The following is a 56,116-nucleotide window of genomic DNA, read 5'->3' as shown; positions in this document are numbered from 1 at the left end:
CGTCAGGATCCGTAGCGCCGGTGGCGTGCCGCGTAGTCGCGGAGCGCGCGGAGGAAGTCGACCTTGCGGAAGGCCGGCCAGAAGACCTCGCAGAAGTAGTACTCGGAGTGCGCGCTCTGCCAGAGCATGAAGCCCGACAGCCGCTGCTCGCCGCTCGTACGGATCACCAGGTCGGGGTCGGGTTGGCCGCGCGTGTAGAGGTGGGACGCGATCATGTCGGTGTCGACGATCTCCGCGAGCTCCTCGAAGGTCGTCCCCTTGGCGGCGTGCTCGTTCAGCAGGGAGCGCACCGCGTCCGCGATCTCCTGGCGGCCTCCGTAGCCGACCGCGACGTTGACGAGTATCCCGTCGATGCCGTCCGTCGACTGCTCCGCCTCCTTGAGCACCGACTGGGTCCTCGCGGGAAGCAGGTCCATCGTCCCCACGTGGTGCACCCGCCACCGGCCGTCGGCGGCCAGGTTGCGCACGGTGTTCTCGATGATGCCGAGAAGCGGGCGCAGCTCCTCCTCCGGACGGTCGAAGTTGTCCGTGGACAGCATCCAGAGCGTGACCACCTCGACGTCGGTCTCGGCGCACCAGCTCAGCAGCTCGGAGATCTTCTCCGCCCCGGCCTGGTGTCCCTCCGCGGCCGTGCCGCCCGACGCCTTCGCCCAGCGGCGGTTGCCGTCCAGGATGACGCCGATGTGCTTGGGCACCTGGGCGTGGTCGAGGCGGCCCTCCACCCGGCGTGCGTAGAGCCCGTACACCAGGTCGCGCAGGTTCACAGTCCTTAACCCCTCCGTGCTGTGGCTGACCCCCGACGCCCGTCACACTACTGCGGAGCGGCCACACCTACCCAACCCGGTCTGTCACAAGTCCGTGATAGGGAGGGAAGCGTGAACGATTCCCCCTATTACCGTGCAGCCGAGAGCCGCTACGACTCGATGGAGTACCGCCGCACCGGCCGCAGCGGGCTCAAGCTGCCCGCGATCTCCCTCGGTCTCTGGCACAACTTCGGCGACGACCGCACGCTCGCCTCGCAGCGGGCGATCCTGCGCCGCGCCTTCGATCTCGGGGTGACCCACTTCGACCTGGCGAACAACTACGGGCCGCCCCCCGGGTCCGCCGAGCTGAACTTCGGCAAGATCTTCGCCCAGGACTTCGCCCCGTACCGGGACGAGCTCGTCGTCTCCACCAAGGCCGGCTATCTGATGCACCCCGGCCCCTACGGCGAGTGGGGCTCCCGCAAGTACCTGATGTCGTCGCTGGACGCGTCCCTGAAGCGGATGGGTCTGAACTACGTCGACATCTTCTACTCGCACCGCTTCGACCCGCACACCCCGCTGGAGGAGACGATGGGCGCCCTGGCGTCCGCCGTCCGGCAGGGCAAGGCGCTCTACGTGGGCGTGTCCTCCTACAACGCCGAGCAGACCGCCGAGGCGGCCCGGCTGCTGAAGGAGATGGGCGTCCCGGCGCTCATCCACCAGCCGTCCTACTCGATGATCAACCGCTGGATCGAGGACGACGGGCTCCTCGACACCCTGGAGGCGGCCGGCATGGGCTGCATCTCCTTCGTGCCGCTCGCCCAGGGGCTCCTCACCGGCAAGTACCTCACCGGCATCCCGGAGGGCTCCCGGGCGACGCAGGGCAAGTCCCTCGACCCCGGCCTGCTCTCCGACGAGGTGCTGCGCCGGCTGCGGGGCCTGAACGAGATCGCCCAGCGGCGCGGCCAGTCGCTGGCCCAGCTGGCCCTCAGCTGGGTGCTGCGCGACGACCGGATGACGTCGGCGCTGATCGGCGCGAGCAGCGTCGGGCAGCTGGAGGAGAACGTGGCCGCGCTCCACGCGGCACCGCTCACCGACGAGGAGTTGAAGGAGATCGACGTCTTCGCCGTGGACACCGCGGGCACGAACATCTGGGCCGGTCGCAGCTGACCCTGTGCACTGGTCGCCCGCGGGCAACGAAAACGGGCCGGTCCGTGGGGGGGATACGGACCGGCCCGAGGGGGGGTTTCCACCATAACCCTTCGTGAGGGCGAACGCGTGCTGCGGCATGCCGTCACTACGCTCCGAAATCGGCGGAATGCGGTGCGGAGACGGAAAGTGCCAGGGCAGGGGTCCGGACCGGCGGCGGGGCCCGATCGGGGCCGTACTCCCCACGGGGGACCCGGCTCCCCGGGCGCCCGGTTGACGCCGCCCGGCGCGGGGCGACGACGGCGGACGGACGATCAGGGGCTCACCGGCGGGCCGACGGGCCCACGGGCCGACGGGCACGGGCTCACCGGCGGGCACGGACTCACCGGCGGGCCGACGGGCACGGACCGGCAGGTTTCCCCGGACCGGCCCGGTCTCCCCGCGGGACCCGGCCCGGTTTCCCGGATCAGGCGGGGCCGGTCCTCGGGTGCTCCCTGTTCCGCAGGATCTGGCTCATGAAGTCGTCCCCCCACTGGCCGAGCGGCAGCAGGGCGGTGTTCAGCGACTGCCCGAGCCCGGTGAGCGAGTACTCCACGCGCGGCGGGACCTCCCGGTAGACCTCGCGGTGGACGATCCCGTCGGCCTCCAGCTCCCGCAGCTGCTGGATCAGCATCTTCTCGCTCACCCCGGACACGTCCCGCCTGAGCTCGCCGAAGCGCCTGGTGCCCGCTTCGTGCAGGGCCCAGAGGATCAGGGGCTTCCATTTGCCGCCGACGACGTCCACCGCCGCGTCGAGACCGCAGCTGTAGGAGACCTTGCCCTTCGCCATCGCCAACTCCCCGGTCCGCAAAGCCGTTTCGGCACTTTCCGATGCGACAGTACTGCACCTCGAATGCGGACAGCCGGTGACCGCTACGGCCCCTAGGGTCGGTGCCATGACGACGCCCCGCCGTGTCACCTGGACCGAAGCCAACGCGCGCCGCATCGCACGGCAGCACCTCGCCGTACCCGCCCCCGCGAAGGAGTCATCCCCCGCCGCAGTCACCGGAGCCATGCTCGGCGCTCACGCCCAGGTGCTCTCCGCCGCCGAGCTCTCGGTCGCGCTGCGCCTGGAGGCCGCCACCCGGGCGACCGTGCGGGACGCGCTCCGGACGGACGGCACGCTCGTGAAGACGTACGGACCCCGCGGCACCGTCCATCTGCTGCCGTCGGCGGATCTGCCGCTGTGGACGGGGGCGCTCTCCGCGATCCCCGCCGGGGCCGACCCGATGCCGCCGGACGTCCGGATGACCGAGGAGCAGACGGAGGCGGTCCTGACCGCGATCGGCGAGGCCCTCGCGGACCGCGATCTGACCGTGGACGAGCTGACGGACGCGATCGTGGAGCGCACCGGCCCCTGGGCCGGGGACCGGGTCATGGACGCGTTCCAGGACAAGTGGCCGCGCTGGCGGCAGGTGACGCACCGGGCCGCGCACCGGGGCGTGCTCTGCTTCGGCCCCAACCGCGGCCGCAGGATCACCTACACGAATCCGCACCGGGTCCTGCCCGGGTTCACCCCGATCGACGGCGCCGCCGCGCACACCGAGCTCGTACGCCGGTATCTGCGCGCCTACGGTCCCGCCGCGCCCCGGCACTTCGCTCGGTGGCTGGCGGCACCGCGCGGCTGGGCGGGCGAGGTCTTCGCAGCGGCGGCGACGAGCGGGGAGATCGAGGAGGTCGTGTACGAGGGCGGGGCGGCCTGGGTGGTGACGGGCGACACGGACTTCCCCGCCGAACCTCCCGAGGGCGTGCGGCTGCTCCCCTACTTCGACGCGTTCGCCATCGCCTCCCAGCCGCGCGAGCTGCTGTTCCCCGGCCGCGCCTTCGAACGCGCCCTGGGCGGCGGTCAGGCGGGGAACCATCCCGTACTGCTCGTCGACGGCACCGTCGCCGGCGTCTGGCACCAGCGCCGTTCGGGCCGCCGGATCGCGGTCACGGTCGAGCCGATCGCCGGCGGCACCCTCTCGCCGCGCCGCCGAAGGGCACTGGAGGCACAGGTGGAACGGGTCGGCGAGGTACTCGAGGGGCGGGCGGAGCTGACGGTCGGGAAGGTGGCGGTGGGGCCGCACGCCTGAGCGTCAGCGGGTGCGCCTCAGCAGCGTGACGCCGTCGCTCGCGGCGACGAGTTCGTAGCCGTACGCCCGCTGCGCCGCGTCGAGTTCGGCCTGCTGCTGCTCCGGCGGGTACGGCCAGTGGCCCGTCTTGTACGGCCACGCCTCCGGCGCCTTGCCGTCGTGGATGATCCACTCAGCCGTGGGCCTGGGCAGCCGCTTCCTGTCGTACTCGTACAGATGCCCCTCGACCGGCCAGGTCGGGAACAGCACGACGTCGCACCGGGAGGTGAGCTGGGGGACGAGACGGTTGGAGGCCGCCACCGTCGCCCCGTCCGGGATCCGCTGGAGCAGCGCCCGGGCGGCCTCGATGTGCGGGGTCGTGCGCCAGGTGGCCCGCTGCGCCAGCTGGGCCAGCGGGAAGGACGGCAGCATCACCACCGTCACTGCCAGGACCGTGACCAGGGAGGCGCGGACATGGCGCGCCGCCAGCGGCTGGCCGGCCTGCCGGTAGCGGCCGAGGGCGTCGACGAGCCCGGCGAATACGACGGGCATCAGCACGGCGCTGTAGTGGAACGCGGTACCCCAGTGGAAGGCGTTCTCCGAGAGCATCCGCCAGGCGAGCGTCGGCACGGCGATCAGCGACAGCGGTGACCGCAGGGCAAGGAGCGCACTGGGGGCGAACACCAGCACGAGGGTCATGGCCTTGATGTCGGGGCGGAGCGCGTCGAGCGGCGCGAAGGCCATCGTGGCGAGGAGCGAGCCGTGCCCGTCGGTGAGGTTGCCCCCGTGCGCGTACCCGCCACCGGGGTTGAAGGCGGGCAGCAGCAGCTTGATCTCGATCGCACTGCCGATGAGCCCGGCCGCCGCCGTCGCGATCCCCAGCTTCCTGGGCCCCTTCCACGCGACGTACGCGCCGACGGCGGCGAGAGTCAGCCCCAGGTCCTCCTTGATCAGCAGCAGCGGCGCGGCCCAGGCGACGGCCCGGCCGTAGCGCCGCCGGCCGAGGGCTTCGAGGGCGAAGGCCAGGAGCGGTACGGCGAGGGCCACCTCGTGGAAGTCGAACGCGGCGGCGGAGGCGATGCCCCAACTCGCGCCGTAGCCGAAGGCGACGACGTGCGCGGCGCGGCGGCCGAGCGTGCGGACGGCCCAGCGGGCGAGCGGGACGACGGCGACGGCGAGGAGGGCGGACTGGGCCGTGAGCAGGCAGAGCGGGGACGGCCAGAGCCCGTAGAGCGGCGCGAGAGCGGCGATCAGCGGGTGGAAGTGGTCGCCGAGCAGATTGAAGCCGTCGCCGCGCAACGGGACGACGGGAGCCTCGAGTCGGGCGTAGGCGCGTACGGCCTGCTCGAAGATGCCGAGGTCGTAGCCCGTGGTGCGCAGGAGCTGGTGGCGGCGCACGGCGACGGTCGCGTAGAGCAGGAACAGGACCGCCGCCCAACCCCAGGGGAGGAGGGCGGCGGCGGGACCTTCCGCCGGCCGGGCGTCCGCGGAAACCGGAATCGGCTTCGTGCGCACACGCGAGACCGTTAGATTGTCAAAGAATGTCCGCATACATCCGCATGCTAGAGGGCGTGGCCCGTGGTGCTGTCCACATGACCTGGGATCTCCCCCTCGTGGCGGTCACCCGTGGACTTCGTGCCGGTCGGCTCGAACATCAGGATCGAGGCACCCGGCGACGACGGCTTGTGCTCGGTGCCCCTCGGCACCACGAACGTGTCCCCCTTGTGGAGCTCGACCGTCGTCTCGGCGCCTTCCGCGTCGCGCATCGCGATGTCGAAACGGCCTTCGAGGACGAGGAAGAACTCGTCGGTGTCCTCGTGGACGTGCCAGACGTGCTCTCCGGCGGTGTGCGCCACGCGCACGTCGTAGTCGTTCATCCGGGCCACGATGCGCGGGCTGTACACATCGTCGAAAGAGGCCAGCGCCTCGGTGAGGTTGACGGGTGTGATGTCCATGGCCCCAGTCTCCTCCCCGACGGCCCGATGTCTTCCGCGCGTTCGAGGCGTTAGAGGGCGAGCGCCCCCAGCAGCAGCCCGATCAGCGTGCCCGAGATCATGAACGGCCCGAACGGGATCGCCGTCCCGCGCCCCGCGCCGCGGAGGACGACGAGCCCGAGCCCGTACACCGCGCCCAGCAGGAACCCAGCGAAGGCGCCCACGAACAGCACCTCCCAGCCGTACCAGCCGAGCACGACACCGAGCGACAGCGCCAGCTTCACATCGCCGAAGCCCATTCCGTTCGGGTTGACGAGGAAGAGGACGAGGTACGCGCCACCGAGGACGGGCCCGCCGAGCAGTGCGGTCGGCCATGACCCGCCGGCCCCGGGGACCAGTGCCGCGGCGCCGAGCAGCACGGCCGCCGCGGCGGCCAGCGGCAGCGTCAACTGGTCCGGGAGCCGGTGGACATTCCGGTCGACGAGGGCGAGCAGGACGGCGAGGGGCGCGAGCAGCAGCCACACGGCCAGCTCCGGCCGGGGCCCGACGGCCGATGCGAGCGCGGCGCAGGCGAGGCCGGTGACCGCGGGGACGACGAAGGACGGGCGGTACGCGGCGGGCTCGCGGACGGCGTCGCCGCCGGTCTCGTCCGCACCGCCGTGCGCGTCCACGGTCTCCTGCGCGCCCGGCACTTCCCCGCCGGCGGGGACCTCCCGGGCGCCCGCCCCGGGCGCCCCGGCGGGCACGGGCTCGGGCGGCGCCGGGACGGGCGACACCGCGCAGTTCGCGCAGCGCGCGGTCCCCAGCCAGCCCCGCGCCGGCCCGGTGATCGGATGGCCGGCGGGACAGGAGCACCGCCACGCCTCCTCCGGCTCGACCGACATCCGGTAGGCGGGGCGCGGCACGAGCGCCCCGGCCGCGGCCCCCCACAGGGCGGCGGCGGCGATCAGCGTGACGTACGCGTACTCCACGGTCCGACCCTAGGACCGGGACGGCGCGGGGTCATGGGCCCACGGGCCCACTCTCCGGGATCCGGGGCCCATGAGCCCCCGACTCCGGCTACGGTCTTGGCCCATGGGCGGATGGCAGGACGGCAAGGGCACACTGACGGTCCCCGGCCGGGACGACCCGGTCGAGCTGCTGGTCGCCGCGTCGTACGGGGCGCGCTACCGCGGCCTGCTGGGACGCGACGGCCTGGACGGGGCGCTCATGCTGACGCCGTGCACGAGCGTGCACACCTTCCGGATGCGCTTCGCCATCGACGTGGCGTACCTCGACAGGGAACTGCGCGTCCTCGACGTCCGCACGATGCGCCCCGGGCGGCTCGGACTGCCGCGGCTGCGCAGCCGTCACGTTCTGGAGGCGGAGGCGGGGGCGATGGCGGAGTGGGGCGTACGGCCGGGGGTCCGGCTCGCGATCGGAGGGCCGCGGCGCGCGGCTCCCTGACTCAGGGCGGTCCCGAACCGAGCAGGGTGAACGCCCCGTACGCTCCCGAGGCGACGGCGAGCAGCGCCACCACCGCGACCGTCGTCCGGCGGGCCGGCCGGGTGAGCGCGACCGCGGCGGGCAGCAGCAGCGTGAAGGCGGGCATGATCAGCCGCGGGCGGGAGCCGAAGTAGGCGGCTCCGATCAGGGAGACGACGACGATCCCGGCTCCGTACACCAGCAGCGGCAGCGGCTGACGCTGCTTCACACACAGCCACACCACCCAGAAGAGCAGCCCGATCGCGGCGATCAGCCCGACGCCGGCAAGCGGTTGGGGCCCGGTCAGATGCCCGCCGATGAAACGGGCCAGGGCGACCCCGCCGTCGATGTTGTTGCCCCAGGCGGCCTGGACCTCGAAGTACGCGGTGGGGCTGCCCTGGCGCACGGCGACGAAGACGACGTACGCCAGCCATCCGAGCGGCGCGACGACCACGCCCACGACCGTGCGCCACGTCAGGTCCCTCGTGAACAGCCGCACGAGCCCGGTGACCCCGAGGGCGGCGACGAGCGCGGCGGCCGAGGGCCGGGTGAGCCCCGCCAGCGCGCACAGCGTCCCGGCGGTGATCCAGCGGTCGGTGAGCACGGCGTACAGCGACCAGGCGGCCAGCGCGGTGAACAGCGTCTCGGTGTACGCCATCGACTGCACGAACGCGGTCGGGTACACACCCCACAGCACCGCCAGCAGCACCCCGGCCCGCCGCCCCGCCACATGCGCACCGACGGCGTAGATGCCCCAGGCGGCGGCGAACGCCGCGATCCAGCCGATCACCAGTCCCGCGGTCGCGGCCCCGACCGGCAGCACCTCGGAGACCGCGCGCTCCAGCGCGGGCAGCAACGGGAAGAAGGCCAGATCGGAATGGACGCTGCCGTCGGGCAGCGTCACGTCGTACCCGTAGCCGTTCTCGGCGATCCGGACATACCAGACGGAGTCCCAGCGCCCGTTCAGCCGCCGCAGGGCGTCCTTCCCCTGTACCGCCGCGGCCACGGCGAGGATCGCCATACCCAGCACACGCACGGCCGCGTACCCCAGAAGCGCGGGGGCGGGAGCACCCGCGATCCCCGGCAGGACGGCCCCGCCGCGCGGACGGGAGCCCTGCGGTTCGGATTCGGACCGGTCAGACATGCGCCCGATTATCGCCGCGGGGCAGGAGTGACCGCGCTCACGCCGACCGGGCGGCCTCCCGGCCCCGGGTGTCGGGGCGTGCGCCCGGCTCCGTGCCGACGGCGCCGGGTGCGATGCGCGGGGCGTTCCGGTCGCAACCGGCTCACGCTCGCCGCCACCCGGTCCGGGGCCCCTCGGCGTGCGTACACGCGACAGGGCAGAGCACGGCTACGTCGCAAGGGCCACCAGCAGCCCGATCAGCGCCCCGAGACCGTGAACGGTCCGAACGGGATCGCCGACTTGCGCCCGGCCTTGCGCAGCAGGACGAGCCCGAGCCCGTACGCCGCCCCAGGAGGAACCCCGTCAAGGCCCCCACGAACAGGGCTCCCCGGCCGTACCAGCCCAGCGCGACCCCGAGCGGGAGCGCTAGCTTCACATCCCCGAAGCCGATGCCGTTGGGGTTGATCAGAAAGAGCACGATGTACGCGGCGCCGAGCGCCAGTCCGCCGAGCAGGGCCGACGGCCACGACCCGGCGGACTCGGGAAGCAGCGCCGCGCCCCCGAGCAGCACGGAGGCCGCACCGGCGAGCGGCACGGTCAGGTGGTCCGGAAGCCGGTGGACGTTCCAGTCGATGAGCGCGAGCACTACGGCGACGGGAGCGAGCAGCACCCGCACGGCGGCCTCGGGCCGCGCCCCGGTGGCGGCCGCGAGCGCGGCACAGACGAGCGCGGTGACGACCGGCACGAGGAGCGAGGGCCGGTACGGCACGGGCTTGCGCTCCCGAACGGTGCCCTGCGGGTCCCGGAAGTCGTGAGTGTCCTGTGCGTCCTGCGGCGCGCCGGCTCCCTGCGCGTCCTGCGCGGTCCCGGCGGCGGCCCGCACGGGCGCGGCCGTCCGAGCAGCGGCCGTCGCCGGGACCGGAGCGGCGGCGCAACTCCCGCATCGCAATGCCCAGCCAGCCCCGCGCGGGCCCCGTGATCGGGTGCCCCGTTACCTTCTTCGTGGCCCTGAAACGGGGCTCCTGGCCTCCGGGCCCGGCATGGCTGTTGCCCCCTGTCGAAGCGCTGACCTGGGGGGTGGCGTCACCGGGTCCGGGGCACCGTCTGACCGCTGATGAGAGGCCCGACCGTCACCCGGCCGAGCGCAACGCCCGGCCTTTGAAGGGTGGCAGGTCTGCGTAACGTCGATGCGCGCGCTCGGTGCCGGTGGGGTCCTGGCCGGCGATGCGCACGTCGAGACCGTTCTTGGCGAAGGTCTGGGCCGGGATGCCCGGGGCCAGGCCCTTCTGGCAGCCGTCGAAGATCTTGTGCCGGCCCTTGCTGCTGCTCGATCTCGTAGCGAGTGACGCGCGGCGGTTGGCGCCGTCCTTCTGCCCATTCCGCGATCCGCTCCGTCTGGGCGACCGTCGTGTGCTTCGTCGTGGCGTTGCCGGTGTTCTTCACCTCCACGACGTGGATCTTGCCGTCCTTGCCCTTGTAGGCCTTCCACGTCGGGAAGGGGCCGAAGGCCGATGCGGACCCCAGCGCTTCTCCAACTCCTCGGCGAGCGAGGCGAGGTACGCTTCGGACTCCTCCTGCGCGGCGCCCCACTCGGATCCGGGTACGCCGAAATAGGACCGGCTCTGCCACAGCGGAACAAGCCGGAAGCCCGCGCCGTGGCCACCTGCCCAACCGGTGTCGTCGTCCGCCCCCCGATGCGTCGGCCCGTCCACCGGCACCGGTCCGGCAAGCAGGTCTTCGATGACGCTGACCGCCCCCGGCAGGCTGAACGCCACGCCCGTCGGCCTCACCACTTGGACCTGTCCAAGGGCTCAGGGAGTGGCTCCAGTGCGCCGGCTGCACGCAGTTGCCGGTTGGCGTCGAGGATCGTCTCGATGTCGGGCTCCTCAGCTCCGCCCCGAGTGAAATCGATGATCAGCCCGCCGTGTGCCGTGCGGGCATACGTACCGGAAAGTCCTTCCGGAGCCAGGGCCGCGCGTTTCGCAGACAAGTACACCGATCGGCCGCAGCGGGGAGCTGAATTATCGAGACCGAACTCCTCTCGCACCGCATCGTACTGGGCACGGCCGTAGGCTTGTCCCGTGTCGATGTCCCAGGCGTCGGCGAAAATTCGCAGCACGTCCGAGGAGCGACTCACAGCCAGCACGGATTCATCCAGCTTGCGCGATCGGAACGACAGTGCAACGGAATTCGTCACCCATTCCGAAGTACCACCTGCATGAATCGAAAATGTCACACGAGGCATCCCGGGATTGTTTGTCAGCAGGGATGTCGTGTAGCCAATACGGTCCACGTCGGACTCCGGGTTCTCCCTCTTCAGGTAATCGGAGAGCGCAGCCACCGACAGCGGCATACGCGGCGCAGTGGAAATATCGTCGACTGCCTCGAGCCAGCCGGTGAAAGCCGCATCATTCAAATCGCCCAAGGCCGACAGGCTTTCCACCCAGCGCTCAGCGATCTGAACAACGCTTTCCTGCCGCCTCCCCCACCCCCCGTTGACCACGACGTACAGCACCTTCGCTCTCCCTCTTCCCTCAACTTGTGCCAACAACGTCATCCGCCGTGTGCTCAACCTTAACCTTGATACGCCTCTCCTCAAACATCGCCCGTGCGGCCTCAGCCACCTCCGGATCGGAGAAGTGCCATACAACCGGCTTCCCTCGGGCCGCGTCGACCTGCCGCTGCGCCTGCTTGGCCCAGCGGTTGGCGATGTCGAGCTTCAGCTCCCCCGCTTCGGCGTCGTAGTACTTCGGATTGCGGTACCCGTACTTCGCCTCGAGAAAGGTCCCCTTCGCGGAGTCCCACCCGTCGAAGTTGACGGGCTTGCCGTCGAGTTTGTCGAGGGGGACCTGGTACTCCTTCCCACGGTTCACTCCGGAGATCTGCTCCTGGTAGCGCGCGCCCATCTCGGATTCGTAGCTGAAAAGCGCGGGCTTGATGCGCTCCCATTTCCCGTCGCCGCCGTCCTTGGTCCCGGCGCGGGGGTTCGTGAGGTTCTCGTACCAGGAAGGCTTCGGCTGCTGCTGCGCCCTCTCCAGGCCGGCCTTGCGCTTCGCCGCCTCGGCGGCCTTGCGCGCCTCCTCGGCCTGCTTGGCCGCCTCCTCGGCGGCCTGCTTCTTCTCCGGGTCGACCTCGTCGCACTTGCCGGCGAACAGCGCGACCGGCGCGGCGCCCATCGGGCCCGCGACCACACCCGTGCCGCTGCCGGGGACGCCCGGCCCGCCGCCGTAAGGGATGCGCACGCGCGCGCCCATCCCGATGGTGCAGCCGGTGAGTCCCGCGTCCCTGGCGGCGTCGTCGGCGTGCTGCTGGGCCTCCTTGGCGGCCTGCTCGGCGCCCTCGACGTCGCCGGCCTTGGCCGCCTTGCGGGCCTTCGCCGCCGCCTCGGAGGCCTTCTGCGCGAGCTCGCCGACCTTGCCCAGTTTCCCGAGTTTGCCCAGTTTGCCCAGCTTGCCGACGAGCTTCGCCTCGCCGTAGCCCGGGATGAAGAGGGAGCCGACGTTCCAGAAGACCGTTCCGATGGCCTGTCCCTCGTCGCCCCGGTTCCACATGTCGCGGACCTCGTCCCCGACGAAGACGTCGTCGAGGACGGTCACCCCGGTGTTGACCGAGGCCGAGCCCCAGTCCCAGAGGGCGCCCAGGTAGTCGCCCTTGGACCACTTGTCGCTCGCCCCGGCGCTGTCCTCCAGCCACTGGTCGCCGAGCTGGGAGCCGTAGTCCTTGATGCCTTCCCACGCCTTGCCGGGGTTGAAGATCGTCTCGAACGTGCCGGTGATGTCACCCCAGAGGCCGTCCACGACGACTCCCTCGAAGAAGCCACCGACCTGCTCGGCACCGCAGGACAGGAAGGCGCCGATGCCGGAGGTGCAGCTCTCGCCCTCGTCCTCGCCGTCTCCGCCGTCGTCGTCGAGCCCGTCGTCCGGCACCCCCGGCTGGCCGGTCTCGTCGGTCTCGTCGTCCTCGTCGTAGACGGCCTCGTCCGCGGTGCCCGTGCCGCCGGTGGCGTCACCCGTACCGCCGGTGGCTTCGGCCGTACCTCCGGAGCCGTCCGTACCTCCGGTGGCGTCCGTGCCCGCGGTGCTGCCGCCCGTACCGCCGGTGTCTGCGGTCGCGCCCGGGCCGCCGTCCGTGCCGCCGCTGTCGCCGCCGGTGCTGCTGCCGGTGCTGCTGCCGGTGCCGCCGTCGGTGCCGCCGCCCGCCTCGACGTCCGTCGGTGCGCCGCCGCCGCACGCCGTGCCGGTGATCTCACAGACCGCGGACCGGAGCCCTCCGGCGATCTGTCCGCCGACCCCGGTCGCTACCAGCCCGACGACGATGGCCGCGACGAGGACGATGAGACCGACGTACTCGGTGGCCGTCTGGCCGCCGTCCCTGCGCCACTTGATGAGCCGGGCGAGCCTTGGGGGCCGGCGCTCGACCCGGCTCGCACCGGGCAGAAGGAACCATTCGCGCGCCGACGGACGGAACAGCAGCACGATCACGGCGACGGGTACGAGCAGTTGGGTCAGACCACGGCCGCTGCCGTCGACGAGCGCACTCAAGGCGCCGAAGAGCAGCCATGCCTGCACCGCCAGCAGCGCGCGCCACACCCACACGCCGCCGGTCCACGCCCGCAGCGCGAGCAGCAACCCGGCCACGCCCGGCGCGGCGGCGTACAGCAGCAGTCCGAGGAGTTCCCCGTCGATCCCGTTTACGGCCGCAGCCGTCACGAGAAGACCGAACGCCCCCAGCACCGTGAGCCCGAACAGCACGTACAGCAGTACGAGCACGGCCTGCACGGCCCGCGGCATGGGCTGCCGGCCGTTCCCCGGGACGGGCGGCAAGGTGCCGGCCCCCATCCCTCCGGAAGCGCCCGCAGGCGCAACTCCCGCTGATCCCCCACCGGTTGCAGCCATACACCGGAGGCTAGGGGCGTTCGCGGGGGGCGGTCATGGGCCCGTGGACCCAAAGTCCGCAAGCATGTCCGACTGGGCCCGGGGCCCACCACGCGGCGACGGACCCGGTGCGTAGGCTCGGCTGACGTGCACGTAGTCGCGATCCTCGCCCTCGACGGCGTCTCCGCGTTCGACCTCGCCATCCCGTGCCAGGTGTTCGCCGTCGTGGAGCAGCCAGACGGAACGCCCGCCTACGAGGTGCGGGTCTGCAGCGACCGGACCGTCACCACGACGGCCGGCCTCCAGGAACCGTTCCGGATCTCGTCCAGCTACGGGCTGGACGACGCACGCGGGGCGGACACGGTGATCGTGGCCGGGGTGGCGCCCGAACTGGCCCCGTCCCCGCACGCGGTGGAGATCCTGCGGGACGTGGCGGCGGACGGCGCACGTGTGGCCTCCATCTGCTCGGGCGCGTTCGTGCTCGCCGCGGCCGGGCTCCTCGACGGGGGCAGGGCGACGACGCACTGGATGTTCGCGGACCGGCTGGCAGCGGAGTTCCCCCAGGTGGAGGTCGACCCCGGAGTCCTCTACGTCGACAACGGCCGGGTCCTCACCTCGGCCGGAATCGCTGCGGGCCTCGACCTCTGTCTGCACATGGTCCGGCGCGACCACGGCGCGGCGGCGGCCGCGCGCACCGCGAGGATGATCGTCATGGCCCCGCAACGCGCGGGTGGTCAGGCCCAGTTCATCGAGTACCCCGACCCCGTGCAGGACTCCGCCGATCTGGGGCCGACTCTGCTGTGGATGCAGGAGAACCTCGAACGGCCGCTCACCGTCGCGGACATCGCCGCCCGGGCGGCGATGAGCTCCCGCACGCTCATACGGCGCTTCCGTGCCCAGACCGGCACGACACCGCTGCAGTGGCTGCTCGGCCGGCGGCTGCAACGGGCGAGGGAGCTGCTGGAGACGACCGATTTGCCGATGAGCCGGGTGGCCGGTCAGGCCGGGCTCGGCTCACCGGAGACCCTTCGCCACCACTTCTCCAGGAACGTCGGTACCACGCCGACCGCCTACCGGGCGGCGTTCCGCGGCTGATCCACGGCGGGTTGGTGGCATGGATGGGTGGTGGCCCAGAGCCCCCGGCTCGGTCCGGAACCCCGGCTCGGGTCCGGAATCCCGTCGGCTCGGGCCCGGGACTCCCGGCTCGGGTCCGCGTCTCCGGTACGGCCTCAGACTTCCTCGTGCGGCCAGTCCAGGAGGCGCGCGCCGATGACCGCCGTCTGCAGGGTGTAGCGGTGCACGGCATCGCCCGGGTCGGCGCCGGTGAGCCTGTGGATGCGGTCCAGCCGGTACGTCAGCGCCCGCACGCTGAGATTGAGCCGGCGGGCCGCCTCCGCCGCCACACAACCCGTGTCGAAGTAGACCGTGAGCGTGTCGAGCAGCGGCCGGGCTCCGCCGCGGGCCTGTCTGAGCGGGCCGAGGACGCTCCGCACCAGGTCGGCCATCGCCTGACGGTCTCGGGTCAGCACCGGATACACCAGCAGGTCGGAGGCGTGCAGCACCGGATCGTCCAGGCCCATGCGATCCGCCAGGTCCAAGGCGTTCAGCGCCTCCTCGTAGGAGTGGACGACCCCTCCCGCCCCGGGTGGGCACGCCCGACGGCCACCCGGCCGCCGTCCGTCGCCCCGTACCGCAGTCCGATCCCCGCCTCCGCGGTACGTTCTCCCTGGCCGCGCAGGGAGGCCAGTTCGTCGCGGGTGAGTCTGCGGCCGGTGGCACAGGCACCCGCCAGCGCCTCGGCGTACCCCTCCAGATACGACGCGGTCTCCTGCACGGTCATGACCAGTTCCCCCCGTTCCCCAGACCGCCGATGCCGCTTCCCGGTGCCGGAGATCGAAGCCGGCTCTCGTCCGGCAAACGGCGGTCCGGCATCAAGGGTACGTAAAGACTGCCGGTGGTCGGCAATGCGCACGGAGCCACGGCGTTGGCAGGATCGACTGCGCGGGGGGAGGGCGAGAAGGGCCGAGAGGATTCCTGCCGGAAGCGGGAAACGGGGGAACCGGTACCTGGCGCAGGAAGTCCCGTGGGCGTTGTCGCGTACGACGTCGCCCACGGGACTTCGAGACGCGGGAAACCCCGTCTCCTGGCGCGGGTTCAGCTCTGCGAGCCGCCGCCTTCGCCGCGCGGGAAGGAGACCTCCACCCGGCGGTTCTTCTTGCGGCCCTCCTCGCTGCTGTTGTCCGCGATCGGGTACTGCTCGCCGTAGCCACGGATCTCGTAGCTGATTCCCGAACCCGTGAGCTGCTGGGAGAGAACCTTGTGCACGGCGTCCGCCCGCTGCTTGGACAACACGTCACCGTGCGCGGACGAGCCCAGGTTGTCGGTGAAGCCGAAGACGCGGACCTTCTTGGCACCCTGCTTGCGGATCTCCGCCGCGATCTCGGCGATCCGGGCATTGGCGGCACCGGACAGCTTGGCGCTGTCCTTGCCGAAGAGCACCTCCGCCTGGAGCGCGAACTTCAGGTTGGAGCTGGTCTCCTCACGGCGCTCCTCGCCGCCCTCGGATTCGACGACGGAGACGATGTCGAGCACCCGGGCGGGCGCGAGAGTGGCACCGTCGCGGAGCTTCAGCCCCTGCGAGTTCCCGTCGACCTCGGGCGGCGGCGAAGTCGACTCGGTACCCGGCGGCGTACCCGGGGCGGGCGTCTCATCCGCCCAGGCGCCTCCGGCGGCGGTGAACTGCATGCTGACGACGAGCACGGCCGCGACGAGGGCTGACGCCGCGGCCCTGCGGGAGCGGGGCGTGGTGACGGTCATCAGGAGATCTCAATCGTGGCGGTGGGCATGAGGGGGATCTGGAGATCGACCTGGGTGGTCGAGTCCGGCGGAGCGGGGAACTGGGCGAACACGGCCACTTCCGCACCGGCGTCCACGCCGGTGATGCCAGTCGTGGTCAGGGGGAATCCGTCCGTGTCGCGGAGCACGTAGTAGCGCTTCTTTCCTGCCTTGTCCACCAAGGTCGTACCGCCCAGGGACGGCCCAGTGCGCTTGACGTTGCTCTCCTGGCCATTCCACTGGATGGGAGCGAACAACTTCTTACTCATCGTGTTCTTGAGCGTGCCGGTCACGGTGAGGAATCCCCCCTCGTCCCGGCTCGCGCCATGGATGACGAACTGGAACCCGTTGCTGCCGTTGATGGTCGCCAGCGTCTTGCTGGTGTCCGGCACGGTGTTGCCGCCGTCGTCCTGAGGCTTGCTGTTCCCCGTGGCGGCAGGCGCGGAGCTGCTCCCCTTGTCCTTCGTCGACCCTCCCTCGTCCCCGCCGCAGGCGGTGAGCGAAAGGGAGAGCGCTGTCGCGAGGAGAGCAGCGGTCGCCACCCTGCGTGTGGTCACTCCGTGCCGGATACTCATGCGTGTCATTCCTTCTGCGTTCGTTCGCGGTCAGTTCTCGGTCAGCCGGATGTCGAAGAGGTCCGGCCCGTCCGGCGGAGGGCCCTCGCCCACCAGCCAGGGGACCGTCCCCTTGCACGTCAACGTCCCCAGCGGCTTGGGGACCGGCTTGTAGAGACATCGGGATTCCAGTTCGGCCGTGGCTTCGGCCGTGGCCTTCTTCGTCTCGGTCCCCGGCAGGACGGTGTCCCCGACCGGTTTCCTCGTTTGCACCTCGACGGTGAAGGCCCAACGTCCGTTGAAGGCGGGGCTGCAGCCACCCGGCCCCTTCACGACGGTGTCGTTCTGCTGGGCCATGGGATAGGCCGCCTCGCAGCCCCTGAAGCTCCCGAACTGACCCAGATTGAAGATCGCCGTCAGAAACGCAGGGTTGAGGTTCGCCAGCAGCTCCAGCTCGAACTGGTCCCGAGATTGCTTGGCCGCCGCGAGCGCGGCGGCGTCGGCGCCCGTCTGCGCGCCATTGCGTGTGGCGCCGGCCTGGCCGACCGCGAAGAACGCAAGCGCGAGAAAGAGCAGGCTCGCTACCACCACCACGTAGGCGGGGGCGACCTGCCCTCTCTCGCGGGAGCTGCGCAGCATCAGCCGCCCAGGATTTCGCCGACCTTGGTGGTGAGCCCCGTGGCAATGGTGTCCGCCACGCCCGAGCCCACCAGCGCCGCGATGATCAGCGCGACCAGCACGATCACACCCACGTACTCGACGGCACCCTGGCCCTTGTCGCCGCGGCGCTGGATCGCCTCGACGGTCGTCTTCGCCCAGCTGCCGACGTAGACGCGGGCGTTGGTCGCGGCCTTGAGAGTGATGTTCGACATGGTGTTCCCCTCCTGGTCCGGCCGGCCGCTTGCCGGCCGACTCGTACGAGTCATCGCTGCCGCCCGCGCTTCCGGCTTCCTCCTGGCCGGTCTCGCTGGCGACATGAGAAACGTACGGGGGGAGAACACCCCTCGGCATGGGCCTCAGGGCCCAACCGAGGGCCCATTCCACGGATTGGGCCCTCGGGGCGGCGGCTCCGGTGGGCGCGCCGGTCCCGCTGATTCGGGTCGTGTCAGCCATGGCTCGCCGGCCCCCTTCGGGCCAGGCCGTGCCAGATGGCGATGGCCTCGCCACGGCTTCCGGCATCGAGCTTGGCGAAGATGCGGTTGATGTGGTTCTTGACGGTCTTCTGGCTGATGAAGCAGGTGGCCGCGATCTGCTGATTCGTCATGCCCGACGCGATCAGGTCCATCACTTCCACCTCCCGTTGGCTCAGCTCGGTCAGCAGCCCCCCGGAGCCTGCCCCCGGGGCGGTCCCGGAGGGAGCCGGACCTGCAGAAGAATGTGCCACATTCGCTTGCGAAAGCGAAGAGGGTGCAGCGAATTGTTGCGGAGCAGGGTGACGGGCAACTGAGCCCACCTGCTGATTTGTTGATGATGTGTAGACAGATGACCGGTCCGTGTCGTGTGCGGTTGCAGACACGGAGGGCTGGTGTCCCGGACCTCCGAATGCCGTGCCCAGACCGTCCGGCAGGGGTGCGGGCGGCTGTTCCGGCGAGCCGTTGGTGCCGCGCACCGTTGCGAGCAGCGCGCTGGAGGCCGAGGAGGTGAACGACGCGCGGCCTTCCTTGATGTCGCGGACGGCGGCGACGAGCTGGTCCGCCGTGAACTCGCCGTGGACCAGATAGCCGCCGGCGCCGCGGCGCAGAGCCTCGTGGACGATCTCGCTCTCGCGGCTGTACGTCATCATCAGCACGGGGGCGAGACGCACCAGGTGCGGAAGGGCGGAGATGCCGTCGACACCGGGCATGCGCACGTCGAGCAGGACGACGTCCGGCCGGTGCTTGACGGCCGCGTCGTAGGCCTGGCGGCCGTCGGCGGCCTCGGCGACGACGTGGATGTCCTGCCGGCCCTGGAGCAGCACGGTCAGGCCCGCCCGTACGACCGGGTTGTCGTCGGCGACGACCACCCGGAGCGTGGGCGCGGGGGCCACGGGGGACGGCAGAGCGGGGTAGTCACCGGATGCCGCGTCCGCCGGTCCTTGGGGAGCGGGGAAGGCGGACGGTCCGGAGGAATGGTCGGACGTGAGCGGTGTGGCATGCGAGGACGTGTGCTGTGACACATGGGGTTGCTTCGTCCACTGCTGTCCCGAGGCACGGGAGATGTCGTCCGGCATGATTGCGGCCTCCTCTCGGAGTGGGTCGGGTGCTCGGGTGTTCTGGTCGGGGACGGTCGGTCGATCGGGGGATGTTCGGGTCGGGGACGGGGTCGACCAGGGAGTACCGGGTCAGTTCAGGAGCGGGGTCGCCCGCTGCTGTCTCGGAAGCGCGCCGAGCGGCGCCGGGGCGATGGCCATCAGCGGCAGTTCGAGCCGTACCTCCGTTCCCCGTGCATGGCGCCCGCGTCCGATACGGATGCGGGCACCGACGGAGGCGGCGCGTTCGACCATGCCGACGAGGCCGAAGTGCCCCGCGCGGCGCAGTTCGTCGAGTGTGGTGCCCGGCGGCAGGCCCTTGCCGTCGTCGTAGACGCTGATGCGCAGTACGTCGCCGACGACACCCGCCGAGACGTCGAGGTGTGAGGGACGCCCGTGGCGCTGGGCGTTCTCCATGGCCTCGGACGCGATGGTCAGCGCCTGTCGGGCGACCACCTGGGGCACGGCCGGCACCGGGGCCTGGCCGAGCCGGCGGAAGCGGGCCTGCACCTCGTGCCGCCGTGCGAAGTCCTCGGTACGGGCCGACAGTTCGGACAGGACGTCGACGCCGCCGTCCAGGCCGGACTGTCTGCGGAGGTCGGACAGCAGCTCGCGGGACTCGGCGGCGGCCCGGCGGGCCGAGCGGGCGACGAGTTCCGCCTGGTGCTTGACGGTGAGCGGGTCCATGCGGTCCGCGGAACCGGCCAGTCCGTCCGCGGCCAGCGCCAGCCCGTGGAGCGTCTTGGCCACCGAGTCGTGCATCTCCCGGGCGAGGCGGGCGCGCTCCCCCTCCACCGCCTCGTTGACGGCGAGCCGGGCACGGGCCTCGGTGAGGGCCTGGGTGGCGGTGCCGAAGCCGAGCATGAGGTTGCGCAGGGTGCTGCCGACCGCGCCCGCGATGACGCACAGCCCGGGGAGCAGCAGATCGCCGAGTCCGGCGTTCACGTCCGGATTGACGGCGAACGCGCCGCCGATGATGAGCGACTGGAGCACGGCGAAGACGGCGGCACCGCGCCAGCCGTAGACGAGCCCGGCGAGCAGCGGGGTGCAGAGCGTGACGTACGCGAGGATCGACTCGGGGGACGCGGTCGCCAGGAGCAGCGCGCCGAAGAACGAGTCCACCGCGAGGAGTGCGGGATGCCTGAGCAGGAACGGCCCGAAGCGCTCCCAGTCCCGCAGGGGGATGTACGACACCATGAAGGTGACGATCACGGCGGAGCCGACCAGCCAGGTGCCGAGGCCCGGCCGGGTGTTGTCCAGGGCGAACGGCGCGGCCAGCGCGATCGTCGCCAGCCGGAAGCCGAACACCTGCCGGCAGAGCGCCTGGAGGGCGTTGACCTGGATGGGCAGCGACGGCACGTTCCGGGCCGCGGCGGCAGCGGCCTGCGCCGGCATTCCCCCGCCGATGCCGCCCCGGATGTCGCCGGCGGCCGTGCCGCGCGGGCCGTCGCCGGTTCCGCCGCGGGGTCCTCCGGTGCTGCCGCCGCCTCGTAAGGCGGGGATCCTCATGCCCATGTGGGTCACCTCCTGTTCCGGTCGCTCGCGCTGTCGTGGTCGTCGTGGTCTGCCCGTACGTTTCCCGCGCTGTCGTGGCCGTGCTGCCGACGGGTCCAGGGGTGCCCCGTCGCGCGGGGCGGTCAGCCGCCGCTCAGGATGTCGGCGAAGTCGACGCCGGATCCGTAGTAGAAGCTCATGACGATGAGGATCATGGTCGCGGGGAGCATGACCATCGTGACCACGAGCGTCGTCTTGGGGACGGCCTTGGATGCGGAGCGCCTGGCGTTCTGCGCGTCCGTGCGCCGCATGTCCGTCGCGATCTGGATGAGCGTGTCGACGATGGGAGCGCCGAGTTCCTCCCCCTGCTGGAGGGCCGTGACGAACATCGACACCTGCTCGGATGAGTTCCGCTTCCGCAGCTGCTCGAACGCCTCACGGCGGCTGACGCCCATGTCCATCTGGCGGAGGGTGATGCGGAGTTCGTCGGCCCAGGGACCCTTGTACTTCTCGGCGACCCGCTCCAGGGCCTGCCGGAAGCCGAGTCCCGCGGAGACGACGACGGCGAGGACGTCGAGGAAGTCGGGCAGGGTGCGTTCGATGTCGTTGCGGCGGCGGCGGATGGCGGCGCGCAGGACGACGTCCGTCCAGACGAGCCCGTACACCAGCGCGATCAGGCCGATGACCGCCTGCCCGCGCAGGATCAGCGAGAAGGCGGCGGCCGCGCCGAGCATCCCGTAGACGGCGCGGCGGGCCGCGTAGCGGTCGACGGTCATACCGCCGGGGTTGCCCGCCATGTCGAGCCTGCGGCGCAGGGCGTCGACGCGCTTCGCTCCCATCATGGAGAGCACGGTCGGCGCGAAGCGCATGCCCATGCGGTCGATGCCGGAGCCGACCGCGGTGGTGCGGGTCGAGCCGACCTCGAGTGCGACCGCGAGGTCGCCGGGCAGTTTGGCGTCGGCCCGGTACATCCGGACGCCGTGGAAGGCCCCGTACACCGCGAGGCCGACGGCGGCTGCCAGAAGAAGTCCCATGGCGTGTCCCCCTGTTCCCTTCGTCCGTTCCTCAGACCCGGATCCGGGACATGCGGCGGATGAGGAAGAAGCCGACGGCGTACATGCCGAAGGCGATGACGACGGCGAACTGGCCGACGACCGAGGCGGTCATCTTGTCCAGGGCGCCCGGACGTATGGCGTTGATCATCAGAAGGAAGCTGAGGCCGAGCAGCGGAACGGCGAGCGCGGTCACCTTCACCTGGGAGAGCAGGGTCGTGACCTCGCGCCTGGTCTCCTTGCGTTCCTCCAGCGTCTCGGTCAGGTTCCGCAGCGAGCTGACGACCTGGCCGCCGGCCCGGTTGGACAGGACGAGGGTGGTGACGAGGACGACCAGCTCGCGGGACGGCAGGCGCTCCGCGAGCTCGCCCAGCGCGTCGTCCAGGGTGTGGCCGACGGCGAGCTGGTCGGCGACGCGCATCAGCTCTTCGCCCGCCGGATCGTCCAGTTCCTCGGCGGCCATGGCGAGCGCGGTGCGCATCGCGAGCCCGGCCTGGGTGGCGTTGGCGAGCACACGGGTGAACTCGGGGAGCTGGTTGATGAACGCCTCGGTCCGCTTGGCCCGTTGCCAGTTGAGGAAGGCGTTGGCGCCCCAGAGGCCGATGACGGCGGCCAGGACGCCGAAGAACGGTGCGAAGACGGCCCCGATGGTGAAGTAGACGGCGAGCAGGGCCCCGATCACGTACACGACGTACTCGCCCGGGGTGAGGTCCAGGCCGGTCGTGGCGATCTTGCGTTCGATCCGCTTGCCGAGACCGGTGCCGCGCAGCCTCCGGTCCACCCCGCGGAAGCGGCGCCGCCGGCCCGTGGGGAGGGCGATCTGGCCGGTCTGGGACATACGGTCGACGAGCGCCTGCCGCTGGGCCTTGCCCGAGGAGTAGATGTGCACACCGACGACGCCGAGGACGCAGGCGAGCAGGGTGACGCCGATCGTCAGGAGCGGGAGATTGGCCACGGGCTGAACCTTCTGTCGCGGTCGGGGACGGTGCCTGTGTCTGCCGGGCTCAGGGTGCTCATGCCACCGCCCCGCGCAGTGTGAGCTGGTCCTCCGAGTCGGCGACGCCGAAGGCCGGCGGGATCGGCTCGTTCTTCATGTAGAGCCGCTCGGCGACCCGGCGCGGCAGGGGAAGGTATTCGAAGGAGCCGTGGATCAGACCGTCGGCGGACATCGGCCGGGCGTTGAACCGGCAGACCGTGACGATGCGGTACTCCTCCCTGCCGTGGGAGTCCACGATCGCGATCTCGGTGATCCTGCGGGAGCCGTCGGCGTGCCGGGTGAGCTGGACGATCACGTCGACGGCGCTGTTGATCTGGTCCTTGATCGCCACGAAGGGGATCTCGACCTCGGACATGGAGCCGAGGGTCTGCAGGCGCATCAGCGCGTCCTCGGCGCTGTTGGCGTGGACGGTGGCGAGGGAGCCGTCGTGGCCTGTCGACATTGCCTGGAGCATGTCAAGCGTTTCGCCGCCGCGGACCTCACCGACGATGATGCGGTCGGGGCGCATGCGCAGCGAGTTGCGGACCAGGTCGCGGATGGTGATCCGCCCCTTGCCCTCGACGTTGGCGGGCCGGCTCTCCAGTGTGATCACATGGTTCTGCTGGAGCTGGAGCTCCGCCGAGTCCTCGATGGTGACGATCCGCTCCCCGTCGGGGATGAGGCCCGACAGCGCGTTGAGCAGCGTGGTCTTGCCCGTGCCGGTGGCCCCGGAGACGATCACGTTGAACTTCGCCCGGACGAGGCCCGAGAGCAGCATCGTCATCTGCTCGTCCAGGGAGCCGAGTTCGATCATCTCGCGCAGCGTGAACGCGCGGGGGAAGCGCCGGATCGTGAGGATCGGGCCGCTGAGCGACAGCGGCGGGATGATCACGTTGACGCGCTCGCCGCTGGGAAGCCGGGCGTCCACCATCGGATTGGCCTCGTCCACGCGGCGGTTGACGGTCGAGACGATGCGTTCGATGGTCTGCATGAGCTGCTCGTTCGAGCTGAACCGCATGGGCAGCAGTTCCAGCCGGCCACGGCGCTCGACGAACACCTGCTCGGGCCCGTTCACCATGATCTCGCTGATGGATGCGTCCTCCAGCAGTGGCTCCAGAATGCCGAGGCCCAGGGCCTCGTCCACGACCCGGCGGATGAGCTGCGAGCGCTCGACCGAGGAGAGCACCGGTCCCTCGCGGCTGATGATGTGGCCCAGCACCCGCTCCAGCCGCGCCCGCCGCTCGGCGGCCTGCAGCGTGGACATCTCGGCGAGGTCGATCTCCTCCAGGAGCTTGGCGCGGTAGATCCCGACGAGCTGGCTGTCCGAGCCCTGGCCGGGGCTCGGCTCGGGATTGTTGATGCGCGCCCGGAGGCTCATGTGCTCGACTCCTTCGAAGGGGTTGACCGGACCGGCGGGGCCCGGGTGCCGGTGCCGGCCGGTCAGCGATCGGTGACGGGCATGGTCGCGGAGCGGGTGGCCCGGCCGAAGTCGAAGACCGGGATGAGGGCGGGGATGTCGACGCGCGCGGTGGCGGTCACCTCGTCACCGGCCGGTTCGACGTCGATCTCCGTCCCCTCGGCCAGCCAGTCGCTCATCGCCGCCTTCCCGCCCTGCACTCCGCTCCCGTTGTCGATCGACACGGTCCGTGCCGCCGCCCGTGCCGCCGTCCCCGCCTGCTGCACCGCGTACACGGCGATGCCGAGCTGGATCGCGGCGAGTGCGATCAGCAGCAGGATGGGGATCCAGCCGAGGTACTCGATCGCGGTCTGGCCCCGGTCGCCGCGCCCGCGTGCACCGTGCCGCCGCCGGGAGATGCGCTTCCGCATGGTTCAGCCCTCCCACACGGCGGAGGCCCGCCCGGGTGCGGTGAACGAGAAGTCGATGAAGCCCGGGTAGAGGACCGGGACGACGACATCCACCTCCACGTCGTACAGGTCCCCACCGCCCGGCGGGCAGCTGATCTCGGCCTCCCAGGAGTCCGGCAGGTTCTTCCGCGCCGCCTGCTCGCAGACCTGCACGGCCGCGCCCCAGCCCGCCGCGGCGCCCGCCCGGGCGCCCTCGTCCGCGGAGTTCCCCGCGAGCGAGAACGAGTAGCCGACGAGCGCCGCCTGCCAGAGCAGGATCAGCGTCGCCAGGATGATCGGCACCATTCCGGTGAACTCCACCGCGGTCTGACCGCGGTCCTCCCCGAAGAAGGTCCTCCGGCTGCCGGCGCCTCCCCCGGCGGTGTGCCTCCGGCCGGTCACCCGCGTCCCGGCGGCCCGCACGCCGTCGCCGCGCCCGTCGGCACCGCGCCCGTCGGTAACCCTCCAGTCCGTACCTGCCACGCTGTGCATCGCTTCAACTCGCCCCCTCGGCTTCTCCGGTCCTCAGGACCTTCTGCGGATGCCCAGAGCACCCCGGTCGCTCCTCAACTTGCCCTGCTTCTGGGGTGCTTCATTCGTCTTCACGATCCCCAGCTCTCCCGCCAGCCCCCACAGCGCCTGCTTGACGGTGGACTTGGCCTCGAGGTCCTGCATTCGGCCGGCGTCCACGAGGGCCTGCAGTTCCTTGAAGTTGGCGGGGATCACGACCCGGGAGACCCGGGTGGAGGTGATCCGCTCGACGAGCGGAGGCTGTATCTCCGTGTTGCGCATGTAGCGGTTGACGACGGTCACCGTCTCCTCCGCCTTGCGGATCTGGAGTCGGTCCCAGAGCCTGACCATGCGCTTGGCCGCGCGTACGGCGACCACGTCCGGTGTGGTGACGAGCAGCGTCGTGTCGGCCATCTCGATCGCCGCCGCGTTGGCGCCGTTCATGTAGCTGCCGCAGTCGACGACCACGACCTCGTAGCGGTTCCGCAGCGCGCTGACGATCTGGCGCACCGAGCGGTCGGTGACCTCCTCGCCGCGCTCGCCCTCGCCGGGGGCGAGCAGCAGCCCTATCCCCGTCTCGTGGGCGTAGACCGCGTCCTGGAGCACGCGCGGCGAGATGTCCTGGATGCCGGCCAGGTCGACGATCGAGCGCCGGAACTGGACGTCCAGGTACGAGGCGACGTCGCCCGACTGCAGGTCGAGGTCGGCGAGGGCGACGGTCATACCGCTGGCCCGTGCGGCGAGGGCGAGCTGGACGGCGGTGAGCGTGGTGCCGACGCCTCCCTTGGCACCGCTGACCGTGACCACCGTCCCGCCCGGCCCGGTGAACACATCGCCGCCGGAGCCCAGATGGCGCCGTACGCCGACGGACCACGCGGCCGCGGCCTGCACCCGCTGGGCCAGCTCCTCGTAGGAGAGGGGCAGCCCGACCAATCCGCGCGCGCCGGAGTCCATCGCCGCCGAGTACAGGCCGGGGCTCGCGTCGGCGGTGACCAGAACGACCCCGACCGCGGGGAAGCGCAGGGCGACCTCCCGGATCAGTTCGAGTGCCGGCACCGGACCGATCCGCTCGTGGACCAGGACGACCTCCGGGAGCTCGTCCACGGACTCCGCGGCGAGCCTCGCCAGGGTGTCGATCAGCGATGTCGAGTCACCGACCGGCCCCGCCGGCTCCGCTTCCGGGAGCTGGCTGAGCAGCGTGGTGATGGATCGGGCGGCGTCGGCGTCACCGACGGCCGGGAGGATTCTGGTCGTCATCCGTCTCTCACTTGTCCCCTTCGAGGGTGTAGGTACCCTCCCCCGGGCGCAGTTGGGTCGAACCGCCGTCGGCGAGCAGCGCGAGCCGCACGTTCACCGCGAACGACTCGGCGTACGCGACACGCTGGGCGTCCTTGGTGGTCAGCGCGAAGGTGATCGGGACGGCCTCGCGCAGGGAGCCCCGCCTGTCGTCCTCCTTGGGCTCGAGCGCGGTGAGCCGGCCCACGTCGATCACCCGGGCGTTGGGGACGATGACGCGGGACTGCGCCTTCGCTCCGCCCTGGTCGTCGCCGGCGAAGGTGGCGTAGATGTTGACGGAGTCTCCCGCTCTGATCTTGCCCGCCACTCCCGTGGCGGCGTCGATCATGATGGCTATCTCCTGCTCGTCGCGGTCGAGGGCCGGGCGCTTGACGAACATGTCGTCCTGGAGCAGCGAGCCCTTCTTGAGCTGGGTGACGGCCACCTTTCCGTCGACGACCGAGACGTCGGTCACCGCGTTCTCGGAGAGCCAGCGCTTGGGCATGGTGATCTTCTCGAACTGGTTCGGCTGCAGTGCCTGGTAGGGAGCGACGCCGGACTTGACGCGGTAGGCGGCGACCTCCGGCCCGACCTTGGAATTCACGTCGCCGATCACCGAGAGCACGCCGGCGAACGCGCCGAAGGCGCACAGGACCGAGAGGAGCAGCAGGATGATGCCGCGGCGTTGGCGTGAATTCATGAGCGGGGCAACCTCGATGGAAGACGTGGGCTGATGAGCGGACTGGTACGTGCGGTGGGGCGCGCATACGGCCGGGCCGCCATCGGTCCGCGCCCACCGCATCGGCGGCGCATTACGACCCGTGGTGCATCGGTGTTCCTTCGCCTAGGACACCTGCGGAGGGCGTTCGGTTCTCGGCCGGGGCGAGTGGTGCCGAACAGAAGCCGCAGCGGTCACCGATGAGTTCGATGCCGCACCAGGTGCACGCCTCCCGTCGTACCGACGAAACCAGCTGATAGATCACGGAGATGTCGGGGAGAAAGGCGGCGAATTCGATCATCCGTGGAGTGCCCCACCACCGCGGGGAATCGGCGGGCAGCGCGGTCTCCTGGATTCCCTGGACCTGCCATGCGGGCGCGAGGGTCGCATTCACCCATTCCGACTGCAGCTGCCCTTTCGCCACGAGGAGCTGGGTGGCGAACTCGGGGCCGGTCAGCTCGCCGTGGCCGATCCTGACCAGCTGGGGGCCGGGGTTCGCGACGACGCCGAACTGCGAGCCGGGGACCCAGGACTTGGCGTGGGACTTGAGGCTGACGGGGACGCGGTCGAGCTTGGTGACCGAGTTGAGCAGGGCGCCCGCGTGGATGTAGTGGGAGAGCAGCCGGGCGGCCGAGGCGACCACTCCGGCGCTGAAGTCGCAGACGGACAGCTGGCGCAGCTGCCGGACCAGCACGGACACCCCGAGCGGCGGGAGATCGAGCTTCAGCAGGGCGATCCGGTCGCTCTCCAGGACGGAGCGGACCGTGTGCAGTCTGCGCTCGTGGGCGGCGGGGATGGAGGCGGGGTAGAGGGCGATCACATAGCCGTTCTGCTCCACCAGGACCTGCATGTCGGCGAGCGCCGCGTCCAGCGGCTGGGTGTCCGGCGCGTGCAGCAGCGCCGCGGTGGGCGTATGGCTGTCCGTCGGCGGCAGCACCAGGTCGGCGCTGGTCACAGCAATCGCGGTCGGCACGCTGATTCCCCGTTCGGCTCCGGCCGACGCAGCGACGGCGACCGCAGTTCCCCTGCTCTTCGTGCTTCTCCTGCATCAGCACTTTATCCACGTCCGACAGGTTCAGAGAACAGCTTTCGGTACCCGGCAGTGCAACCCTCACGCAATGCTCACCGGTCAAAGCGGACGAAGCCGCCAGAGGTTAACTCCTGTATCAGAGAGGCGATTTCACGAATCGTTCCTCCGCTTTTCGCGCGGCCCGGACTTCGCGTCGCACGTCGCCCACCCGCGCAAGTCCCGTCCTCGGTACTCCGATGGGCGACGCGGGGGCCCAACCCGCCGTCTGGGCCCGGAATGGGGCCCCAGGGCCCACGCCCCGGGCGCCCGGCATCCGTACCGTCCGGTTCCGGTCGTGAGAGCGGCGGTCCGACTGCGCGAGCGCCGACGGGCCAGTGGGTCAGAGGGCCAGAGGGGGACGGACATGGGACGGGAAGGGCACATACCTCCGCCGCGCAGACGCGGCCGGCGCCCGCGCGACCGGGGGGCCGCAGCCTCGGAGTACGTGGGCGTGATCGTCGTGTCCGCCGCCGTCGTCGGCGCCCTCGTCGGCACCGGCATCGACGGGACCATCGCCGACAGGCTGCGCTGTCTGGTCACCTTCGGCGGCTCCTGCGCCGCACCGGGCGGGGACGAGGCGGCTCCCGGCACCGACGCCGACTACGAGCCCGCGCTGTGCCAGATCTCCTCGGTCAGCGACAAGGCCGGCGCCAAGGGCAAGCTGCTGTTCATCGAGTGGGGCGAGGAGTACGGCTTCCAGCAGCAGACGTTCCGCTCGAAGACCGACGTCAACAAGGACGGCACGGTCGACGAGAACGACCAGCAGGTGCTGATGACGTTCACGGACGCCGCCTCGATCGCCGCCAAGAAGGACTGGAAACCGGGCGCCAAGGTCGGGCGGTTCGGCTCGGACAAGGTCGAGCTGGGGGCCGGGATCAAGGTCACCAACGGGGACACCTGGGTGTTCGACAGCGAGGCGGACGCGAAGGCGTTCCGCGACGACCTCGAGAGCCTGAAGACGTACGAGCTGGCCAACCGGCACTCCAACGCCCGGGGCGGCGGTCTGGGCAACAGCATCCTCTATCTCTTCGGCAAGGGCCCCATGGCCGAGGAGGAGAGGCTGCGCGACCGCATCGAGGAGCAGCTGGGCGACCGGCACATCAGCCACGGCAAGGTCGGCATCGAGGCGAGCGCCGCGGGCGGCCTGAAGCTGTCGCCCGGCGACGAGCGGAAGCTGAGCGCCGCACTGGGCGGGAACTTCAGGTTCTCCCCCGAGGCGACCTGGACCGACAACGACTTCAAGGGCACCAAGTCCTACACCTACAGCGCGTCGGTCGAGTACGGCACGAAGGTCGGGTACGAGGCCGGGCCCCTCGGCGGTGAGGCCTCCGCGTCCACCACGCAGACGGGGACCATCACCGTCACCCACGACAAGGAGACGGGTGAACTGCTGCGGATCGACATGACGCGCACGGTCGAGAGGGGCGCCACGAAGGACGGGGTGAAGGTCGGCGGCGACAACGGCGGGGACGGCGACGACAAGCGCGGCGGAAGCGGTTCGGTCAAGGGCACCGACCAGGAGACGGGCATCGAGGTGGTCACCAACTCGATCGTCGTTCCGCCCGGCGCCGAGGGGGCGATGCAGCGCGCGATCGCCCGGCAGTGGCTGGACGGGAACGGTCAGTACGCGGCGCCGTTCGGTTACATGTTTGACGGCCACGCTCCGACGGAGCGGCCGGGCGCCGACGACCCGTTCGGCCGGCTGCTGTTCGACGAGGGCTTGTCGAGCCGCACGACGTACACGGGTCTGACCGATGCGGCGGAGTACGGCTTCGAGCTGAACCTGGGACTGAGCCTGGGCTTCTCGGTCTCGACCGAGGGGAAGGAGGAGATCCTCGATGACGCGGAGTTCCTGGGGGCACCGCAGGGAGGCAGTCGGAGCTATGTCCCGTACAGCTACTGTGCGAACTGATCCCGGCGACAGGAGCACCGAGGCCATGGGCACGCAGGGGGGCACGAGCGGGCGGGTCCAGGGCGCGCCGGGCGCGGCCGGGCGCGGCCGCCGCTTCGTCCGGCGGACCGGCGGTCGGCTGGCCGCGGCCGTCGCCCTGCTCGCCCTCGCCGGATGCGGGTCGGACCAGGGGGCGGCGGTCACGCCGGAGGGCTGGGGGACGCTGGAGACGCCGTCCGTCACGGTCGCGCACCCGCCCGTGTTCAAGGAGCAGGGCGAGGCCGAGCGCAGCAGGTTCAACGCGGCCGCGGCGACCCTGACCGAGGGCGGCCGGGCCGTCGGGACGATCACCGTGCAGCTCGGTTTCACCGAGGCGGACTCCGCGGAGGAGGCGGCCATCGGCGCCGAGGCCGGGATCGCGCTCGGCTCCACGCTCAAGGGGCAGAGGAAGATCACCGTCGCCGGCCCCGAGGGCCGGCAGGAGGCGCGGCGGATCGACTTCGAGTTCACGAGGGGGCCCGACCGGGTCCGGGGGGTGATCGTCACGGGTCTGGACACGGCCAGGAAGGCGTACGCCGTGCGTGTCGACGCGGTGAAGGGACGGCTCGCCGACGACGATCTCAAGAAGATCGTCGAGTCGGTCGCGGTCGGGTAGGGCCGGTGTCCGGCGCACTGCGCGGTGGGCTGCTGACGGGAGGCGGAGGACGATGACGAGGTACGGCTATCCAGGGGCGTCCACCCGGGGCGACGAGGGACGCGGAGCGGCGCTGTTCGCGCTGGCGCGGGCCTGGGCGGCCGGTGTCGTCGTCCTGCTCTTCACGGAGTACGTGCAGGCGACGGTGGTGTACGAGCACGTGGCGACCCCGTCGCGGATGGAGACGTTCGGCGGGCGGCTGTTGCTGATCCATCTGCCGAACGCGTTGTGCGTCGCGCTCGCCGTCTGGGCGGCGGCACGGATCCACCGCGTCCCGTACCGGGACTCGGTGCCGTGGCATCTGACGGCGGCTCTCGCGGTGCCGATCGCGGCCCAGCTGCTGAACATGGGGCTCCAGTGGGAGCGGCTGTCCGCCGAGGGGCTGCTGATGTCGAACGCCGTGCTGGTGCTGGGGTGTGTCGCCGGATACGCGGCGGACCGGTTGCAGGAGGACGCCTGAGGAGCGCGTGGCGGCAGGAGGGCGAGAGCCCGGTCCCGTGGGGACCGGGCCCTTTTGTATACGGGCTTCCGCCAGAGGTCTTGACAACCCGATTGGTCTGGACCAGCTTTGGGCCAGCGGTGGCCACCGTTCCGTACCTCCTCCCCAACTCCCCCACGGAGGCAGCAAAGTGGACCGCACGACACTCAGACGCAGATGGCTCGGCGGAGTGCTGGCGCTCGCCGTCGGCGCCGGGCTCGGGCTGACGGGGGGCGCCGGCACCGCGGTGGCCGCCGACGTCAACAACGCGAGGAACGCCGGGTTCGAGTCGGGTCTCTCCAACTGGACGTGCTCCGCCGGGAGCGGAGCGGTCGTGTCGTCGCCGGTCCACGCCGGGGCCTCGGCGCTCAGAGGCACTCCCTCCGGGCAGGACAACGCGAAGTGCTCGCAGACCGTGTCCGTGAAGCCCAACTCGACGTACCGGCTCAGCGCCTGGGTGCAGGGCTCGTACGTGTACCTCGGCGCGAGCGGGACGGGGACGACCGACGTGTCGGTCTGGACGCCCGGCGGCTCCGGCTGGTCCCAGCTGAGCACCACGTTCACGACGGGCTCGGGCACCACGTCGGTGACGGTCCACACGCACGGCTGGTACGGGCAGCCGGCCTACTTCGCCGACGACGTCTCGGTGTTCGGGCCCGACGGGGGTGGCGGCGACCCCGACCCGGTGGTGCCCCCCACTCCGGGCGGACTGACCGCCGGTGCGGTGACCTCGTCGTCCGTGGCGCTGAGCTGGTCCGGCTCTTCCGGCGCCACCGGGTACAACGTGTACCGGAACGGCACCAGGATCCAGTCGGTCACCGGGACCTCGACGACCGTGACCGGGCTGGCCGCGTCGACGTCCTACCAGTTCCAGGTGTCCGCCACGAACGCCGCCGGAGAGTCCGCGAAGTCGGCGGCTGTGACGGCGACCACGTCGAACGGCGGCAATCCGGGCAACCCCTCGGTGCCGAAGCACGCGCTGACCGGCTACTGGCAGAACTTCGACAACGGCGCGACCGTGCAGAAGCTGCGGGACGTCTCGTCGCAGTACGACATCATCGCGGTCTCGTTCGCCGACTCGACGGCGACCGCCGGCGAGATCGTGTTCAATCTGGACCCGGCCGTCGGCTACGGGTCCGTGGACGAGTTCAGGAGCGACATCGCCGCCAAGAAGAGCGCCGGGAAGTCCGTCATCCTCTCCGTCGGCGGTGAGCGCGGCAACGTCACGATCAACAGCGACGCGTCCGCGACGGCCTTCGCCGACAGCGCGTACTCCCTGATGCAGAGTTACGGCTTCAGCGGGATCGACATCGACCTCGAACACGGCATCAACTCGACGTACCTGACGAAGGCGCTGCGCCAGCTGTCGCAGAAGGCGGGCTCCTCGCTGGTCCTGACGATGGCGCCGCAGACCATCGACATGCAGAACACGGGGACGGAGTACTTCAGGACCGCGCTCGCCGTGAAGGACATCCTCACCGTCATCAACATGCAGTACTACAACAGCGGTTCGATGCTCGGCTGCGACCAGAAGGTCTACTCGCAGGGCTCGGTCGACTTCCTCACGGCGCTCGCCTGCATCCAGCTCGAAGGCGGTCTCGACCCGTCGCAGGTGGGGATCGGCGTCCCGGCGTCCACCCGAGGTGCCGGGAGCGGCTACGTCGACCCGCAGATCGTGAAGAACGCGCTGGACTGCCTCACCCGAGGCACCAACTGCGGCTCGTTCAAGCCCTCGCGGACGTATCCCACCCTGCGCGGTGCGATGACCTGGTCGACGAACTGGGACGCGACGGCCGGCAACGCCTGGTCCAACGCGGTCGGACCGCACGTCCACAACCTGCCCTGACCACGGACGAGCGGCCGCGTCCCACACGCGCGGTCCACCCGTCCTCCCCGTCCTCCCCTGACAGGCAGCGCCACCGCCCCACCGGTGGCGCTGCCGCCGTTCGGGCTGTCAGTGCACCGGGGCCGCCCGGCCGGTCAGTACACCGGTGGCCGTGCGGAGAGGTAGAAGTGCACGACCGGTGCCACTTCCTCCAGCCACTCCTGGAGCAGCGCCTTGCGGCGGGCGGTGATCCGGCACTCGTAGAGATGACCGCCGACATGGGCCACGGCCACCATGAGCACGGTGCCGTAGGGGGCAGGGGCGTAGTGGACGGTCCTGATCTGCGCCCAGGGGAACTCCACGGTGTGGCCCTGGATCTCCAGGGCCACACCCGAGGCGTCGACGACGACCGAGTTGGTGCGGTCGTGCGCGATGAACTCCGGGTCCTCGGCGTTCGCCGGGCCGCCGTAGGGCTGCGGCGGCGCCGGCTGCCCGTACGGGTACGGCTGCGGCGGGGGCGGTCCGTACCCGCCCGGCTGGGGCGGCCCGTAGGGCGCCTGCGGGGGCACCGGTACGGGCGGGCCGAAGCCGGGCGGCGGTCCGGCGGCCGGAGGGTTCTGGTCGGGAAATCCGCCGTGCGTCATGCCCTTCAGTATGGCGCCACCCTCACCAGGGGAGTTCACGCACCTGCTGGACGCACAGCACGACGAACAGCAGGCCCGCCACGCCGAGCATCCCGTTGCTCAGCAGCCCGTTGCGCCACTCCCGCGGGGTGCGCGAGGAGTTGAGCAGCCAGACCAGTGTCAGCGCCAGGAACGGCATGAAGAACGCCCCGATGACCCCGTACACGATGACGAGGCCGAACGGCTGGTCGAGGAAGAGCAGCGCGATCGGCGGGAAGGTCAGCCACAGCAGGTAGGCGCGGAACGCCGGCGACTTGTCGCGCGGCGTCCCGGCCGGCGCGAGTGACGGCCGGTAGTGGGCGACGAAGTCCGCGAACAGCAGGCTGACGCCGTGCCAGACACCGATCAGCGAGGTGAACGACGTGGCGAAGAAGCCGATGAGGAAGAGCTTGGCCGTGGCGGCGCCGTAGCGGTCCTCCAGGATGGTGCCGAGGTCCAGCAGGCCCTTGTCGCCCTTGGTGATCGCGATGCCCGAGGAGTGCAGCAGCTCGGCGCCGACAAAGAGCATCGCGACCACGAAGATCCCCGTGGTGAGGTAGGCGACGCGGTTGTCGAGCCGCATGACCTTCATCCAGCCGGCGTCCTTCCAGCCCTTGGCGTTGACCCAGTAGCCGTACGCGGCGAGCGTGATGGTGCCGCCGACACCGCCGATCAGACCGAGCGTGTAGACGAGGGAGCCGTCCGGGAGGACCGGCGCGAGACCGGCGAACGCGTCGCCGAGGTTCGGTGCCACGCGTACCGCCAGATAGACCGTGACCACGAACATGACGCCCACCAGGACCGTCATGACCTTCTCGAAGACGGCGTACCGGTTGAACCAGACGAAGACGAGTCCGACGAGCCCGCAGAGGATTCCCCACCACTTGAGGTCCATCGCATCGGGGAAGAGCGCGCCGAGCGGCAGCGCGCTGGACGACATCGCGGCCGCCCCGTAGACGAAGCCCCAGACGATGACGTAGCCGATGAAGTAGACCGTGGTCCAGCGCCCGAGGCTGCGCCAGCCGTCGAAGAGGGTGCGGCCGGTGGCGAGGTGCCAGCGCCCCGCCGCCTCCGCCAGGGAGATCTTCACCAGACAGCCGACGACCGCCGCCCACAGGAGCGTGTAGCCGAACTTGCTGCCCGCGATCAGGGTCGCGACGAGGTCGCCCGCGCCGACACCGGTCGCGGCGACGACGATGCCCGGGCCGATGTGCCGCCAACTGGCCTTGCGCATCACCGGGGCCGCCGTGAGTCCTGGTCGCTCTTCCGTCGTGTCCGCCATGCGTGTGGTCCTGCCTTCCCGTTCGTGCCGCACGTCCCGTACTTCGGCCAACCGCTGACCGGTGTGTGCTATTGACCGGGGCATGCCATACCCCGACCATGTGCCCGACACACCAGAACCACCGTCGGCACATCCGCACGTCGCATTCAGCCACCCCCACACTCCCCACCCAGGAGACAGCATGCGACTTCGCACAGGCGGCCTCGGCACACCGAGCCGCACCGGCAAACGCCACGGCCGGAGATCCGCCACCCGGTCCGCCACCCTCGCCGGCCTGCTGGCGCTCGCCGTGGCGGTGCCGTTCACGGCGACGGCCTCTTCGGCGCCGGAACCGGCGGCCTCCGCGACCGCGGCGGCCGAGGAACAGACCCGCCAGTACGAGATCCACGGCCCGTCGACCGTCGCCGAGCGCACGGCCATCGCGGCCACCGGCGTCTCGATCGACGAGGTCCACGACCACACCGTCGTCGTCAGCGCCGACACCGCCCAGGCCAAGCGGCTCCGCGCCCTCGGCCACGACCTCGAAGCACTGCCCGCGCCGCCGTCCCGCAAGACGGCGGGCGCCGCGGTCCAGCCGTTCGACTTCCCGTCCGCGGACTCCCGGTACCACAACTACGCCGAGATGACCGCGGAGATCGACCAGCGCATCGCGGCCCACCCGGACATCATGAGCAAGCGGGTGATCGGCAAGTCCTACCAGGGCCGGGACATCATCGCCGTCAAGATCAGCGACAACGTCGGCACCGACGAGAACGAGCCCGAGGTCCTTTTCACCCACCACCAGCACGCCCGCGAGCACCTCACGGTGGAGATGGCCCTCTATCTGCTGCGCGAGCTCGGCGACGACTACGGCACCGACTCCCGGGTCACCAACGCCGTCAACGGGCGGGAGATCTGGATCGTGCCCGACCTCAACCCGGACGGCGGCGAGTACGACATCGCCACCGGCTCCTACCGCAGCTGGCGCAAGAACCGGCAGCCCAACTCCGGTTCCTCGGCCGTCGGTACGGACATGAACCGCAACTGGAACTTCAAGTTCGGCTGCTGCGGCGGCTCCTCCGGTTCCCCCGGTTCCGAGACCTACCGCGGCCGGGCCGCCGAGTCCGCCCCCGAGGTGAAGGTCGTCGCCGACTTCGTGCGCTCCCGCGTCGTCGGCGGCAAGCAGCAGATCAGGGCGGGCATCGACTTCCACACCTACAGCGAGCTGGTGCTGTGGCCGTACGGCTACACCACGGCCGACACCGCTCCCGGCATGACCCGGGACGACCGCGACGCCTTCGCCGCCGTGGGCCGGAAGATGGCCGCGAGCAACGGCTACACCCCCGAGCAGTCCAGCGATCTGTACATCACGGACGGGTCGATCGACGACTGGCTGTGGGGCAACCAGAAGATCTTCGGCTACACCTTCGAGATGTACCCGAGGGGCTTCGGCGGCGGCGGCTTCTACCCGCCCGACGAGGTGATCGAGCGGGAGACCAGCCGCAACCGCGACGCGGTGCTGCAACTGCTCGAGAACGCGGACTGCATGTACCGGTCGATCGGCAAGGAACAGCAGTACTGCTCCTGAACCGTGCGGTACCGCCCGTGCGGGCGGTACCGGCGCAGGCCCGGCGGGTTTCCGCCGGGCCTGCGCCCGTTCCCTCCCCGATCGGCTCCGTGCGGGCCGGCGGCCGTGAGCGGTTGCGGGTGCCCCGGCGGTGGGACAACCAAGTGGGTGGGACACGACGGGGGAGGGCCGCATGTCGGTCGTCATGGGCACGGGAACGGCGGTGGCGGCGCTGCTGATCGGCACCTCGCTGGCCGCACTGATCGGATTCCGGCGCAGAGCAGGACGGGAGCACGCCGAACGGCCGGCCGTCCCGCCGCCCGGCGATCCGCTCGCCGTGGCACTCCTCGCCGGCGGGACGCAACGGCTCACCCACACCGTGCTCTTCCGGCTGCACGCCGGGGGCCGGATCGTCTCCACGAAGCGCGGGCACACGGTGCAGCCCCCTCGGGACGCCGGCCCCGCGGAATGGGCGGACGCCGAACGGGTCCTGCTGCGCCGGGGGCTCGGCACCACCCTCACCACCGCGAAGGCCCATGAGGCGCTCACGGCGTCCGCGGCGGCGGAGCGGCTCACGTCCCGCCTGGTCGCGGACGCGTTCCTGTGGGACGCGGAGACCACCCGGCGTTGGAGGAGGCTGGCCCTGGGGCACGGTGCCCTCTGCGTCGCCGCCCTGTTCCTCGCGATCGTGACGGGGCCCGAGCCGTACGCCCCGCTCGCCGTCGTGGCCGTGACGGGGTTCGCCGCGCGGTACGCCTTCGCCCGTCTCGGACGGCTCACCCCGGCCGGCCGGTCGGCACTGAAATCGCTGCGCACCGAGTACGAGAGCCGCAACGACTCCCACTGGGCGGCCCTCGACCGGCCCGGGCTGCACCTCGGCACGGAGGCGAACGGACTCGGCGTCGCCCTGCTCGGTACCAAGGCGATCGCCGACGCCAAGATCCGGCGCCGCATCAACCCGGACGGCGGGAGCAACTCCGGTGGCTGCGGGGGCGGCGGCTGCGGAGGTGGCTGCGGCGGCTGAGAGCGGGGCCGCGCACGCGACGTACGCCGCCTACAGCGCCAGGCTGAGCAGCGCCGCCACCACGAAGCCCGCCACCGAGAGCACGGACTCCAGCACGGTCCACGACTTCAGCGTGTCCCGCTCCGAGATGCCGAAGTACTTGGCGACGATCCAGAACCCGCCGTCGTTGACGTGCGAGGCGAAGATGGAGCCGGCCGAGATCGCCATGATGACCAGGGCGAGGAAGGCCTGCGAGTGACCGCCGCCCTCCAGGAGCGGAAGGACGATACCGGCGGTCGTCACGATCGCGACGGTCGCGGAGCCCTGGGCGACGCGCAGGACGAGCGAGATCAGATAGGCCAGCACGATGACCGGCAGCCCGACGTCGTTGAAGGTGTCGGAGAGCGCCTGGGCGACCCCGCTGGCCTTCAGGACGGCGCCGAAGACCCCACCGGCGCCGACGACGAGCAGGATGTTGCCGACCGGCTTGAGGGACTGGGTGGAGACCGACTCCAGTGACCTGCGGGACCAGCCGCGCCGGATGCCCAGCAGGTAGTACGCCGTGACCAGGGCGATCGTCAGGGCCACGAACGGGTTGCCGAAGAACTCGACGACCGAGCGCAGGGTTGACTCCTCCAGGGCGATGGAGGAGAACGTGGCGGCGAGGATCAGCACCAGCGGTGTGCCGATGATGGTCAGCACAGTCCCGAGCGCGACCGGGGCCTCCCGCGGCGCGCGGCCCGTGGCGGCCTGCTCGGCGGCGACGGCGGCCTTGGCGTCCTCGGCGGCCTCGAGCATGTCCTCCGGTACGGGGACGAAGATCCGCTTGCCGATCCACGAGGCGAAGACCCAGGCCGCGACGACGGCCGGGATGCCGACGACGACGCCCATGAGGATGACCCAGCCGAGCGAGACGTGGAGGAGTCCGGCCGCGGCGACCGGTCCGGGGTGCGGCGGCAGGAAGGCGTGGGTCATGGACAGACCCGCGAGCAGCGGCATCGCGTACAGCAGGATCGACTTGCCGGAGCGCTTGGCGGCCGCGTAGACGATCGGCGCGAGGACGAAGATGCCGACGTCGAAGAAGACCGGGATACCGAAGATCAGGCCGGTGAGGCCCATGGCGAGCGGGGCGCGCTTCTCGCCGAAGAGGTTCAGCAGACGGCTGCTCAGCACCTCGGCACCGCCGGACACTTCGAGGATCGCGCCGAGCATGGTACCGAGGCCGATGATGATCGCCACATGCCCGAGGATGCCGCCCATGCCGGTCTCGATGACGGAGACGGCGGCCGACTTCTGGATCGTGCCGAAGAGTTCGGTGACGGAGAGGCCGGCGGCGAGGCCGACGGCTATGGAGACGGCGAGCAGCGCGACGAACGGCTGCAGCCGGGCCTTGATGATCAGGAGGAGGAGCAGGGCGATACCGAGGGCGGCGACGGTGAGCAGTCCTGCGGTCCCTGGTACGAGAAGGAGCAGTCCGCCCGTGTGGGGCGTGGGTGGTGGCGGAGCGTCGGCGGCGAGCAGCACGGGGATTCCTCCGGGGGCGGGGGCTTCGGGGCAGGGCGGATCGCGGCACGGCGCTCCGGGGGTGGGCGCCGTGCCGTGCCGTGGGGGGTGCGTCGGGGAGACCGTCCTGGTGCGGGTGTTCCGGCCGGTGGCCTGTCCGGCGTACCGGGCGGCGGGCCTAGCCGAGGACCGCCAGGGCGTCGATCTCGACGAGGAGTCCCTTGGGGAGGCCGACGTAGACCGTCGTACGGGCCGCCGGGGCCTCCTTGAGGCCCTGCTCCTCGAAGTAGGCGTTGTAGATCTCGTTCATCTCGGCGAAGTGGTCCGTGTCCGTGAGGTAGACGCGGATCATCATCACGTCGTCCCAGCTCGCGCCGCCCTCCTGCAGGACGGAGGCGACGTTCGCGAGGGTCTGCAGGGTCTGCTCGCGCAGGGTCGGCCCGGCGACGGTGGGCGCCTGGCCCTCGACGGCGGGGAGGAAGCCGACCTGGCCGGCGACCTGGAGGATGTCGCCCTTGCGGACGCCGTGGGAGAACTTGGCGGGCGGGACGGTGTGGGTGGCGGGGGTGATGGCGGTCTTCTCGGTCATGCGCTGTCCTCGGATGGGGTGTGGTGACGGCCCGGCGAGCTGCCGGAGTACTCCCGGGTGATGGCGTCGGCGGTTCTGCGCACCAGCGGGAGCAGGCTGAGGAGTTCCTCCGCGGTGACGACGACGTTCGGCGCGGAGACCGACATGGCGGCGACGACACGGCCGTCGGCGCCGCGGATCGGCGCCCCGACGCAGTTGATGGATTCCTCGTGGCCACCGAGGTCGGTGGCCCAGCCCTGTTCGCGCACGGTCGCCAGCTCCTTGAGGAACGCGGCGGCGTTGGGGGTCGAACGGGGCGTGTACATGGGGAAGTCGAGGCGCTCGGCGAGGGCGCGGCGGTCGGCCTCGGGCAGATCGGCGAGGAGCAGCTTCGCCACGGCCGCGACGGTGATCGCGACGGGCTTGCCGATCCGCGAGTACATGCGGACCGGGTAGCGGCTCTCGACCTTGTCGATGTAGAGGACCTCGTTCTCCTCGTACACGGCGAGGTGGACCGTGTGGCCGCACCGCTCGTTGAGAGCGACGAGGTGGGGGTGGGCGATCTCGCGGACGTCGAGGTTCTCCACGGCCTCCTGGGCGAGGGCGAAGAGCCGGGCCCCGAGGCGGTAGCGCTGGTCCTGCTGGCGGTAGACGAGCCCGTGCTCGTGCAGGGTGCGGAGGAGGCGCAGGGCGGTGGACTTGTGGACCCCGAGCCGCTCGGCCACCTGTCCGAGGTCGGCGGGTCCCTGCGCGAGCAGCGGCAGGATGCTGAGCGCGCGGTCGACGGTCTGGCTCATGGCGTACGTACCTCCTCCGTGGCCTGCGCGGCTGCCGTCCAGCCGGGGCCGAGGTGAAGTGTCCCCCAGCCGTCGTCGTCGAGGGCGACGAGGCGGTCCGCGTGGTCGAGGGTGAGCGGTGCCACGTCATGGCCGGCGAGGTCGCGGGCCGCCGGGTCGTGGGCCGCAGGGGCGGTGGGGTCGTGGTGGCCGGGCAGTCCGGCCGGGGGCGGGCTGCCCAGATCACCGGGGACGGTGAGCGCGGCCGCGGCCATCAGATGGCCGTGCCGCAGCCGGGCGCCGAGGGGAAGGCCGCGCAGCGTCGCCGACAGGAAGCCGGCGGCGAACGCGTCGCCCGCGCCGACGGGAGCGACGACGTCCACGCGCGGGGCGGGAACGTGGGTCGCGGTCTCACGGGACCCGCCCGGCCCGGGCCGCGCGTCCGGCCCGGTCGCCGGCGAGCCTGCGGACCGCCCGGGGCCGGTGGTCCGCGCCTCACGGGCGTAGGCCACGGCCCCACGCGCGCCCTGCTTCACGACGAGGACGGCGGGCTCCGGCAGCGCCTCGCGGATCGCCGCGGGCCCGTGCAGGCCCCAGGCGTGCTCCGCCTCGTCCTCGCCCACGAACACGAGGTCGGCGCCGCGGGCGAGTTCGAGCAGCACGGCGGGGTCGTCCCGGCCGAGGCCCGGACGGTGGTTGACGTCGAACGACAGCAGCGGACGGCCGGGGCGCCGGGCGGTCAGAACGCGCATCAGCGCCAGGCAGTCCGGGGACAGTGCCGCGGTGATGCCGGAGAGGTGGAGGACCCTCGCCCGGTCGAGGTCGCCGGTGGGGACGTTGGCCGGGGACATCGCCGAGGCCGCCGAGCCCGCCCGGTAGTAGACGACCTCGTGGGCGTCCGTGGCCCGGTCGGTGGCGGTGCGGAAGTAGATGCCGGTGGGCCGGCCGGGGTCGCGGCCGACCGCGCCGGTGTCGACGCCGTACGCCGCGACGGCCGCGATCAGGTGGTCGCCGAAGCCGTCCGCGCCGACCCGGCTGACCCATTTCACCGAGTGTCCGGCGACCGCCAGCGCACAGGCCACGTTGGACTCGGCGCCGCCGATCGCGCGGGCGAAGGAGGGGACGTCGGCGAGGCGGCCGGGCCGCGAGGGCAGGAACGTGACCATGGACTCGCCGAGACAGACGACGTCCACGACGCCGGCGTCCACTGCTGCGGTTCCGGTCACCCTGTCGCTCCTCTGGTGGTCGTGGCTTGGTCTGATGGGTCCATTGACCCGGCATCGGCTGGGATGTTAGACAGCGCTGAGCGTTATACGCAATGACCGTTGCACATGATGCAACTGCACGTGGAGGAGGCACACCATGCCCGCCGACAACACCGTCGAAGGCCTCGACCGGCTCGACCGCGAGACCGTCGACCACCGCTTCAAGGCGCTCCCCCCGGACGCCGAGGGCCTCACCGTCGGCGAACTGGCAGCCCAGCGGCGCAACCTCTTCACCGGCGGCTTCACCACACCGGTGCTCGCCCTCTCCGCGGAGTCCCTGGAGCACAACCTCGCCCTGCTGGAGACGTACGCCGAGCGCCACGGCCTCGCGTTCGCCCCGCACGGCAAGACCTCCATGTCGCCGCAGCTCTTCGCCCGCCAACTGGAGCGCGGGGCCTGGGGCATCACCGCCGCCGTCCCGCACCAGCTCCGCGTCTACCGCGCCCACGGGATCCGGCGCGTCTTCCTCGCCAACGAGCTCGTCGACGCGGTGGCGCTCCGCTGGCTCGCCGGTGAGCTGGAGCGGGACCCGGACTTCCGGTTCATCTGCTATGTCGACTCCGTGCGCGGGGTGCAGTTGATGGACGAGGCGCTGCGCGGCGCGGCCCGGCCCGTGGAAGTCGTGGTCGAACTCGGCGCGGGCGAGGGCGCCCGTACCGGTGCCCGCAGCGAGGCAGACTGCACGGCCGTCGCCGACGCGGTCGCCGACGCCGCGACCCTGCGGCTGGTCGGCGTCGCGGGATACGAGGGCGAGGTCCCGGACGCGACGTCCGAGCGGGTGCGCGCATGGCTGCACCGGCTCGTCTCGCTCGCCGTCTCCTTCGACAAGGACGGCCGCTTCGCCGACACCGACGAGATCGTGGTCAGCGCGGGCGGCAGCGCCTGGTTCGACACGGTCGCCGAGGTGTTCGCGGAGCTGCCCGAGCTGTCCCGCCCGGTGCTGAAGCTGCTGCGCTCCGGTGCTTACGTCTCCCACGACGACGGCCACTACAGGCATCTCACGCCGTTCAACCGGGTCCCCGAAGAGGGCGCGCTGGAGCCCGCGTTCCGCCTGTGGGCGCAGGTCGTGTCCCGGCCGACCGGACAGCAGGCGTTCGCCAACGCGGGCAAGCGCGACGCCGCGTACGACCTCGACCTCCCCGTGGCGCAGGTCGTCCGGGACGCCCGTGACGGGTCGGTGCGCCCAGCGGCCGGCATCACCGTCACCGGGCTGTCGGACCAGCACGCCTGGCTGCGGACGGACGAGGAGGCGGACCTGGAGGTCGGGGACTGGGTCGGCATGGGCCTGTCCCACCCGTGCACGTCCTTCGACAAGTGGCAGCTGATCCCGGTGGCGGAGGCGGACGGCACCGTCACGGACTACGTCCGCACCTTCTTCTGATCCCCCTTCCGCACTCGGGGCCGGCCCTCACGGCGGGCCCCGGCAACCCGGCGCTCCCGGCCGCCCCGGACCCGTGCCGAGCCGCCCGGCCCGTACAGAGAGGCACCCCATGGACCTCGTCATCCGTGACGTACGCGTCGTCGACGGCAGCGGCGGTGACTCCTACCGCGCCGACGTCGGCGTCCGGGACGGCCGGATCGGCACCATCGCCCGGGAGGGCGGGGGCGAACGCCCCACGGCACGGCGCGTCCTGGACGCGCACGGCCTCGCCCTCTCCCCCGGCTTCATCGACATGCACGCCCACAGCGACCTGGCGCTGCTGCGCGACCCGGACCACAGCGCGAAGGCCGCCCAGGGGGTGACCCTCGAAGTCCTCGGCCAGGACGGGCTGTCGTACGCGCCTGTGGACGACCGCACGCTCGCCGAGGTCCGCACGGCCATCACGGGCTGGAACGGCGACGGTTCCGACGTCGACTTCGACTGGCGCACCGTCGGCGAGTACCTCGACCGCATCGACCGGCAGGGCACGGCCGTCAACGCCGCCTACCTCGTCCCGCAGGGCACCGTCCGGATGTACGCGGTCGGCTGGGACGACCGCCCGGCCACGGACGCCGAACTCGCGCACATGAAGCGGCTCGTCGCCGAGGGCCTGGAGCAGGGCGCCGTCGGCATGTCGTCCGGCCTGACGTACACGCCCGGGATGTACGCGAGCGGCTCCGAGCTCGCCGAGCTGTGCCGGGTCGTGGCCTCCTACGACGGCTACTACTGCCCCCATCACCGCAGTTACGGTGCGGGTGCCCTGGAGGCGTACGAGGAGATGGTCCGGCTCACCCGGGACGCCGGCTGCGCCCTGCACCTCGCCCACGCCACCATGAACTTCGGCGTCAACAAGGGCCGGGCGCCGGAACTGCTCGCGCTGCTGGACGAGGCGCTGGACGCGGGCGCCGACATCTCGCTCGACACGTACCCGTACACCCCCGGCTGCACCACTCTCGTCGCGACCCTGCCGAGCTGGGCGAGCGAGGGCGGCCCGGAGGCGACGCTGGCGCGGCTCGCGGACGACGCCGCCGCCGGACGGATCCGCCGCCACATGGAGGTCCTCGGCTCCGACGGCTGCCACGGCGTGCCCGTCGAGTGGGACACGATCGAGATCTCGGGCGTCACCGAGCCCTCGCTGGCGCCGTTCGTCGGCCGGACCGTAGCGGAGAGCGGGGCACTCCGCGGCGAGGAGCCCTGGGTCACGGCCCGCGGGCTGCTGCTCGCCGACCGGCTCGGCTCCACGATCCTCCAGCACGTCGGCCATGAGGAGAACGTCCGCGCGATCATGCGCCACCGCGTCCACACCGGCGGCAGCGACGGCATCCTCCAGGGCGACAAGCCGCACCCGCGCGCCTACGGCACCTTCCCGCACTACCTCGGCCGCTACGCCCGCGAACTGGGCGTCCTCTCCCTGGAGGAGACGGTCGCCCACCTCACCTCCCGCCCGGCCGCCCGCCTCCGGCTGCCGGACCGCGGCCTGGTCCGCGAGGGCTACCGGGCGGACCTCGTCCTCTTCGACCCGGACACGGTCGCGGCGGGCTCCACCTTCGACTCCCCGCGCACACTGCCGACGGGCATCCCCCACGTCCTGATCGACGGCACCTTCGTCATCGAGGACGGGAAACGCACGGACGCCCTGGCGGGACGGTCGATCCGCCGGGGGCGGTGAGGGCGGGGCCGTCGGTGGCACGGCGCACCGGCCACCACCGTTGGAGTGAAACGGTGACTGGACGGATCAAGTGGTCGGCGAGTGGGCACCGTGAGCGGGCCGAAGAGGTCGCGGGTGGGCACGACGCCTTCGTACGCGGGGCCGAGCAGCTACTGGCGGAAGCCCGTGCGTGGCGGCTCACCGAGATGCGGGAGGAGCGCGGACACACCCAGGCACAGGTCGCCGAACGCATGGGCGTGAGCAAGGAACGCGTGTCGCAGATCGAGAGCGGGCAGGTGTCCGGCACCGAGATCATGGCGCACTACATCCAGGCGCTCGGCAGGAGCCTGATGCTTGTGGCGGTCTTCGACGACGGCGACCTGCGCAAGGTCAACTGAGAGCAGTCGTGTTCACCACCGGAGCCCCGCTGCCAGCCAACATCGCCCTGCATGTCCTCGGACCGGGGACCTGTGGAGCGCGTGGTCCTGCTCACGACCCGCGCTGGGCCACCACCGGGTCGCTACCCGGGGACCGGGGCGCCGCGCGGTGGTGACGGGCGCCGAGCGGGCTGAGTTCGAAGACCAACCGTCCCAGCGCAACAAGGGTGCCCTGACCGAAGACGAGAATCAGCCACCACCCGACATCCCAGTACCAGTTCCCGGTCCAGGGCTGTGTCATTGCCAGCGTCCCGATGAGGTGCGAGACGGCGATGACGATGCCCGCCCGCCGCCGCCGGGGACAGAGGAAAGGCAACATCGCCCAGAGCACGGAGGCCAGCACCAGCCAGGGAGCGAAGAACGGCAGACCGGACATGATGGGCCTCGGTATCGGTAGAGAGCACAGTCCGGCTACCGTCGCACCGGCGGACCCGCGCTACCAGCTCGGCTGGATATCGCATGGATCACGAAGCACCCCTGGCAGCCCGCCGGGTGGCCTTTCACGTGCGCGGCCACAGCGGCGCATCTGGCCGTCGCGTGAGCACCGCGAGCCGACCCAAGTCGTGTCTGAGGTGAGTTGCGCGCAACGTCGCCTCCGGCCTACCGCAGGATCTCGCGTTCCTTCCCCCGCTCGCGGACCTTCCTGCGCAGGGCGGCGTTCTCCGGCCCGCCGCAGCGGTCGGCAGGGCGCCGTCCCGTGCCCACGTCCTCGCCGACCGTGTCCTCCCTCACGAGAGGCGCGGGCACGCCCTCAAGGACGGCCGCTGGGAAGCCGCCGGATACGTCCTCGCTCCCGGGAACACCCGCCGCCGCGTCCGCGTCTACGGCACCACCCGCAAGGAAGCTCTGGCCAAGCTCACCGAGAAAGTCGCCGCCAGCAACCGCGGCCTTCCCGTGCCCTCCGCGCAGGGCGGCGTGGCCGCGTACCTGACGTACTGGCTGGAGAACAGCGCCGTCCACCAGCTCCGCGAGAACACCCACACCCGCTACACCGCCTGCGTCAACCGTTACCTCGTCCCCGGCCTTGGCAGGAAGAAGCCGGCCAAGCTCACCGCCAAGGACGTCCGCACCTGGCTCAATCAGCTCCGCACCACCTGCCAGCGCTGCACGCACGGCATCGACGCCCGACGCGACCAGCCCCGCCGCTGCGCCGCCGGCCAGTGCTGCCGCAAGCTGCTCTCCCCGCTGGCGCTCACCTACATCCACTCCGTGCTCAAGTCCGCCCTGGAGCACGCCGTCCGCGAGGAGGAGATCCCGCGCAACGTCGCCCGCAACGTCCGCACTGGCACACCCCACCCCCGGCGCTTCGAACCCCTCACTACCGACGAATCCCGCCAGCTCCTCACAGCCACGCGCGGACACCGGCTACACGCGCACTTCGAACTCGCCCTCCACACCGGACTCCGCAAGGGCGAACTCCTCGGCCTGCGCTAGGAAGACCTCGATCACGACGCCGGCACCGCCGCCATCCGCCGCACCCTCCAACGCACCAGCACCGGCGGGCTCACCACGCTGCCCACCAAGACACGGGCCTCCGAACGCCGCATCGCCCTCCACACCCGCTGCGTCCACTCGCTGAAGCTGCACCACGAGCAGCAGCAGCGCGAACGCGAGGCCGCAGGCACCACGGGGCAGCACAGCGGGCACGTGCTCACCACCGCGCAGGGCAGAGCGATCGACCCGACCAACCTCACCCGCGCCTTCGCCACGCTCCTCCGCAAGGCCGGGCCGCCGCATCCGCTTTCACGACCTCCGGCACTCAACCGCGACTCTCCTCCTGGAACAGGGCGTCGAACTCGTCGTGATCAAGCAACTCCTCGGCCACGCCCACATTGGCGTCACAGCCACCGTCTACTCCCACGTCCGACTCCGCCTCCAGCGCAACGCCATCGACACCCTCGGCACCGCGCTGGACGGCCCCACGACCATCGAATCGGCCATCGGCGACGGCGACGAACCGCCGCCCCTTTTCTCCGCCCTCGTCCGCTGACGTTGCCGTCAACTACTGCCGTCAAACGCCACGCGGCCCTCCCGAAAGCTCGGGAGGGCCGCGTGGCAATGGTTACGCGAATTCCGCCAACCATTCCCAGTCGCCGGGCCGGGACCGCAACCGGCTGAATCCCTGTTCGAGACAGTCACTCAGGCTGGAAGATTCAGCGCGAATGAATCCCTGCTCGCCCAGTCCTGGCCCCGACATCACCAGAGTCCAGGGCTCGCCACCTTCCGCCATCCTCTCGTCGTCCACCTTGAGGATCATGGTGACGCCTGAGCGGCCCAGCCTTTCCATGAGCTGCTCAATATCCATCCCTTGTACTCCCATCAGTAACCCCTCAAGGCTGCCGAGATGTCGCTGACGTCGTGCAGCTGACCTTTGCCAACTCTGTCGATGACGCTTCGAAGGTCGGCAGAGGTTGGGCCACTCGTGACCCGGTTCCGACGCATCAGCTCTTCCACGACAGCTTGGGCAGTGCGCTTGTTTCCATTGTTGAACATGTGGCTACCGGCAATATCGCGAATTACGACGGCCGACTTGTCCCAGAAGCTGTTGTAGCGGCTGGCGTTAGCCAAGGTGTTAGCCGGTGAACCACTGAGCAGCGTTTCACCACCGAAACCACGGTTGATATCGGTGATCTCGTCAGGGGTCACACCTGCCTTGAAGCCGCCAGTCAGCGGGCGGTTGGAATTGTGAACCAGTACCGGAGTCTCGCCCGCCAGCACATAGTACGTGTGGAGGTTGTTGACGGTGAGGTTGTAGGCGGGGGCGAGTCCGGTCCAGTGCCGGACGGCGTTGATCTGTGCTGTGCCGCCAGCAGGGGTGCGGAGGGTGTCCTCGGGTGTGAGGTCGGCGGCGTTCTTCCACTTCTTGTCATTCTCGGCCCAGAAGGGGTGGTGGCCGGTCGCGGTGAGGGAGCCGCCGCCGTCGGCCTCGTCGACAGTGATGCTGGTGAAGTCGCGGTCGTCGGGGGTGTAGATGGTTGCGTCGACGCGATGCGAGCCGGTTTCCCCTGTTTCGGGGTTGGTGGCCAAGACGTGGTCGCCGACCCTGATCTGTTCGATCGGGCGGCTGGTGCCGTCGCCCATCAGCACTCGAGTGCCCGCCGGGAAACTGTCCCGGACAGCTTCCTTAGCGCACTCAATTGCTTCCTTGCCTCGTCGGGTTCCCTTGGCGGTGTCCTCGACGGCGTCTGCCCCCTTCTTGATGATTTTGAGTTTGCCGAGGGGGGTGATGGTGACGACTGCCATGGCGCAGTCGCCCCAGGAGGGGTTCTTGACGCATTTCTCGATGTCGGCGCCACCCACAAGTTCCCATACGAGGTCGTCGAGGCCGAAGGCGTCGCTTTCTTCGCACGGGTTGGGGTGGGCGTAGCCGGCGACCATGGTGTATCCGCAGGCACCCGGTTCTTTGCGGGCTTCTTCGGCCTTCCGGACTTCTTCGGCCCGGCGCTTGGCTTCGGCGATTTCCGCCTCGCGCTTGCGCTTGACTTCGGCCCATGCCTGGCTCGCGGCCGCGTCGGCTTCTGCCTGGCTCTTGCCGGCGGCGATCGCGGAGTAGCGGGCTTCCTCTGCGGTTTCGCCGGCTTCTCTGGCGGACTGGCGGGCGTATTCGGCGGAGAACTGGGCCTGTGCGGCGGAGGCTTCGGCGGCGTGGCGTCGCGGTTGGCGGCGTCTGCGGCGCCTCGTGCGGTGGCGGCGGACTCGCGTGCCTGGTCGGCGCTGGCGGCGGCTGCGTCGGCGGACTTCTTGGCCGCGGCTGCGTAGCCCCGAGCCGCGGTAACGGACTTCTTCGCTTCGCCGGCCGCGTTGGCCGCTTCGGTGGCGCATTGTTGGCCTTGGCCGCGGCTTCGGCGGCGCGCCAGCGGTTGGCCTGTGCGTTGGCGGCGATGATCTCGCCTTCGTCGAGGAGCCGTCCGATCTGGGCGCGGTGGGTGGCGGTGAGGTCGTCCTTGACCGCGGCGGTGTACTGGCCGACGGCGATGAACTCGTGGAGCTTGCTCGGGGGGCCTGCCAGGGCCGCCTTGGCCGCTGCCTTGACCTCGTCGCCACCGTTGTTGACGAGCTTGGAGGCGATGACCTCTTCGTCGGTCACGCGAGCGGAGTACTGGCCGACCTCCATGAAGGCCGCCAGGGCCTTGCCGCTGCCGTCCTTCAGGGCGATCTTGGAGGCGTCCTTGACGCTGATCCCGCCGAAGTTGTTGACCTTGGACACGGCGACTTCGAGGTCGGTGTGGCCGACGGTGTACTGGCCGTCGGCGTAGTACGCGGCGATCTGCTCCAGGGTGCCCCTGAGCGCTACCGCGGCTCCCTCCCGGACCGACGGATAGGGGCTGTCCGTGCTGAGCTGGAGGACCTTGTCACGCGTCTCCTCAAGCGCCGCGTTCTTCCAGCCGCTGCGCAGGTACTCCAGTACATCGGCGTCCGTACCGCTCAGCGCGTCGGCAGCGGCCTATCCGCATGTCGGTCTGCTAAGGGCGCCGGCTCCGTACGGGATCTGTTGATAGGCGGTCCTGCGCTGCGACTTCGGTCCGTTCGCCTCGTTCGGGCGGGACGGACCGAAGTCCTGTTGAGGTGCACCCTGACAGGACGATCGCTCCGTCGGGAGCCGCGAGGGCCGGACTCGTTGCGCACCGGCGCAGCGCGACCAGCGCCGACGCGCAGGCGATCACCCCCAGCACGAAGCCGTACGGCGGGGTGTGCCCCGAGGGGGCCGTCTCGTAGACCAGTCCGACGGAGAGCGCCATCAGCACCCGGACGACCGGGGAGTCCCAGGCGGCGGCCGTCGCGGCGACGGCCGCCGTGCCCCAGAGCAGGTACCACGGCTGCACCATGGGCGAGAGCGCCACCAGCACGAGCAGCGACAACCCCAGGCCGTACACGGGGTCGAGAGGCTTACGGCCGCGCCACGGGAGCAGCGTCCGGACGGCGAGGAAGGCGATCGCCGTAAGCGCGATCGCGAGGCCGAGCGTCTGCACCGCGCCCTTCACCGTGGCGAGTTCGGCGCCGGTGAGGGCCCGGGCGGCGAGGCCGGCGACCTGGCCGAGGTCGCTGGTGAGCGACAGGGGCGTGTGGATGGCCCCGGCGACGCTCTGCGTGCGCAGCCAGCCGAAGCCGGTGCCGCCGAGCAGCGACGCCGCGACCACGACCGCGGCGGCCACCGGACCGGGGCCGAGCAGGCCCCTCACCAGGCGCCGCGCCAGAGGCCCTTCGCCCCGTCGGACCACGATCAGTCCGATGAAGAGGAGCGCGAGCGCCGCCGGGGACTTGATCATCACGGCGAGGGCGACGACCGCGCTGCCCGCGATCGGTCTCCCGCGCAGCGCCAGCAGGACCCCGGTCAGCATGAGAGCGATCATCAGGCCGTCGTTGTGGACACCGCCGACGACGTGCAGCAGCAGGAGCGGGTTGAGCACGGCCAGCCACAGCGCGCGGCGCTCGTCCGCCCCGCACTCGACGGCCAGACCGCGCACCGCCCACACGGTGAGGACGAGCGCGGCGACGGCGATCAGCCGCATCCCGAGCACGGCGGGCACGACGGTGCCGCCCGTGACCCACACCACGGCCTTCGCCAGCAGCAGGAACACGGGTCCGTAAGGCGCCGGGGTGTCCGTCCAGTTGCCGCCGACGCTCGCCGCCGCGTCGGCACCGAGCGAGTCCGGGCCGAGCACCGACGGCCCGTGCGCGTACACGTCGTGGCCCTCGAGGACCATCGCTCCTTGGGCGATGTAGCTGTAGACGTCGGCGCTGTGGAGCGGCGGCGCGAGGACGAGCGGCGCGGCCCACCAGCCGAGGGTGACGACGGTGTGCCGGGCACCGGGCCCCTTGCCGTCGTCGCCGGCGAGCAGCCTGCCGTACGCCCACCAGGCCAGCACCAGCAGCGTCAGCCCGGCGTAGGCGAGGACCGCACCGGCCGTGGTCACCGTGGTGCCGTGGGTGTCCCACAGCCCCCAGGGCTCGCGGACGGGCAGCGCCCCGGCGGCGGTGCCGCCCGCCGCGACGGCCAGCGCTCCGGCCGTCCCGAGCCGGCGCGCGCCGGCCGCACTCCGCATCCACATGAGCAGCAGGTCCGTCCCCACCAGGTCTGCCGGCCGGCGCCGGGTCGCAAGGAATGCCGAGCCTACAGCGCCGTCCGCGACCGCTCAGCGGGCGTGGAGCATGTACGTGTTCTCCAGCTCGTCCTGGACGACGGTGGCCTTCTTGTCCACCGTCGTCACGTGCATGTCCTCGTCCGGGGTGTGGGTGCGGAACCGCCAGCCGTCCGGCAGCCGCAGCCGCTCGCCGAGGGAGGCCAGGGAGTCCATCGTCTGGCCCGGGTCCACGGTGTGGGAGTAAGCCTGCAGCACGAAGGTCCGGCCGTCGGCGTCGGTCAGCGCGTACACGGGCCTGCCGGCTTTGAGGACGTACTCGGTGTCCCGGTCCACGGTGGTGGTCACGTAGTGCTTCTTGCCCGAACCGGCGGCGACGTCGACGTCCGGCGGGATGCGGACATCGGCGGCCCAGCGGGCCTCCAGGCCGTCGAACTTCTCGACGTCGCCCCAGTTGTACGTGGTGACCTCGTCGATCGTCCAGAACCGGGGGCCGTTCAGAAAGACGGCGGGGACACCGTACTGCGCCGCCAGGGCGCCGGCGTCCAGCGCGTTCCATTTGTCGAGGGGGCAGTCGTTGAGGCCGTAGGTGTTGTAGACGGCGCCCTTGAGGCCGCCGGTCTCGTCCGGCGAGATCAGCACGACCTCGCCGTAGCGCTCGTCACGCATGCCGCTCTGGTGCCGGGAACGCTTCGCCGGGTCGGACATGGCTCCTCCTTGTCACGGCCCGTCGTCCGCGGTCGCCGGAACCGCGGCGGGCCAGGGCCCGCCTTCAGGCGGGCCCGGGTCGTGACGCGTGTCGTCCACTCCCTCCAGATCAGCACACCCGGGGCGGGCCCGCACGCCGTCGCCGACCTCGAACCACGGGCGCTGATCGGTGAGAGCCATCCGCCGCTGGACGACGAGACCGTGGAGGAGCGGGTGGGGGCCAGGCTGCGGCGGCAGGAGGCGCTGTCGCGCAGGTCGAGCACGCTGTTCGGCTTCGTGCTGCACGAGGCGTCGTTGCGCACCATGGTGAGCGGACGAGAAGCCGTGATTCGCCGGCTGCAACGGCCACTCGAAGCGTCTGAGTTGCGGAACGTGTCCATCCAGGTCCTGCCCATGGGCCGATGCAGCGGCCTGGCGCTGGCGGGTTCGCTGGTTCTGCTGGAGACTCCCGACCACGAGCACTTCGCCTTCACTGAAGGGCAGACGACCAGTGCGCTCTACGCCCAACCCGCCAAGATCAGTGAGCTGTCCCAGCGCCATGACATGATCCGCAGGCACGCCCTCTGTGTCGAGGACTCAGCCGAGTTCATCAGAAAGGTGGCCGCCGAGCTATGAGCGACATACTCACGTGGTTCAAGTCCAGCTACAGCGACAGCGAGGGCGGCGGCGACCGCGTCGAAGTCGCCCTGGAATGGCGCAAGTCCAGCCACGGTGACAGCCAGGGAGGCGACTGCGTCGAGATGGCCGCCTGCCCCCGCACCGTCCACATCCGCGACTCCAAGCTGGGCGAGGTCGGGCCGCGCTTCGCCGTCGCCGGTGACGCGTGGACCCGCTTCCTCGGCGGTGTGTCCGCATGACGACGAGCGCGCGCGTGCCCGGCCCGGCCGGTCTGCCCCTGCTGGGGTCGATGTTCGACCTCAAGCGGGACTCGCTCGGCACCTACCTCGCCGCCCGCCGGGCGCACGGCGACGTCGTCCGCTTCACCGCAGGCCCTCCGGGGCTGCGGATGGAGCTGTACGCGGTGTTCTCGGCGGAGGGCGCCCAGCAGGTGCTGGCGACCGACTCCGCCAACTTCCGCAAGGACAACGCCTTCTACCAGGAAGTCCGGGATTCCTTCGGCAACGGACTGCTGACCAGCCAGGACGACGACTATCTGCGCCAACGGCGGCTCGTGCAGCCGCTGTTCACCCGCCGGCGCGTGGACGGATACGCCTCCGCCGTCACCGACGAGACCGCCGGGCTCCTCGACCGCTGGGCCACGGCCCCCGGCAGCACGGTGGACGTCGTCGACGAGATGACGCGGCTGGCGCTGCGCGCCGTGGCCCGCATCCTGTTCGGCACGGATGTCGAGGCCGCCGTCCCGGTCGTGGAGCGGTGCTTCCCGGTCATCGGCGACTACACGCTCCGGCGCGGCTACTCCCCCGTCAACCCGCCCCGCAGCTGGCCCACTCCGGACAACCGCCGGGCCGCGTCCGCGACGGAGGAGCTGTACGGGGTCTGCGACCGGATCATCGAGGAGCGCCGTGCGGAGGGGGACGCGGCGAAGGGGGACGACCTGCTCGGCCTGCTCGCCCGGGCGGAGAGTTCCGAGGACGGAGCCCTGGACTCGTCGGAGATCCGGGACCAGGTGCTGGTGTTCCTGCTCGCCGGACACGAGACGACGGCCACGTCGCTGGCGTTCGCGCTCCATCTGCTCGCCCGGCACCCGGAGCAGCAGTCCCGGGCGCGCGCGGAGGCCGTGAGCATCCTCGCCGGCCGCACGCCCGAGGCGTACGACCTCGACGCGCTGCCGTACCTCACTCAGGTGCTGAAGGAGACGATGCGGCTCTACCCTGCCGCTCCGGTCATCGGCCGCCGGGCGGTCGCCGACGCGGTCGTCGGCGGGCACACGATCCCGGCCGGTGCGGACGTGGTGGTGGCGCCGTGGGTGACGCAGCGGCATCCCCGCTACTGGGAGGACCCGGACTGCTTCGACCCGGACCGTTTCGCCCCGGGCACGGAGAAGGACCGTCCGCGCTACGCATGGTTCCCCTTCGGCGGCGGGCCGCGCGCCTGCATCGGCCAGCACTTCTCGATGCTGGAGTCCGTGCTCGCGCTGGCCATGATCCTGCGTGACTACGAACTGGAGGCGGTGGACCAGCGGGTCCCCGTCGACGCGGCGATCACCCTGCGGGCGAAGGGCCCGGCGCGCTGCCGGCTGCGACGCGTCTGACCCTGCTCACCGCCGCGGCACGGCCCTGGCCCATTCGGGGCAGGGCCGTGAGCACCTGAGTGACGGCTCGGAGCGGCGCCGGAACCGTCCCGCCGCGGATGTGGATAGTCGACGGCGGACGAGGCCGTGAGGATCGTGCGGGAAGCGTGTCGCCCCAGGAAACCCCGTCCTGGGGAGGGCGCGCCGGTGTACGTCCGCCCGGAGGTGCACCGACGTCTCCCTCTCTCCCGCGTTCCGGACCGGACCTCGCACGCGTCGAGAGGAAGGGCAGAATGAAGAAGCTTGCTTGGGCCGCAAGGAGCATTCCGGCGGCGACCGGGATCGTCCTCGCCGGACTCGTCAACGCACCCTCCGCAGCGGCGGACGACGTGCCCGTGTCGATCACCCGCGCCGACGACCTGATCGACAGGATCGGCATCATGGACGGGCGACGGTGCGAGCGCACCGAACGGGACATCAGTTCCACCGTCGTCGACTACTCGGGAAGTGATCTGTTCGGAACGGTGTTCCGCGTCACGACCGACCGCCGGGGGGACGCCTACCTCAACGACAGCAGGAGCCCCGGCGACTGGATTCCGCTGGAACTCGTCGCCGGCGCTCCGGACTGCACCGAGGACCCCGCCGTCTCCGTCACCGAGGAAGACCCCGGCCAGCTCTTCATCACCCTGGTGGCAGGCAGCGGGAAGATCTACCAGGCCGAGTGCACGGTCTCGGACGCCACGCCCCTGAACTCGGCGAACATCGCCACCGCGTGTTCCCCCGGGTTCTCCCAGATTCCGAACACTCCCGTCTGACCGCCCCTGCGACCCGGCTCCGGCCGGAGCGGAGGACGCACGGAAGGGCCCGTCGCCCGCCGGGATCCGGTCCCTGGCGACGGGCCCTTCCGCCATCCCGTGTCGCCCGCCCGAGCGCTCAGTTCACCCCGCGCGGCCGGAACTGGACGCTGATCCTGGCTCCCACCGCCCGGCTGGTCTTGGGCACGGCGTGTTCCCACGTCCGCTGGCAGGAGCCGCCCATGACGACGAGGTCGCCGTGGCCGAGGGCCCTGCGGACCGTGGGGCCGTGGCCGTTCACGGGCCGGAGCACGAGATCGCGCGGGGTGCCGACGGAGAGGATGGCCACCATCGTGTCCTCCCGGGAGCCCCGGCCGATGCGGTCGCCGTGCCAGGCGACGCTGTCGTGGCCGTCGCGGTAGTAGCAGAGGCCGGCCGTCACGAAGGGTTCGCCGAGTTCCGCCGCGTAGTGCACGCCGAGCGCGTCGCGGGCCTCGGCCAGGACGGGATGCGGCAGCGCCTCGCCCTCGCGGTAGTACGCGAGCAGCCGGGGCACGTCGACCTCGCGCTCGTACATCCGGCGTCGCTCGGCGCGCCACGGGACGCCGTCGGCCAGCTCCTGGAACAGCGCGTCGGCGCCGCTGAGCCAGCCGGGCAGTACGTCGAGCCAGGCGCCCTGGCCGAGCACCGTGCGGCGGACGTCCGTCAGCGGGCCGAGGCGGATCTCGTCGGTCTGGTCGAAGAGCGACCCCTGGAGATGGACTGCTGACATGCGTCCAGAGTACCCAGAAACCGAACACGTGAGCTATTCGAAGAGGCGGGCCCGCGCCGGCCCGCCGACGGTCCGTCCCCGCCGGGCGGCGGGGGTGGCCCAAAACACGGAGCGCGTCCCGCGGCAGCCCCGTAAGCTCGCGTCATGCAGGTGATCCAGTCGACCAAGCTCGCCAACGTCTGTTACGAGATCCGCGGACCGGTGCTCGAGGAGGCGATGCGACTGGAGGCCGCAGGCCACCGCATCCTCAAGCTGAACACCGGCAACCCGGCCGCCTTCGGGTTCGAGTGCCCGCCGGCGATCCTCGAGGACATACTGCGGAACGTGGGGGACGCCCACGGCTACGGCGACGCGAAGGGCCTGCTGAGCGCCCGCCGCGCGATCATGAGCCACTACGAGACCAAGGGCATCCCGCTCTCCGTCGAGGACATCTACCTCGGCAACGGCGTCTCCGAGCTGATCCAGATGTCGATGCAGGCACTGCTCGACGACGGCGACGAGGTCCTGGTCCCGGCACCCGACTACCCGCTCTGGACTGCCGCCGTGTCGCTCTCCGGCGGGACGGCCGTGCACTACCGGTGCGACGAGCAGTCAGACTGGATGCCGGACCTCGCGGACATCGAGCGGAAGATCACCGA

The 56,116-nt window shown here is 71.1% G+C and carries 53 protein-coding genes and 4 pseudogenes (1 of these 57 only partly in view); 19 read left to right on the top strand and 38 right to left on the bottom strand.

Annotated features, from left to right (window positions below; genetic code table 11):
- Positions 1–2 precede the first annotated feature (2 nt).
- Complete coding sequence (locus tag BLT82_RS04145; protein WP_093652422.1) at positions 3–764, bottom strand: isoprenyl transferase; 762 nt, start codon at positions 762–764, stop codon at positions 3–5.
- Between the two features lie 111 nt (positions 765–875).
- Here BLT82_RS04145 and mgrA point away from each other — a divergent pair, with 111 nt between their 5' ends.
- Positions 876–1,913 carry an L-glyceraldehyde 3-phosphate reductase gene (gene mgrA / locus BLT82_RS04140; RefSeq protein ID WP_093652421.1) on the top strand — a complete coding sequence of 346 codons (1,038 nt, stop codon included), beginning with the start codon at positions 876–878 and terminating at the stop codon, positions 1,911–1,913.
- Between the two features lie 445 nt (positions 1,914–2,358).
- Here the strand turns inward: mgrA and BLT82_RS04135 are convergent, their stop codons facing one another.
- Complete coding sequence (locus BLT82_RS04135) at positions 2,359–2,721, bottom strand: winged helix-turn-helix transcriptional regulator (RefSeq protein WP_093652420.1); 363 nt, start codon at positions 2,719–2,721, stop codon at positions 2,359–2,361.
- A 106-nt stretch (positions 2,722–2,827) separates the two neighbouring features.
- Between BLT82_RS04135 and BLT82_RS04130 the strand changes: the two genes are divergently transcribed.
- Entirely contained in the window at positions 2,828–4,006 is a 1,179-nt protein-coding gene (locus BLT82_RS04130) for a winged helix DNA-binding domain-containing protein (RefSeq protein WP_093652419.1), read from the top strand.
- 3 nt (positions 4,007–4,009) lie between these two features.
- Here the strand turns inward: BLT82_RS04130 and BLT82_RS04125 are convergent, their stop codons facing one another.
- Genes BLT82_RS04125 through BLT82_RS04115 form a run of 3 tightly spaced genes read right to left on the bottom strand, consistent with a single transcriptional unit; the run spans position 4,010 to position 6,890 of the window.
- Positions 4,010–5,536: a DUF2079 domain-containing protein gene (locus BLT82_RS04125; protein WP_404202868.1), complete on the bottom strand. Its 1,527-nt coding sequence runs from the start codon at positions 5,534–5,536 to the stop codon at positions 4,010–4,012.
- A gap of 11 nt (positions 5,537–5,547) precedes the next feature.
- Positions 5,548–5,940: a cupin domain-containing protein gene (locus BLT82_RS04120; protein WP_093652418.1), complete on the bottom strand. Its 393-nt coding sequence runs from the start codon at positions 5,938–5,940 to the stop codon at positions 5,548–5,550.
- Positions 5,941–5,990: 50 nt separating this feature from the next.
- Positions 5,991–6,890, bottom strand: a complete 900-nt coding sequence (locus tag BLT82_RS04115; RefSeq protein ID WP_093652417.1) for a prepilin peptidase — start codon at positions 6,888–6,890, stop codon at positions 5,991–5,993.
- 103 nt (positions 6,891–6,993) lie between these two features.
- Between BLT82_RS04115 and BLT82_RS04110 the strand changes: the two genes are divergently transcribed.
- On the top strand, positions 6,994–7,365 hold the full coding sequence (locus BLT82_RS04110) for a DUF192 domain-containing protein (RefSeq protein WP_093652416.1): 372 nt from the start codon (positions 6,994–6,996) through the stop codon (positions 7,363–7,365).
- A 1-nt stretch (position 7,366) separates the two neighbouring features.
- Here BLT82_RS04110 and BLT82_RS04105 read toward each other — a convergent pair whose 3' ends face one another.
- The 4 genes and pseudogenes from BLT82_RS04105 to BLT82_RS04090 all read right to left on the bottom strand — a co-directional run bounded on the left by BLT82_RS04105 (position 7,367) and on the right by BLT82_RS04090 (position 13,296).
- Positions 7,367–8,527: a mannosyltransferase family protein gene (locus BLT82_RS04105; protein ID WP_093652415.1), complete on the bottom strand. Its 1,161-nt coding sequence runs from the start codon at positions 8,525–8,527 to the stop codon at positions 7,367–7,369.
- 207 nt (positions 8,528–8,734) lie between these two features.
- Positions 8,735–9,495: pseudogene (locus tag BLT82_RS04100) on the bottom strand (prepilin peptidase); the annotation flags it as partial.
- Positions 9,496–10,292: 797 nt separating this feature from the next.
- Positions 10,293–11,021, bottom strand: coding sequence for an Imm52 family immunity protein (locus BLT82_RS04095; RefSeq protein WP_093652414.1), 729 nt, complete (start codon positions 11,019–11,021; stop codon positions 10,293–10,295).
- A gap of 19 nt (positions 11,022–11,040) precedes the next feature.
- Entirely contained in the window at positions 11,041–13,296 is a 2,256-nt protein-coding gene (locus BLT82_RS04090; RefSeq protein ID WP_093652676.1) for a Tox-REase-5 domain-containing protein, read from the bottom strand.
- Positions 13,297–13,527: 231 nt separating this feature from the next.
- Here BLT82_RS04090 and BLT82_RS04085 point away from each other — a divergent pair, with 231 nt between their 5' ends.
- On the top strand, positions 13,528–14,475 hold the full coding sequence (locus BLT82_RS04085) for a GlxA family transcriptional regulator (RefSeq protein WP_093652413.1): 948 nt from the start codon (positions 13,528–13,530) through the stop codon (positions 14,473–14,475).
- A 134-nt stretch (positions 14,476–14,609) separates the two neighbouring features.
- Here the strand turns inward: BLT82_RS04085 and BLT82_RS04080 are convergent.
- The 15 genes and pseudogenes from BLT82_RS04080 to BLT82_RS04010 all read right to left on the bottom strand — a co-directional run.
- A pseudogene (locus BLT82_RS04080) lies at positions 14,610–15,070 on the bottom strand (PucR family transcriptional regulator); the annotation flags it as partial.
- 464 nt (positions 15,071–15,534) lie between these two features.
- Positions 15,535–16,197 (bottom strand): OmpA family protein, encoded by a 663-nt coding sequence (locus BLT82_RS04075; RefSeq protein ID WP_093652412.1) that lies wholly within the window; start codon positions 16,195–16,197, stop codon positions 15,535–15,537.
- Entirely contained in the window at positions 16,197–16,790 is a 594-nt protein-coding gene (locus tag BLT82_RS04070) for a hypothetical protein (protein ID WP_093652411.1), read from the bottom strand. The genes BLT82_RS04075 and BLT82_RS04070 overlap by 1 nt, the downstream gene beginning before the upstream one ends.
- A gap of 30 nt (positions 16,791–16,820) precedes the next feature.
- Positions 16,821–17,408, bottom strand: coding sequence for a pilus assembly protein TadG-related protein (locus BLT82_RS04065; RefSeq protein WP_093652410.1), 588 nt, complete (start codon positions 17,406–17,408; stop codon positions 16,821–16,823).
- The gene (locus BLT82_RS04060) at positions 17,408–17,641 is read right to left on the bottom strand and encodes a hypothetical protein (RefSeq protein ID WP_093652409.1); all 234 of its coding nucleotides are present in this window, start codon (positions 17,639–17,641) and stop codon (positions 17,408–17,410) included. The genes BLT82_RS04065 and BLT82_RS04060 overlap by 1 nt, the downstream gene beginning before the upstream one ends.
- Positions 17,642–17,874: 233 nt before the next feature.
- Entirely contained in the window at positions 17,875–18,978 is a 1,104-nt protein-coding gene (locus BLT82_RS04055; protein ID WP_093652408.1) for a response regulator transcription factor, read from the bottom strand.
- 111 nt (positions 18,979–19,089) lie between these two features.
- Positions 19,090–20,391, bottom strand: coding sequence for a sensor histidine kinase (locus tag BLT82_RS04050; RefSeq protein WP_167745966.1), 1,302 nt, complete (start codon positions 20,389–20,391; stop codon positions 19,090–19,092).
- A 242-nt stretch (positions 20,392–20,633) separates the two neighbouring features.
- Positions 20,634–21,524 carry a DUF5936 domain-containing protein gene (locus tag BLT82_RS04045; protein WP_093652407.1) on the bottom strand — a complete coding sequence of 297 codons (891 nt, stop codon included), beginning with the start codon at positions 21,522–21,524 and terminating at the stop codon, positions 20,634–20,636.
- A gap of 31 nt (positions 21,525–21,555) precedes the next feature.
- Complete coding sequence (locus BLT82_RS04040) at positions 21,556–22,497, bottom strand: type II secretion system F family protein (RefSeq protein ID WP_093652406.1); 942 nt, start codon at positions 22,495–22,497, stop codon at positions 21,556–21,558.
- A 58-nt stretch (positions 22,498–22,555) separates the two neighbouring features.
- Entirely contained in the window at positions 22,556–23,896 is a 1,341-nt protein-coding gene (locus tag BLT82_RS04035; protein ID WP_093652405.1) for a TadA family conjugal transfer-associated ATPase, read from the bottom strand.
- A 62-nt stretch (positions 23,897–23,958) separates the two neighbouring features.
- Positions 23,959–24,345, bottom strand: a complete 387-nt coding sequence (locus BLT82_RS04030; RefSeq protein WP_093652404.1) for a TadE/TadG family type IV pilus assembly protein — start codon at positions 24,343–24,345, stop codon at positions 23,959–23,961.
- A 3-nt stretch (positions 24,346–24,348) separates the two neighbouring features.
- Positions 24,349–24,855: a TadE/TadG family type IV pilus assembly protein gene (locus tag BLT82_RS37735; protein ID WP_107490229.1), complete on the bottom strand. Its 507-nt coding sequence runs from the start codon at positions 24,853–24,855 to the stop codon at positions 24,349–24,351.
- A 33-nt stretch (positions 24,856–24,888) separates the two neighbouring features.
- Positions 24,889–26,130 carry a CpaE/TadZ family protein gene (locus BLT82_RS04020; RefSeq protein ID WP_093652403.1) on the bottom strand — a complete coding sequence of 414 codons (1,242 nt, stop codon included), beginning with the start codon at positions 26,128–26,130 and terminating at the stop codon, positions 24,889–24,891.
- A gap of 7 nt (positions 26,131–26,137) precedes the next feature.
- On the bottom strand, positions 26,138–26,848 hold the full coding sequence (gene cpaB, locus BLT82_RS04015) for a Flp pilus assembly protein CpaB (protein ID WP_093652402.1): 711 nt from the start codon (positions 26,846–26,848) through the stop codon (positions 26,138–26,140).
- Between the two features lie 112 nt (positions 26,849–26,960).
- Entirely contained in the window at positions 26,961–27,821 is an 861-nt protein-coding gene (locus tag BLT82_RS04010; RefSeq protein WP_093652401.1) for a hypothetical protein, read from the bottom strand.
- Positions 27,822–28,386: 565 nt separating this feature from the next.
- Here BLT82_RS04010 and BLT82_RS04005 point away from each other — a divergent pair.
- The 4 genes from BLT82_RS04005 to BLT82_RS03990 all read left to right on the top strand — a co-directional run bounded on the left by BLT82_RS04005 (position 28,387) and on the right by BLT82_RS03990 (position 32,844).
- On the top strand, positions 28,387–29,847 hold the full coding sequence (locus tag BLT82_RS04005) for a hypothetical protein (RefSeq protein ID WP_244291824.1): 1,461 nt from the start codon (positions 28,387–28,389) through the stop codon (positions 29,845–29,847).
- Between the two features lie 25 nt (positions 29,848–29,872).
- Positions 29,873–30,481, top strand: coding sequence for a hypothetical protein (locus BLT82_RS04000; RefSeq protein WP_244291823.1), 609 nt, complete (start codon positions 29,873–29,875; stop codon positions 30,479–30,481).
- A 52-nt stretch (positions 30,482–30,533) separates the two neighbouring features.
- Positions 30,534–30,980: a hypothetical protein gene (locus BLT82_RS03995; protein WP_093652399.1), complete on the top strand. Its 447-nt coding sequence runs from the start codon at positions 30,534–30,536 to the stop codon at positions 30,978–30,980.
- Positions 30,981–31,149: 169 nt separating this feature from the next.
- A complete protein-coding gene (locus BLT82_RS03990; RefSeq protein WP_093652398.1) occupies positions 31,150–32,844 on the top strand; it encodes a chitinase in 1,695 nt (564 codons plus the stop codon).
- A gap of 134 nt (positions 32,845–32,978) precedes the next feature.
- On the opposite strand, the gene BLT82_RS03985 is transcribed toward BLT82_RS03990, so the two are convergent.
- Positions 32,979–33,467, bottom strand: a complete 489-nt coding sequence (locus BLT82_RS03985; RefSeq protein WP_093652397.1) for a hypothetical protein — start codon at positions 33,465–33,467, stop codon at positions 32,979–32,981.
- A gap of 22 nt (positions 33,468–33,489) precedes the next feature.
- Positions 33,490–34,767 carry an Nramp family divalent metal transporter gene (locus BLT82_RS03980; protein ID WP_093652396.1) on the bottom strand — a complete coding sequence of 426 codons (1,278 nt, stop codon included), beginning with the start codon at positions 34,765–34,767 and terminating at the stop codon, positions 33,490–33,492.
- Positions 34,768–34,948: 181 nt separating this feature from the next.
- Between BLT82_RS03980 and BLT82_RS03975 the strand changes: the two genes are divergently transcribed.
- Together BLT82_RS03975 and BLT82_RS03970 are read left to right on the top strand one after the other, a co-directional pair.
- The gene (locus BLT82_RS03975) at positions 34,949–36,334 is read left to right on the top strand and encodes a M14 family metallopeptidase (RefSeq protein ID WP_093652395.1); all 1,386 of its coding nucleotides are present in this window, start codon (positions 34,949–34,951) and stop codon (positions 36,332–36,334) included.
- Between the two features lie 172 nt (positions 36,335–36,506).
- A complete protein-coding gene (locus BLT82_RS03970) occupies positions 36,507–37,337 on the top strand; it encodes a TIGR04222 domain-containing membrane protein (RefSeq protein ID WP_093652394.1) in 831 nt (276 codons plus the stop codon).
- 30 nt (positions 37,338–37,367) lie between these two features.
- Here the strand turns inward: BLT82_RS03970 and BLT82_RS03965 are convergent, their stop codons facing one another.
- The 4 genes from BLT82_RS03965 to BLT82_RS03950 all read right to left on the bottom strand — a co-directional run bounded on the left by BLT82_RS03965 (position 37,368) and on the right by BLT82_RS03950 (position 41,389).
- Positions 37,368–38,840 carry a GntP family permease gene (locus tag BLT82_RS03965; protein WP_093652393.1) on the bottom strand — a complete coding sequence of 491 codons (1,473 nt, stop codon included), beginning with the start codon at positions 38,838–38,840 and terminating at the stop codon, positions 37,368–37,370.
- Positions 38,841–38,997: 157 nt separating this feature from the next.
- Positions 38,998–39,408 (bottom strand): RidA family protein, encoded by a 411-nt coding sequence (locus BLT82_RS03960; protein ID WP_093652392.1) that lies wholly within the window; start codon positions 39,406–39,408, stop codon positions 38,998–39,000.
- A complete protein-coding gene (locus BLT82_RS03955) occupies positions 39,405–40,184 on the bottom strand; it encodes an IclR family transcriptional regulator (RefSeq protein ID WP_093652391.1) in 780 nt (259 codons plus the stop codon). The genes BLT82_RS03960 and BLT82_RS03955 overlap by 4 nt, the downstream gene beginning before the upstream one ends.
- A complete protein-coding gene (locus tag BLT82_RS03950; protein ID WP_280142445.1) occupies positions 40,181–41,389 on the bottom strand; it encodes a sugar kinase in 1,209 nt (402 codons plus the stop codon). Before BLT82_RS03950 ends, BLT82_RS03955 begins: the two co-directional genes overlap by 4 nt.
- Before the next feature lie 136 nt (positions 41,390–41,525).
- Between BLT82_RS03950 and BLT82_RS03945 the strand changes: the two genes are divergently transcribed.
- The 3 genes from BLT82_RS03945 to BLT82_RS03935 all read left to right on the top strand — a co-directional run bounded on the left by BLT82_RS03945 (position 41,526) and on the right by BLT82_RS03935 (position 44,894).
- On the top strand, positions 41,526–42,809 hold the full coding sequence (locus BLT82_RS03945; RefSeq protein WP_093652390.1) for an amino acid deaminase: 1,284 nt from the start codon (positions 41,526–41,528) through the stop codon (positions 42,807–42,809).
- A 109-nt stretch (positions 42,810–42,918) separates the two neighbouring features.
- Positions 42,919–44,517: an N-acyl-D-amino-acid deacylase family protein gene (locus tag BLT82_RS03940; protein ID WP_093652389.1), complete on the top strand. Its 1,599-nt coding sequence runs from the start codon at positions 42,919–42,921 to the stop codon at positions 44,515–44,517.
- 53 nt (positions 44,518–44,570) lie between these two features.
- Positions 44,571–44,894 (top strand): helix-turn-helix domain-containing protein, encoded by a 324-nt coding sequence (locus tag BLT82_RS03935; RefSeq protein WP_093652388.1) that lies wholly within the window; start codon positions 44,571–44,573, stop codon positions 44,892–44,894.
- A gap of 91 nt (positions 44,895–44,985) precedes the next feature.
- Here BLT82_RS03935 and BLT82_RS03930 read toward each other — a convergent pair whose 3' ends face one another.
- Together BLT82_RS03930 and BLT82_RS37040 are read right to left on the bottom strand one after the other, a co-directional pair.
- Positions 44,986–45,309: a hypothetical protein gene (locus BLT82_RS03930; protein WP_093652387.1), complete on the bottom strand. Its 324-nt coding sequence runs from the start codon at positions 45,307–45,309 to the stop codon at positions 44,986–44,988.
- Between the two features lie 224 nt (positions 45,310–45,533).
- Complete coding sequence (locus tag BLT82_RS37040; RefSeq protein WP_167745953.1) at positions 45,534–45,680, bottom strand: hypothetical protein; 147 nt, start codon at positions 45,678–45,680, stop codon at positions 45,534–45,536.
- A 6-nt stretch (positions 45,681–45,686) separates the two neighbouring features.
- On the opposite strand from BLT82_RS37040, the pseudogene BLT82_RS37730 reads away from it, so the two are divergent.
- Positions 45,687–46,923: pseudogene (locus BLT82_RS37730) on the top strand (tyrosine-type recombinase/integrase); the annotation flags it as partial.
- Positions 46,924–46,995: 72 nt separating this feature from the next.
- On the opposite strand, the gene BLT82_RS03915 reads toward BLT82_RS37730, so the two are convergent.
- The 5 genes and pseudogenes from BLT82_RS03915 to BLT82_RS03890 all read right to left on the bottom strand — a co-directional run bounded on the left by BLT82_RS03915 (position 46,996) and on the right by BLT82_RS03890 (position 51,721).
- Entirely contained in the window at positions 46,996–47,238 is a 243-nt protein-coding gene (locus tag BLT82_RS03915; RefSeq protein ID WP_244291822.1) for a hypothetical protein, read from the bottom strand.
- A gap of 14 nt (positions 47,239–47,252) precedes the next feature.
- Positions 47,253–48,755: a polymorphic toxin-type HINT domain-containing protein gene (locus tag BLT82_RS03910; protein WP_093652384.1), complete on the bottom strand. Its 1,503-nt coding sequence runs from the start codon at positions 48,753–48,755 to the stop codon at positions 47,253–47,255.
- Positions 48,756–48,939: 184 nt separating this feature from the next.
- A pseudogene (locus BLT82_RS37725) lies at positions 48,940–49,329 on the bottom strand (ALF repeat-containing protein); the annotation flags it as partial.
- Positions 49,330–49,396: 67 nt separating this feature from the next.
- Positions 49,397–51,004, bottom strand: coding sequence for a polyprenol phosphomannose-dependent alpha 1,6 mannosyltransferase MptB (gene mptB / locus BLT82_RS03895; RefSeq protein WP_404202847.1), 1,608 nt, complete (start codon positions 51,002–51,004; stop codon positions 49,397–49,399).
- A gap of 63 nt (positions 51,005–51,067) precedes the next feature.
- A complete protein-coding gene (locus tag BLT82_RS03890; RefSeq protein ID WP_093652383.1) occupies positions 51,068–51,721 on the bottom strand; it encodes a hypothetical protein in 654 nt (217 codons plus the stop codon).
- 81 nt (positions 51,722–51,802) lie between these two features.
- On the opposite strand from BLT82_RS03890, the gene BLT82_RS03885 reads away from it, so the two are divergent.
- The 4 genes from BLT82_RS03885 to BLT82_RS03870 all read left to right on the top strand — a co-directional run bounded on the left by BLT82_RS03885 (position 51,803) and on the right by BLT82_RS03870 (position 54,727).
- Positions 51,803–52,336 (top strand): DUF5753 domain-containing protein, encoded by a 534-nt coding sequence (locus BLT82_RS03885; RefSeq protein ID WP_244291821.1) that lies wholly within the window; start codon positions 51,803–51,805, stop codon positions 52,334–52,336.
- Entirely contained in the window at positions 52,333–52,578 is a 246-nt protein-coding gene (locus BLT82_RS03880) for a DUF397 domain-containing protein (protein WP_093652382.1), read from the top strand. Before BLT82_RS03885 ends, BLT82_RS03880 begins: the two co-directional genes overlap by 4 nt.
- Complete coding sequence (locus BLT82_RS03875) at positions 52,575–53,933, top strand: cytochrome P450 (RefSeq protein WP_093652381.1); 1,359 nt, start codon at positions 52,575–52,577, stop codon at positions 53,931–53,933. Before BLT82_RS03880 ends, BLT82_RS03875 begins: the two co-directional genes overlap by 4 nt.
- Before the next feature lie 272 nt (positions 53,934–54,205).
- A complete protein-coding gene (locus BLT82_RS03870) occupies positions 54,206–54,727 on the top strand; it encodes a hypothetical protein (protein ID WP_093652380.1) in 522 nt (173 codons plus the stop codon).
- A gap of 118 nt (positions 54,728–54,845) precedes the next feature.
- Here the strand turns inward: BLT82_RS03870 and BLT82_RS03865 are convergent, their stop codons facing one another.
- Positions 54,846–55,478 (bottom strand): alpha-ketoglutarate-dependent dioxygenase AlkB, encoded by a 633-nt coding sequence (locus BLT82_RS03865; protein WP_093652379.1) that lies wholly within the window; start codon positions 55,476–55,478, stop codon positions 54,846–54,848.
- Between the two features lie 144 nt (positions 55,479–55,622).
- Here BLT82_RS03865 and BLT82_RS03860 point away from each other — a divergent pair, with 144 nt between their 5' ends.
- Positions 55,623–56,116: the start of a pyridoxal phosphate-dependent aminotransferase gene (locus BLT82_RS03860; protein WP_093652378.1), read on the top strand. 718 nt of this gene lie beyond the right edge of the window; only the first 494 of its 1,212 coding nucleotides appear in the window; the start codon lies at positions 55,623–55,625; its stop codon lies beyond the right edge, outside the window.

It is taken from the genome of Streptomyces wuyuanensis (assembly GCF_900103455.1).
Taxonomy (GTDB): domain Bacteria; phylum Actinomycetota; class Actinomycetes; order Streptomycetales; family Streptomycetaceae; genus Streptomyces; species Streptomyces wuyuanensis.
Note: the sequence above shows the minus strand (reverse complement) of the source record. Positions and strands in the feature narration are given on the sequence as shown.

Bases quoted from the DNA above. Each gene is read 5' to 3' on its own strand.
- BLT82_RS03995 (WP_093652399.1), top strand. From the start codon at position 30,534: ATGACGAGGTACGGCTATCCAGGGGCGTCCACCCGGGGCGACGAGGGA.
- BLT82_RS04060 (WP_093652409.1), bottom strand. From the start codon at position 17,641: ATGTCGAACATCACTCTCAAGGCCGCGACCAACGCCCGCGTCTACGTC.
- BLT82_RS04070 (WP_093652411.1), bottom strand. From the start codon at position 16,790: ATGAGTATCCGGCACGGAGTGACCACACGCAGGGTGGCGACCGCTGCT.
- BLT82_RS04000 (WP_244291823.1), top strand. From the start codon at position 29,873: ATGGGCACGCAGGGGGGCACGAGCGGGCGGGTCCAGGGCGCGCCGGGC.
- BLT82_RS04050 (WP_167745966.1), bottom strand. From the start codon at position 20,391: ATGCCGGCGCAGGCCGCTGCCGCCGCGGCCCGGAACGTGCCGTCGCTG.
- BLT82_RS04130 (WP_093652419.1), top strand. From the start codon at position 2,828: ATGACGACGCCCCGCCGTGTCACCTGGACCGAAGCCAACGCGCGCCGC.
- BLT82_RS03945 (WP_093652390.1), top strand. From the start codon at position 41,526: ATGCCCGCCGACAACACCGTCGAAGGCCTCGACCGGCTCGACCGCGAG.
- BLT82_RS04135 (WP_093652420.1), bottom strand. From the start codon at position 2,721: ATGGCGAAGGGCAAGGTCTCCTACAGCTGCGGTCTCGACGCGGCGGTG.
- BLT82_RS03940 (WP_093652389.1), top strand. From the start codon at position 42,919: ATGGACCTCGTCATCCGTGACGTACGCGTCGTCGACGGCAGCGGCGGT.
- BLT82_RS03875 (WP_093652381.1), top strand. From the start codon at position 52,575: ATGACGACGAGCGCGCGCGTGCCCGGCCCGGCCGGTCTGCCCCTGCTG.
- BLT82_RS03930 (WP_093652387.1), bottom strand. From the start codon at position 45,309: ATGTCCGGTCTGCCGTTCTTCGCTCCCTGGCTGGTGCTGGCCTCCGTG.
- BLT82_RS04045 (WP_093652407.1), bottom strand. From the start codon at position 21,524: ATGGGACTTCTTCTGGCAGCCGCCGTCGGCCTCGCGGTGTACGGGGCC.
- BLT82_RS03975 (WP_093652395.1), top strand. From the start codon at position 34,949: ATGCGACTTCGCACAGGCGGCCTCGGCACACCGAGCCGCACCGGCAAA.
- BLT82_RS04125 (WP_404202868.1), bottom strand. From the start codon at position 5,536: ATGCGGACATTCTTTGACAATCTAACGGTCTCGCGTGTGCGCACGAAG.
- BLT82_RS04035 (WP_093652405.1), bottom strand. From the start codon at position 23,896: ATGAGCCTCCGGGCGCGCATCAACAATCCCGAGCCGAGCCCCGGCCAG.
- BLT82_RS03880 (WP_093652382.1), top strand. From the start codon at position 52,333: ATGAGCGACATACTCACGTGGTTCAAGTCCAGCTACAGCGACAGCGAG.
- BLT82_RS03910 (WP_093652384.1), bottom strand. From the start codon at position 48,755: ATGCGCCACCGAAGCGGCCAACGCGGCCGGCGAAGCGAAGAAGTCCGT.
- BLT82_RS04020 (WP_093652403.1), bottom strand. From the start codon at position 26,130: ATGACGACCAGAATCCTCCCGGCCGTCGGTGACGCCGACGCCGCCCGA.
- BLT82_RS03865 (WP_093652379.1), bottom strand. From the start codon at position 55,478: ATGTCAGCAGTCCATCTCCAGGGGTCGCTCTTCGACCAGACCGACGAG.
- cpaB (WP_093652402.1), bottom strand. From the start codon at position 26,848: ATGAATTCACGCCAACGCCGCGGCATCATCCTGCTGCTCCTCTCGGTC.
- BLT82_RS03955 (WP_093652391.1), bottom strand. From the start codon at position 40,184: ATGAGCCAGACCGTCGACCGCGCGCTCAGCATCCTGCCGCTGCTCGCG.
- BLT82_RS03890 (WP_093652383.1), bottom strand. From the start codon at position 51,721: ATGTCCGACCCGGCGAAGCGTTCCCGGCACCAGAGCGGCATGCGTGAC.
- BLT82_RS04110 (WP_093652416.1), top strand. From the start codon at position 6,994: ATGGGCGGATGGCAGGACGGCAAGGGCACACTGACGGTCCCCGGCCGG.
- BLT82_RS04105 (WP_093652415.1), bottom strand. From the start codon at position 8,527: ATGTCTGACCGGTCCGAATCCGAACCGCAGGGCTCCCGTCCGCGCGGC.
- BLT82_RS04120 (WP_093652418.1), bottom strand. From the start codon at position 5,940: ATGGACATCACACCCGTCAACCTCACCGAGGCGCTGGCCTCTTTCGAC.
- BLT82_RS04030 (WP_093652404.1), bottom strand. From the start codon at position 24,345: ATGCGGAAGCGCATCTCCCGGCGGCGGCACGGTGCACGCGGGCGCGGC.
- BLT82_RS03985 (WP_093652397.1), bottom strand. From the start codon at position 33,467: ATGACGCACGGCGGATTTCCCGACCAGAACCCTCCGGCCGCCGGACCG.
- BLT82_RS03870 (WP_093652380.1), top strand. From the start codon at position 54,206: ATGAAGAAGCTTGCTTGGGCCGCAAGGAGCATTCCGGCGGCGACCGGG.
- BLT82_RS03970 (WP_093652394.1), top strand. From the start codon at position 36,507: ATGTCGGTCGTCATGGGCACGGGAACGGCGGTGGCGGCGCTGCTGATC.
- BLT82_RS03915 (WP_244291822.1), bottom strand. From the start codon at position 47,238: ATGGATATTGAGCAGCTCATGGAAAGGCTGGGCCGCTCAGGCGTCACC.
- BLT82_RS04055 (WP_093652408.1), bottom strand. From the start codon at position 18,978: ATGCCGGACGACATCTCCCGTGCCTCGGGACAGCAGTGGACGAAGCAA.
- BLT82_RS03980 (WP_093652396.1), bottom strand. From the start codon at position 34,767: ATGGCGGACACGACGGAAGAGCGACCAGGACTCACGGCGGCCCCGGTG.
- BLT82_RS03960 (WP_093652392.1), bottom strand. From the start codon at position 39,408: ATGACCGAGAAGACCGCCATCACCCCCGCCACCCACACCGTCCCGCCC.
- BLT82_RS04090 (WP_093652676.1), bottom strand. From the start codon at position 13,296: ATGCCGCGGGCCGTGCAGGCCGTGCTCGTACTGCTGTACGTGCTGTTC.
- BLT82_RS04075 (WP_093652412.1), bottom strand. From the start codon at position 16,197: ATGACCGTCACCACGCCCCGCTCCCGCAGGGCCGCGGCGTCAGCCCTC.
- BLT82_RS37735 (WP_107490229.1), bottom strand. From the start codon at position 24,855: ATGCACAGCGTGGCAGGTACGGACTGGAGGGTTACCGACGGGCGCGGT.
- BLT82_RS04065 (WP_093652410.1), bottom strand. From the start codon at position 17,408: ATGCTGCGCAGCTCCCGCGAGAGAGGGCAGGTCGCCCCCGCCTACGTG.